Annotated in this window: 48 protein-coding genes (2 of these 48 cut by a window edge); 21 read left to right on the top strand and 27 right to left on the bottom strand. The window is 63.9% G+C overall.

The features are described from left to right. Together CAG22_RS10460 and CAG22_RS10465 are read right to left on the bottom strand one after the other, a co-directional pair. Positions 1-1544 carry the 5' portion of a sulfite reductase flavoprotein subunit alpha gene (locus tag CAG22_RS10460; protein ID WP_085705437.1) on the bottom strand. The gene continues 1012 nt to the left of window position 1, outside the view, so the window shows 1544 of its 2556 coding nt (coding positions 1-1544); the start codon lies at positions 1542-1544; its stop codon lies beyond the left edge, outside the window. 254 nt (positions 1545-1798) lie between these two features. Continuing rightward, on the bottom strand, positions 1799-4072 hold the full coding sequence (locus tag CAG22_RS10465) for a TonB-dependent siderophore receptor (protein WP_085705438.1): 2274 nt from the start codon (positions 4070-4072) through the stop codon (positions 1799-1801). Positions 4073-4294: 222 nt separating this feature from the next. Here CAG22_RS10465 and CAG22_RS10470 point away from each other — a divergent pair, with 222 nt between their 5' ends. Beyond that, positions 4295-4975 (top strand): Fe2+-dependent dioxygenase, encoded by a 681-nt coding sequence (locus tag CAG22_RS10470; protein WP_085587454.1) that lies wholly within the window; start codon positions 4295-4297, stop codon positions 4973-4975. A gap of 3 nt (positions 4976-4978) precedes the next feature. Continuing rightward, complete coding sequence (locus CAG22_RS10475; RefSeq protein ID WP_085587456.1) at positions 4979-5728, top strand: tetratricopeptide repeat protein; 750 nt, start codon at positions 4979-4981, stop codon at positions 5726-5728. 280 nt (positions 5729-6008) lie between these two features. On the opposite strand, the gene CAG22_RS10480 is transcribed toward CAG22_RS10475, so the two are convergent. Further along, positions 6009-7172 (bottom strand): type III PLP-dependent enzyme, encoded by a 1164-nt coding sequence (locus tag CAG22_RS10480; protein WP_025337787.1) that lies wholly within the window; start codon positions 7170-7172, stop codon positions 6009-6011. Positions 7173-7666: 494 nt separating this feature from the next. Here CAG22_RS10480 and CAG22_RS10485 point away from each other — a divergent pair, with 494 nt between their 5' ends. The 3 genes from CAG22_RS10485 (at position 7667) to CAG22_RS10495 (ending at position 11685) form a co-directional block, all read left to right on the top strand. After that, positions 7667-8164, top strand: a complete 498-nt coding sequence (locus CAG22_RS10485; RefSeq protein ID WP_085705439.1) for a sigma-70 family RNA polymerase sigma factor — start codon at positions 7667-7669, stop codon at positions 8162-8164. A gap of 20 nt (positions 8165-8184) precedes the next feature. Next, the gene (locus CAG22_RS10490) at positions 8185-9147 is read left to right on the top strand and encodes a FecR family protein (protein WP_085705440.1); all 963 of its coding nucleotides are present in this window, start codon (positions 8185-8187) and stop codon (positions 9145-9147) included. A 108-nt stretch (positions 9148-9255) separates the two neighbouring features. Beyond that, entirely contained in the window at positions 9256-11685 is a 2430-nt protein-coding gene (locus CAG22_RS10495; protein WP_085705441.1) for a TonB-dependent siderophore receptor, read from the top strand. A 137-nt stretch (positions 11686-11822) separates the two neighbouring features. Here the strand turns inward: CAG22_RS10495 and CAG22_RS10500 are convergent, their stop codons facing one another. The 4 genes from CAG22_RS10500 to CAG22_RS10515 are packed head-to-tail and all read right to left on the bottom strand — an operon-like array spanning position 11823 to position 15268. Further along, positions 11823-12980: a betaine/proline/choline family ABC transporter ATP-binding protein gene (locus CAG22_RS10500; protein WP_047594687.1), complete on the bottom strand. Its 1158-nt coding sequence runs from the start codon at positions 12978-12980 to the stop codon at positions 11823-11825. Next, on the bottom strand, positions 12977-13630 hold the full coding sequence (locus CAG22_RS10505; RefSeq protein WP_085616832.1) for an ABC transporter permease: 654 nt from the start codon (positions 13628-13630) through the stop codon (positions 12977-12979). Before CAG22_RS10505 ends, CAG22_RS10500 begins: the two co-directional genes overlap by 4 nt. Next, on the bottom strand, positions 13627-14541 hold the full coding sequence (locus tag CAG22_RS10510) for a glycine betaine ABC transporter substrate-binding protein (protein WP_085705442.1): 915 nt from the start codon (positions 14539-14541) through the stop codon (positions 13627-13629). Before CAG22_RS10510 ends, CAG22_RS10505 begins: the two co-directional genes overlap by 4 nt. A 13-nt stretch (positions 14542-14554) precedes the next feature. After that, complete coding sequence (locus CAG22_RS10515) at positions 14555-15268, bottom strand: ABC transporter permease (protein ID WP_085616828.1); 714 nt, start codon at positions 15266-15268, stop codon at positions 14555-14557. A 495-nt stretch (positions 15269-15763) separates the two neighbouring features. Between CAG22_RS10515 and CAG22_RS10520 the strand changes: the two genes are divergently transcribed. Then, entirely contained in the window at positions 15764-17347 is a 1584-nt protein-coding gene (locus tag CAG22_RS10520) for a peptide chain release factor 3 (RefSeq protein ID WP_003257876.1), read from the top strand. 194 nt (positions 17348-17541) lie between these two features. On the opposite strand, the gene CAG22_RS10525 is transcribed toward CAG22_RS10520, so the two are convergent. The 13 genes from CAG22_RS10525 to CAG22_RS10585 all read right to left on the bottom strand — a co-directional run bounded on the left by CAG22_RS10525 (position 17542) and on the right by CAG22_RS10585 (position 33445). Beyond that, complete coding sequence (locus tag CAG22_RS10525) at positions 17542-18621, bottom strand: polyamine ABC transporter substrate-binding protein (protein ID WP_085691766.1); 1080 nt, start codon at positions 18619-18621, stop codon at positions 17542-17544. Between the two features lie 52 nt (positions 18622-18673). Next, positions 18674-19015 carry a cupin domain-containing protein gene (locus tag CAG22_RS10530; protein WP_075043846.1) on the bottom strand — a complete coding sequence of 114 codons (342 nt, stop codon included), beginning with the start codon at positions 19013-19015 and terminating at the stop codon, positions 18674-18676. Positions 19016-19048: 33 nt separating this feature from the next. Continuing rightward, positions 19049-20455 carry an FAD-binding oxidoreductase gene (locus tag CAG22_RS10535; RefSeq protein WP_085691764.1) on the bottom strand — a complete coding sequence of 469 codons (1407 nt, stop codon included), beginning with the start codon at positions 20453-20455 and terminating at the stop codon, positions 19049-19051. Positions 20456-20519: 64 nt separating this feature from the next. Beyond that, positions 20520-21329, bottom strand: coding sequence for a nuclear transport factor 2 family protein (locus CAG22_RS10540; RefSeq protein ID WP_085587470.1), 810 nt, complete (start codon positions 21327-21329; stop codon positions 20520-20522). A 367-nt stretch (positions 21330-21696) separates the two neighbouring features. Further along, positions 21697-22665: a peptide ABC transporter ATP-binding protein gene (locus CAG22_RS10545; protein WP_024086321.1), complete on the bottom strand. Its 969-nt coding sequence runs from the start codon at positions 22663-22665 to the stop codon at positions 21697-21699. After that, positions 22665-23633 carry an ABC transporter ATP-binding protein gene (locus CAG22_RS10550; protein ID WP_003257886.1) on the bottom strand — a complete coding sequence of 323 codons (969 nt, stop codon included), beginning with the start codon at positions 23631-23633 and terminating at the stop codon, positions 22665-22667. Before CAG22_RS10550 ends, CAG22_RS10545 begins: the two co-directional genes overlap by 1 nt. Positions 23634-23643: 10 nt before the next feature. After that, positions 23644-24570 carry an ABC transporter permease subunit gene (locus CAG22_RS10555; protein WP_025337799.1) on the bottom strand — a complete coding sequence of 309 codons (927 nt, stop codon included), beginning with the start codon at positions 24568-24570 and terminating at the stop codon, positions 23644-23646. Positions 24571-24580: 10 nt separating this feature from the next. Continuing rightward, positions 24581-25591, bottom strand: a complete 1011-nt coding sequence (locus CAG22_RS10560) for an ABC transporter permease subunit (protein ID WP_012316108.1) — start codon at positions 25589-25591, stop codon at positions 24581-24583. 90 nt (positions 25592-25681) lie between these two features. Continuing rightward, positions 25682-27292, bottom strand: a complete 1611-nt coding sequence (locus CAG22_RS10565; RefSeq protein ID WP_170929288.1) for an ABC transporter substrate-binding protein — start codon at positions 27290-27292, stop codon at positions 25682-25684. A gap of 75 nt (positions 27293-27367) precedes the next feature. Beyond that, positions 27368-28747, bottom strand: coding sequence for an OprD family porin (locus CAG22_RS10570; RefSeq protein WP_025337802.1), 1380 nt, complete (start codon positions 28745-28747; stop codon positions 27368-27370). A 224-nt stretch (positions 28748-28971) separates the two neighbouring features. Then, entirely contained in the window at positions 28972-30564 is a 1593-nt protein-coding gene (locus CAG22_RS10575) for an ABC transporter substrate-binding protein (protein WP_085705443.1), read from the bottom strand. A gap of 146 nt (positions 30565-30710) precedes the next feature. Then, positions 30711-32336, bottom strand: a complete 1626-nt coding sequence (locus CAG22_RS10580; RefSeq protein WP_025337804.1) for an ABC transporter substrate-binding protein — start codon at positions 32334-32336, stop codon at positions 30711-30713. A 392-nt stretch (positions 32337-32728) separates the two neighbouring features. After that, positions 32729-33445: an SIMPL domain-containing protein gene (locus tag CAG22_RS10585; protein ID WP_015269044.1), complete on the bottom strand. Its 717-nt coding sequence runs from the start codon at positions 33443-33445 to the stop codon at positions 32729-32731. Positions 33446-33647: 202 nt separating this feature from the next. Here CAG22_RS10585 and CAG22_RS10590 point away from each other — a divergent pair, with 202 nt between their 5' ends. From CAG22_RS10590 to CAG22_RS10605, 4 genes are all read left to right on the top strand, one after another. Continuing rightward, positions 33648-34904: an ATP-binding protein gene (locus tag CAG22_RS10590; RefSeq protein WP_025337805.1), complete on the top strand. Its 1257-nt coding sequence runs from the start codon at positions 33648-33650 to the stop codon at positions 34902-34904. Further along, on the top strand, positions 34904-35464 hold the full coding sequence (locus CAG22_RS10595; RefSeq protein ID WP_025337806.1) for a response regulator transcription factor: 561 nt from the start codon (positions 34904-34906) through the stop codon (positions 35462-35464). Before CAG22_RS10590 ends, CAG22_RS10595 begins: the two co-directional genes overlap by 1 nt. A 218-nt stretch (positions 35465-35682) precedes the next feature. Further along, a complete protein-coding gene (locus tag CAG22_RS10600) occupies positions 35683-36624 on the top strand; it encodes an AEC family transporter (RefSeq protein WP_085705444.1) in 942 nt (313 codons plus the stop codon). 56 nt (positions 36625-36680) lie between these two features. Beyond that, positions 36681-38039: an amino acid permease gene (locus CAG22_RS10605; protein ID WP_085705445.1), complete on the top strand. Its 1359-nt coding sequence runs from the start codon at positions 36681-36683 to the stop codon at positions 38037-38039. Positions 38040-38154: 115 nt separating this feature from the next. Here the strand turns inward: CAG22_RS10605 and CAG22_RS10610 are convergent, their stop codons facing one another. The 6 genes from CAG22_RS10610 to gatC form a co-directional block, all read right to left on the bottom strand. Continuing rightward, positions 38155-38529 (bottom strand): carboxymuconolactone decarboxylase family protein, encoded by a 375-nt coding sequence (locus CAG22_RS10610; protein WP_013971059.1) that lies wholly within the window; start codon positions 38527-38529, stop codon positions 38155-38157. 10 nt (positions 38530-38539) lie between these two features. After that, positions 38540-39583 (bottom strand): calcium/sodium antiporter, encoded by a 1044-nt coding sequence (locus CAG22_RS10615; protein ID WP_085691848.1) that lies wholly within the window; start codon positions 39581-39583, stop codon positions 38540-38542. A gap of 60 nt (positions 39584-39643) precedes the next feature. After that, positions 39644-40024 carry a septal ring lytic transglycosylase RlpA family protein gene (locus CAG22_RS10620; RefSeq protein WP_025337810.1) on the bottom strand — a complete coding sequence of 127 codons (381 nt, stop codon included), beginning with the start codon at positions 40022-40024 and terminating at the stop codon, positions 39644-39646. Positions 40025-40160: 136 nt separating this feature from the next. Next, complete coding sequence (gatB, locus tag CAG22_RS10625) at positions 40161-41606, bottom strand: Asp-tRNA(Asn)/Glu-tRNA(Gln) amidotransferase subunit GatB (protein ID WP_013971062.1); 1446 nt, start codon at positions 41604-41606, stop codon at positions 40161-40163. A gap of 11 nt (positions 41607-41617) precedes the next feature. Further along, positions 41618-43069 carry an Asp-tRNA(Asn)/Glu-tRNA(Gln) amidotransferase subunit GatA gene (gatA, locus tag CAG22_RS10630; protein WP_085705446.1) on the bottom strand — a complete coding sequence of 484 codons (1452 nt, stop codon included), beginning with the start codon at positions 43067-43069 and terminating at the stop codon, positions 41618-41620. Positions 43070-43084: 15 nt separating this feature from the next. Continuing rightward, positions 43085-43372 carry an Asp-tRNA(Asn)/Glu-tRNA(Gln) amidotransferase subunit GatC gene (gene gatC, locus CAG22_RS10635; protein ID WP_003255165.1) on the bottom strand — a complete coding sequence of 96 codons (288 nt, stop codon included), beginning with the start codon at positions 43370-43372 and terminating at the stop codon, positions 43085-43087. A gap of 205 nt (positions 43373-43577) precedes the next feature. Here gatC and mreB point away from each other — a divergent pair, with 205 nt between their 5' ends. The 8 genes from mreB (at position 43578) to tldD (ending at position 54840) form a co-directional block, all read left to right on the top strand. Continuing rightward, complete coding sequence (mreB, locus tag CAG22_RS10640) at positions 43578-44615, top strand: rod shape-determining protein MreB (RefSeq protein WP_003255163.1); 1038 nt, start codon at positions 43578-43580, stop codon at positions 44613-44615. Between the two features lie 225 nt (positions 44616-44840). Then, positions 44841-45857, top strand: a complete 1017-nt coding sequence (gene mreC, locus CAG22_RS10645) for a rod shape-determining protein MreC (RefSeq protein ID WP_371857994.1) — start codon at positions 44841-44843, stop codon at positions 45855-45857. Further along, positions 45857-46345, top strand: coding sequence for a rod shape-determining protein MreD (mreD, locus tag CAG22_RS10650; protein ID WP_015269051.1), 489 nt, complete (start codon positions 45857-45859; stop codon positions 46343-46345). The genes mreC and mreD overlap by 1 nt, the downstream gene beginning before the upstream one ends. Positions 46346-46378: 33 nt before the next feature. Further along, a complete protein-coding gene (locus CAG22_RS10655; protein ID WP_085705447.1) occupies positions 46379-47110 on the top strand; it encodes a nucleoside triphosphate pyrophosphatase in 732 nt (243 codons plus the stop codon). 54 nt (positions 47111-47164) lie between these two features. Then, on the top strand, positions 47165-48622 hold the full coding sequence (gene rng, locus CAG22_RS10660) for a ribonuclease G (protein WP_013971067.1): 1458 nt from the start codon (positions 47165-47167) through the stop codon (positions 48620-48622). Between the two features lie 82 nt (positions 48623-48704). Further along, the gene (locus CAG22_RS10665) at positions 48705-52538 is read left to right on the top strand and encodes a YhdP family protein (RefSeq protein WP_085705448.1); all 3834 of its coding nucleotides are present in this window, start codon (positions 48705-48707) and stop codon (positions 52536-52538) included. A gap of 8 nt (positions 52539-52546) precedes the next feature. After that, positions 52547-53398, top strand: coding sequence for a carbon-nitrogen hydrolase family protein (locus CAG22_RS10670; protein ID WP_075043863.1), 852 nt, complete (start codon positions 52547-52549; stop codon positions 53396-53398). Positions 53399-53400: 2 nt separating this feature from the next. Continuing rightward, positions 53401-54840 (top strand): metalloprotease TldD, encoded by a 1440-nt coding sequence (gene tldD / locus CAG22_RS10675; protein WP_025337816.1) that lies wholly within the window; start codon positions 53401-53403, stop codon positions 54838-54840. Between the two features lie 123 nt (positions 54841-54963). On the opposite strand, the gene yjgA is transcribed toward tldD, so the two are convergent. Next, complete coding sequence (gene yjgA / locus CAG22_RS10680; protein WP_025337817.1) at positions 54964-55485, bottom strand: ribosome biogenesis factor YjgA; 522 nt, start codon at positions 55483-55485, stop codon at positions 54964-54966. A gap of 108 nt (positions 55486-55593) precedes the next feature. Here yjgA and pmbA point away from each other — a divergent pair, with 108 nt between their 5' ends. The 3 genes from pmbA to CAG22_RS10695 form a co-directional block, all read left to right on the top strand. Beyond that, entirely contained in the window at positions 55594-56940 is a 1347-nt protein-coding gene (gene pmbA / locus CAG22_RS10685) for a metalloprotease PmbA (protein ID WP_085705449.1), read from the top strand. A gap of 240 nt (positions 56941-57180) precedes the next feature. Continuing rightward, complete coding sequence (locus CAG22_RS10690) at positions 57181-57582, top strand: hypothetical protein (protein WP_025337819.1); 402 nt, start codon at positions 57181-57183, stop codon at positions 57580-57582. Further along, positions 57575-57671, top strand: partial view of a lyase family protein gene (locus tag CAG22_RS10695; protein WP_085705450.1) — the beginning only. The gene runs 1280 nt beyond the window's last position; only the first 97 of its 1377 coding nucleotides appear in the window; it begins with the start codon at positions 57575-57577; its stop codon lies beyond the right edge, outside the window. Before CAG22_RS10690 ends, CAG22_RS10695 begins: the two co-directional genes overlap by 8 nt.

The following is a 57671-nucleotide window of genomic DNA, read 5'->3' on the forward strand; positions in this document are numbered from 1 at the left end:
ACTTCCACCGGGCTGAACGCACTGCTGGCACCGCGTTCACCCAGCCATGCCTGCAGGCGGCGGGCGAAGCCGCAGAAGTGCGGATACTGGCGGTCACCGAGGGCGAGCAGGGCATAGCTGAGGTTGTCCAGCGCCCAAGGCTGGCCGAGCACCTTGCGCTCGAAGGCGCGGGCGCTGTCGGGGGCTTCGCCGTCACCGAAGGTGCTGACCACGAACAGTGCACGGCGGGCCTGGCGCAGGTCGCTTTCACCCAGTTCTGCCAGGGCGCGTACCTGCACTGGAAGGCCGGCGGCCTGAAGCTGCCCGGCGCTCTGCCAGGCCAGTTGTTCGGCAAGCCCGCTCTGGCTGGCAAAGCCGATCAGCCAGCTGTCGCCGCTGGAAGTGTTGCTGGTGACGTTGCCACGGGCGGCACGTACCTGGCGCTTCTTGCGACGGCGGTCGAGGTACAGCAGCCAGCCGGTGACGAAGAACAGCGGCATGGTCAGGCTGGCGATGGTGACGATGATGCGCCCCGGCAGGCCGAAGTATTCGCCCACGTGCAGGGCGTAGACGCTCTGCAGCAGCTGGGCCTTGAAGGACTTGTCGGTGTAGCGGTCATGTCGTTTCACCTGGCCGCTGGCCGGGTCCAGTACCAGGGTGTTGAAGGCACGTGGGTGGTCGGCGTTGTCCAGCAGGTAGAACAGGTTGGCCGGCTGGCCGCCTACCGGTGGCAGGCGCAGGTTGTACATGGCCAGGCCCGGGCCGGCAGCGTCCTTGAGGTTGGCCCAGATCGCGTCGTAGTCGACCACCAGCGGCGGGGCGTTCTTGTCGATCTTCTGCGGCCCGTGGCGGCCCCGGCCTTCGCCGCGCTTTTGCTGCTGGCCGGCGGCCGGCGCGTCGGCCAGCAGCTTGTTCAGGCCCTCGCGGTACCACTCGTAGGACCAGAACAGCCCGGTCAGGGCGAACAGCAGGTAGAACAGCAGGCACCAGGTGCCGGCCACCGCATGCAGGTCCCAGTTGAAGGCGCGGCCTTTCTTGGCCCAGTCGAAGGTCAGCCAGGTGCGCCAGTCCAGCGCCTTGCGCGGCCAGCGCAGGTACAGGCCGGAGAGGCAGAAGAACACCAGCATCAGGGTGCAGGCACCGGTGATCTGCCGGCCGCTGTCGCCCATGGCCAGGAAGCGGTGCAGGTTGAGCATGAGGTTGAAGAAGCCTTGCCCGGCCACTTCTCCCTTGAGTTCGCCGGTATACGGGTCGGCATAGCGCAGCTGGCCACGGCGCTCGCCTGGCGGTGGGGTGAAGAAGACGCGTGCGGCGTTGCCTTCGCGTACATCGACCCACAGCATCGCCACCTTGTCGTGCTGCTGGGCCTCGACCCGCTGGACCAGTTCGGCCGGGGGCAGCACGCCCTCCGGGCGCACCTGGACCTTCAGGACATCGGCATTCAGCGCGCGCAGCAGTTCTTCCTGAAACGAGTACAAGGCCCCGGTGATACCCATCAAGGCCAGCACCAGGCCAGCGGTGATGCCAAAGAACCAGTGCAATTGGAACAGCGTCTTCTTCACCACATGATCACCTTGTGTTTCTGCCGCACACTGCGCGGCGTGCATTATGCCTTGATACGCAAAAGCCCCGCTCACGGGAATGAACGGGGCGGGGGCTTCTTCTGGTGGTCTCCTGTACTGGCCTCTTCGCGGGCTTGCCCGCTCCCACAGGAACTGCACAGCACTTGAACCCTGTGGAGTACCTGTGGGAGCGGGCAAGCCCGCGAAGAGGCCGTTACAGGAGCAGCCTTTCCGAGCAGATCAACCCCATCCCGGCATCAGAAGTGGAAGCTGGTGGTCAACAGCGCAGTCCGCCCGGCGGCCTGGTTGGCATAGTGCGCACTGTAGGCCTTGTCGTAGTAGACCTCGTTGGTGAGGTTCTGCACGTTCAACTGCAGGTCGACGTGCTTGGTCAGCTTGTAGCTGGCCATGGCGTCGTAGCGCCAGTACGAGTCGACCATCACGCTGTTGGTGGTGTTGCCGAACACTTCATCGACGTAGAAGGCACCACCACCAATGGTCAGCTTCGGCGTGATGTTGTAGGTGGTCCACAGGGTCAGGCTGTTGTTCGGTGTGTTAGGCAGTTGGTTGCCATCGTTGTAACCATCGATGAACACCGTGCCGACCCGCTGCGCGCCGCCGTCGACTAGCTTGGCATCCAGGTAGGTGTAGCCGGCGAATACTTGCCAGGCGTCGGTCAGCTTGCCGCTGGCGCTGAGCTCCAGGCCATCGACACGGGTCTTGCCGATGTTCTGGTAGGTGTTGTTATCCACCAGTACACGAGCGTCTTCCTTCTCGGTGCGGAAAATGGCTGCGGTCAACGCCAGGCGCTCGTCGAGCAGATCCCACTTGGTACCGATTTCGTAGTTGGTGGTTTGTTCCGGTTTCAGCTCGCTGGAGGTGGTGGCCGTGAGCACCGCGTTGGGGTCGGAACCTTCGCCGAGCGAGGCGCCAGGCGGGGTGGCGGAGGTGGCATAGGACACATAGATGCTGCCGTTCTCGGCAGGCTTCCAGGTCAGGCCCAGTTGGCCAGTGACGAACTCACTGGTGTCTTCGGTCTTGAAGCTGGTAGAACCGTTGGCCGCTTTGGTCTTGACCTTGGTGTCGAAGTGGTCGTAACGCAGGCCCATGGTCAGCAACCAGGCCGGGTCGAGCTCCAGCGTGTCGGTGAAGTAGATGGCGCGCGTGTTGCCAGAAGTATCGGCACCGGCTTCGGTGCGGCTGATGGTACCGTCCCACTCTTCATGCGGATTGGGGTTCGGGAACGAGGTGCAGACACCGGAGATCTGGCCTGTTGCACTCGAGCAGCTGCCAGCGCCGAAACCGGTGACGTCATAACCCGATTTCACCGATGTTTCCCGGCTGAGTTCGATACCGGTGGAGAAGCTGTTCTTCATGCCAGCAACGTAGAAATCGCCATACAGGTCGGTCTGGTTGGTGGTGGTGCGGGTGTTGGCGACACGGTTGTTCGGGCGACGCCAGACTTCACCGTTGAGGATGTTGCCCTTGCTGTCGTCTGGCTGGCTGTAGATGTAGTCCTGCAGCGTGTTGCCATGGCGCAAGGTGTTCTTGATGGTCAGCGAGTCGCTCAGGTCGTGCTCGATGCTGATGGTCGAGATATCTGCACGGCTCTTGGAGAAATCGCGACCGACCAGGCCGTAGTAGTTGCTGCTGCTGCCACCGCCGTGGGTCGGCTTGTCCGGGTTGGCCGAGGTGCGAGCGGCCGAGCTGCCGGAGCGCAGGCTGTAGGGAATACCCGAATCCGGCAGGTCGTCGCTTTCCACGTGGTAGTAGTCAAGGCTCACGCGGGTATCGGTGCCCAGACCGAACACCAGCGAAGGTGCCACGCCCCAGCGGTCGTAGTTGACCTCATCGCGGCCGGCGACGTTGCTTTTGTGGGTCATCAGGTTCAGGCGGCCAGCGACGCTGTCGCTGAACTGATAGTTGCCATCCAGGGTGTAGCGCTGGGTCTGATCGCTGCCCCAGGTCCAGGCGCCGTCGAGCGAATTGCCCAGGTGCGCACGCTTGCTGACCATGTTGATGGTGCCACCGGCAGCGCCGCGGCCAGCGATCGAGGAGTTCGGGCCCTTGGCCACTTCCACCGACTCGATGGCGAAGATTTCGCGGGTTTGCGAACCGGTATCGCGCACGCCGTCCAGGTACATCGAGCTCTGGCTGTCGAAGCCGCGAATGAATGGGCGATCGCCGGAGGGGTTGCCACCTTCGCCGGCACCCATGGTGATGCCCGGCACGGTGCGCAGTGCATCCTGCAGGGTCAGGGCGCTGGTGTCCTTGATCACTTGCTGCGGGATCACGGTGATCGAGCGCGGGGTATCTACCAGCGGTGCGGTGTACTTCTGCGAAGAGGCCTTGTCGACCTTGTAATCGGTGCTGGCCTGTTCAGCCTTGCCGTTGACGCTGGTGGCGTCGAGGGTGATAGCGCTGCTGGCGGCCGGGTCGGCGGCATAGGCCGACGAAGCGCTGAGGGCGACACCGATGGCAGACACGATCAGGCGTGGTGAACTCACTGCAGATGGTACGTACTGGCGCATTGCTAAGGACCTTCCCCAAGGTGTTAAGGCCGCGGATCTTAATGTAAGCAATTGTGACTCACAATTGAGAGTCGTTACCATTCGTGAAGAATTTACAATCTTTACAATTTGCCTTTACGGTTTCATCAAGCTGAAACGTCTTAAGCGGCGAATGGGGCTTGTGAAGCGCAAAAGGGAATCAATATCATTGGCGCCTTTACATTTTCCAACGGTGCTGCCGCCATGCTGCTTCACATCCCCGGCCTGTTTCACGCCGATGAACTGGCCCGTATCCGCGAGGCGCTGGAGCAGGCCGACTGGGCCGACGGCAAGATCACGGCCGGCTACCAGTCGGCCAAGGCCAAGCACAACCTGCAGTTGCCGGAAGGTCACCCGCTGGCCAAGGAGATCGGCAGTGCGCTGATCGACCGCCTGTGGCAGACCCCGCGCTTCATGTCAGCAGCCTTGCCGCACAAGGTGTTCCCGCCGCTGATCAACTGCTACCGCGAAGGCGGCAATTTCGGCTTCCACATCGACAACGCCCTGCGCCAGCCCAAGGGCAGCCCGGAGCGGGTGCGCACCGACCTGTCTTCCACGCTGTTCCTCAGCGATCCGGACAGCTACGACGGCGGCGAGCTGGTGATCCAGGACACCTATGGCGTGCAGCAGGTCAAGCTGGCCGCCGGTGACCTGGTGCTGTACCCCGGCACCAGCTTGCACAAAGTCAACCCGGTTACCCGTGGCCAGCGTTACGCCGCGTTCTTCTGGACCCAGAGCCTGGTGCGCGAGGACAGCCAGCGGGCATTGCTGTTCGAGATGGACAATGCCATCCAGCAACTGACTGCCGATGTGCCGGAGCATCCATCACTGCTACAGCTGACCGGCACCTACCACAACCTGCTGCGCCGCTGGGCCGAGGTCTGAGCCGTGTCCTATCAGTTGCGGCGTGAGGAAGTAGTGGATGTGGCCGGTTTGCAGGCCATGCTGGAAGAAAGCCCTGGCAAGGCCGCCCAGGCGATCCTGGCGGCGGCCGGGCAGGGCGCGGTGGAGGCACAGTTGCTGCTGGGGCAGATCCTGCTCGACGGGCGCGGCATTCAGGCGGATGCCGCCGTGGCCAGGCGCTGGTTCGGCATCGCCGCCCAGGGCGGCAGTGCCATGGCGCACAACATGCTGGGGCGTTGCCTGGAGCATGGCTGGGGCGGTGAGCCAAGCCAGGCACAGGCGGCCATCCACTATGCGCGTGCGGCCGATGCAGGGCTGGACTGGGGGCTGTACAACCTGGGCAACCTGCTGGCCACCGGGCGCGGCATACCGGCCAACCAGGCGCAGGCGCTGATGTGCTACGAGAAGGCCGCGCACATGGGCCATGCCAAGTCGATGAACCTGTACGGGCGTTACCTGGAGCAAGGCATCGCCACGGCGCCCAACCCTGCACGGGCGGTGCGCTGGTATCGGCGTTCGGCCGAGGCGGGGGACTTTCGAGGCATGTTCAGCCTGGGGCTGGTGCTGGTCGAGCGTGGGCAGGTGGCGGAAGCCGGGCCTTGGCTGGAACGGGCGCGGGTCGAGGGGAACATGAATTTCCTGCGCAGTGCGCTGGTGACCTTGCAGGGGGCGGGGCCGGTGTTGATGGCCTTTGCGGCGCGGTATGCCGAGGAGATCGAACGGCGAGGGAACTGAGGTTGCCTGTGCTGGCCCTATCGCCGGCAAGCCAGCTCCCACAGAGATATCACTGTCCTCCAGACCTGTGCTGTACCTGTAGAAGCCGGCTTGCCGGCTCTCACAGGGATATCACTGTCCTCCAGACCTGTGCTGTACCTGTAGGCGCTGGCTTGCCGCCTCTCACAGGGATATCACTGTCCTCCAGGCCTGTGCTGTACCTGTGGGAGCCGGCTTGCCGGCGATAGGGCCGGTACAGGAAAGCACAAATGAAAACGGGGCCTTGCGGCCCCGTCTTGCGTTACAGGTAGTAAGCCTTCAGCGGCGGGAAGCCGTTGAATTCCACTGCGCTGTAGCTGGTGGTGTAGGCACCGGTCGACAGCCAGTACAGGCGGTCGCCGATGGCCAGGTTCAGCGGCAGGCCGTACTTGTAGTTTTCGTACATGATGTCGGCGCTGTCGCAGGTTGGGCCGGCGATGACCACTTCTTCGGCCTCGCCTTTCTTCTCGGTCCAGATCGGGAACTTGATGGCTTCGTCCATGGTTTCGATCAGGCCGGAGAACTTGCCCACGTCGGTGTAGATCCAGCGCTCGACGGCGGTGCGCGACTTGCGTGCAACCAGGACCACTTCGCTGACCAGGATACCGGCGTTGGCAATCAGCGAACGGCCCGGCTCGAGGATGATTTCCGGCAGGTCGTCACCGAAGTCTTCCTTCAGGAAGCGGATGATCTCTTCGGCGTAGGTTTCCAGGCTGTTGGTCCGGGTGATGTAGTTGGCCGGGAAGCCGCCACCCATGTTGATCAGCTTCAGCTCGATGCCGTCTTCTTCCTTCAGGCGCTCGAAGATCACCTTGACCTTGGCGATGGCAGCATCCCATACGCTGATGTCGCGCTGCTGCGAGCCAACATGGAAGGAAATGCCGTAAGGCACCAGGCCCAGGTCGCGGGCGAGGATCAGCAGGTCCATGGCCATGTCGGTCTGGCAACCGAATTTACGCGACAGCGGCCAGTCGGCAGTGGTCGAGCCTTCGGTGAGAATACGTACGTACACTTTCGAACCCGGTGCGGCCTTGGCGATGTTGCGCAGGTCGGCTTCCGAGTCGGTGGCATACAGGCGCACGCCCTTCTCGTAGAAGTAGCGGATGTCCTTGGACTTCTTGATGGTGTTGCCGTAGCTGATACGGTCGGCGCTGACGCCGCGGCCCAGCACCTTGTCCAGCTCGTAGATCGAGGCGATGTCGAAGCTCGAACCTTTCTCTTTGAGCAGGTCGATGATTTCCACGGCCGGGTTGGCCTTGACCGCGTAGTACACCTTGGCGAATTCGAAACCAGCACGCAGGTCGTCGTAGGCCTGGCTGATCATCTGGGTGTCGATGAGTACGAACGGGGTTTCCTGCTTGTCGGCGAACGCCTTCATTTTCTGGAAGGTGTCACGCGCGAAATAGTCTTCGACCTGGATCGACATGCTCAGGGACTCCATGGGCAAACTGAAAATTTAAGTGGCTGCAAACTGAACGTCCTCCGTATCCCCACTTTGGTTCGCCTACTCAGTACTTGAGCCGGATGGATCGTTTCCAGCATGGACGTTCGGCGCGCACTTTAGGGCGTGAAGAATGCAGAATCAACAGGCAATCCGGGCGTGATCGACGCGGATCGACGACCTGCCATTTGAATAACCGACCCATGTGACCGGCTGATGTTCCCCGGAGTGTTTCAAGCGTAAAAAATAGTGGAATGGAACGCGTTGGCTCCTTCGCGGGGACGCCCGCTCCCACAGGCATCTCGCGGTTCCTGTGGGAGCGGGCGTGCCCGCGAAAGGGCCTCAGGTGTTCATATTTATGGCCACATTTTCCTGGCACCGCCGTGCATGAAAAAGGCGATAAATTTTTTGTTACCGACTGGCGGAATTGCCGTGTTTGATGAGAAACATTACTATTCGCACCCTTGTCTGCCTCCCTGATGACCCCGACCGTGTCCGGACCCAAAGGCTTCCTCGACCACTACCATGAGCTGATCGGCACCTGGACGCGCAAGTTGCGCAGTCGACAGCAGGCCGAGGACCTCACCCACGATGCCTTTGTCCGGGTACTGGAAAACCCGCGCGAGCAGGTCGAGCAGCCACGCGCCTACCTGCACCAGACTGCACGCAATATTGCGGTGGATGGTTTCCGGCGCGAGGACCGCCGCCAGGCCCTGGAGCTGGAAGCCTACGACGAAGGCGTGGCCGCCAGTGGCGACCCCGAGGCCTACGTGCATGCGCTGGAGCTGGCCGACAGTGTCGAGCGTGCGCTGGCCGAACTGCCGCTCAATTGCCGGCAGGTGTTCATCTGGCAGAAGCTCGAAGGCCTGACCCAGGCCGAGATTGCCGAGCGCATGGGGTTGAGCAAGAACATGGTCGAAAAGTATATGATCCGCACGCTACGGCATCTGCGTGAGCACCTGGATGTGTCGGCATGATGAGTCAGGAGACCTTTTCGATGAAACAGCACGGTACCGATACCGTCCGCGAGCAGGCGGCCGCGTGGTTCGCCCGGGTGCAGGATGCGCCTCGCGATGCCGGGCTGCAGGCGCAGCTGCACGCCTGGCTGGAAGGTGATGCACGGCACCGTGATGAGTACCAGCAGCTCGCCCGCCTGTGGCAGGCCACCGACTTCATCCCGCGCCAGCGCCTGGAAGCGCTGTGCCAGCCGGCCCCGGTACGCCAGTTGCCACGTCGGGGCTTCGTGCGCCAGGCCTTGGCCGCCAGCGTGGCCGCACTGGCGTTGGGCCTGGGCTGGGGCGGCTGGCACTACCAGCAACTGAATCACCAGGGCAGCTTGCAGACTGCCTTCAACGAACGCCGCCAGGTCGAACTGCCGGATGGTTCGCACCTTGAACTCAACGGCAGCACGCAAGTGCAGGTCGCTTTCAGCGCCGGCCAGCGGCATGTCCGGCTGATGGCGGGTGAGGTGATGTTCACCGTCGCCCACGACAGTGGCAGGCCGTTCGTGGTCAACACCGCCCAGGGCAGCGTGACTGTCACCGGTACCCGTTTCGACGTCCGCCTGGACCCGGCCAGCACCCGCGTGGCGGTGGAGCAGGGCTCGGTGCGTGTGCAGGGCAAGGGCGCCTCGCTGGCGCAGCTCACGGCGGGCCAGGGCTCGCATATAGATGCACAAGGTCAGGTGGCCGCGCCCTATGCGGTGAATACCAGCGCCCTGACTGCCTGGCGCCAAGGCAGGCTGGTGTTCGACAACGCCACCCTGGCCGAGGTGGTGGTCGAAGCCTCGCGTTACCGCAGCCAGCCGCTGCGGGTCGCCCCCGGTAAAGTCGCCCAGCTGCGGCTGTCCAGCACCTTCAGCACCGACGACACCGACGCGCTGCTGCGTGCCTTGCCGAGCATCCTGCCGGTGGCCATCAAGGCCCATGAAGATGGCTCGCGCGAAATAATCGCGAAATAGATTCAGGTTTTTTTCCGCTCGTTCGTCTTCCCCGCCAGCTGCAACTGCCAAGCATTTCCATTTGCATGCGGTTGGCGTTTATTCCGTATTCCAGGAAGTTTCGACGACGTGAACAACAACAAGCCCTTCCCACGCTTCCGCGCCCTGGCGCTGGCCCTGGCGGTCAGCGCCGTGGCCGTCAACAGCCAGGCCGCAGAGGCCGGCAGCACCATCCAGATCCAGGCCCAACCCTTGGCTTCGGCGCTGAACCAGCTGGGCCAGCAGACCAACCTGCAGCTGTTCTTCAGCCCCGAGCTGGTGGCCGGCAAGCAGGCCCCGGCGGTGTCCGGCCAGCTGGCGCCCGAGCAGGCGCTGCAGCAGCTGCTGCAAGGCAGCGGCCTGACCTACGAGATGTCCCAGGGCACCGTGGTGGTCAAGCCGGCCCAGGCCGATGGCACCCTCACCACCGGCAGCCTGGAGCTGGCGCCCACCGACATCAAGGTGGTGGGTGACTGGCTGGGCGATGCCCAGCAGAGCGTGGTGCAGAACCACCCCGGCGCGCGCACCGTGGTACGCCGCGAGGCGATGGTGGAGAAGGGCGCAATGAACGTGCGCGACGTGCTGCGCGGCATCCCGGGCGTGCAGGTGCAGGACTCCAACGGCACCGGCGGCAGCGACCTGTCGCTGAACGTGGGTGTTCGCGGCCTGACTTCGCGCCTGTCGCCACGCTCCACGGTGCTGATCGACGGCATCCCGGCCGCCTTCGCGCCCTATGGCCAGCCGCAGCTGTCGATGGCGCCGATTTCCTCGGGCAACCTCGACAGCATCGACGTGGTGCGTGGCGCCGGTTCCGTGCGCTATGGCCCGCAGAACGTCGGCGGGGTGATCAACTTCGTTACCCGGGCGATCCCGGAGAAGGCCTCGGCCGAGCTGTCCACCACCTTGGAAACCTCCCAGCATGGTGGCTGGAAACACACCGAGTCGGCCTTCGTCGGCGGCACGGCGGACAACGGCATGGGCGTGGCGCTGCTGTACACCGGGGTGAATGGCAACGGCTACCGTGAAAGCAACAACGGCAACGACATTGACGACGTCATCCTCAAGACCCACTGGGCGCCGACCGACGTTGACGAGTTCTGGCTCAACTTCCACTACTACGACGGCCGAGCCGACATGCCTGGCGGCCTGACCCAGGCGCAATACGACAGCAACCCGTACCAGTCGCTGCGCGACTACGACTACTTTGCCGGCCGGCGCAAGGACGTGTCGTTCAAGTGGCAGCGCCAGTTCGACGACGCCACCCAGTTCGAAGTACTGACCTACTACACCGACAGCTTCCGCGGCAGCTCCATTGCCTCGCGCGACATGAAGACCCTGTCGTCGTACCCGCGCAACTACCATACCTTTGCCATCGAACCGCGGCTGTCGCGGATCTTCTTCGCCGGCCCGACCACCCAGGAAGTCAGCGTGGGTTACCGCTACCTGAAGGAAGCGATGCGTGAGCAGTCGACCCGCCTGGCGCTGATCGACAACGTGCCGACGCCGACCCCGACCTCCGACGGCCATGTGTTCCAGGACCGCAGCGGTGGTACCGAGGCCAGCGCCTACTACATCGACGACAAGATCGACGTGGGTAACTGGACCATCACCCCAGGTATCCGCTTCGAGCATATCAACACCGACTGGCGCGACCGCCCGGTGCTCGGTGCCAACGGCCAGCCGGTGCCGGAGAAGAAACGCAGCATCACCAGCAACGAGCCACTGCCGGCGCTGAGCGTGATGTACCACATCTCCGATGCGTGGAAGGTGTTCGCCAACTACGAGACCTCGTTCGGTAGCCTGCAGTACTTCCAGCTGGGCCAGGGTGGTACTGGCAACAGCACGGCCAATGGCCTGGAGCCGGAAAAGGCCAAGACCTACGAGATCGGTACCCGCTATGACAATGGCGGCTTTGCCGGTGAGCTGACGGCGTTCTACATCGACTTCGATGACGAACTGCAGTACATCAGCAACGACGTGGGCTGGACCAACCTCGGCGCGACCAAGCACCAGGGTATCGAGGCCTCGGTGCGCTATGACCTGGACGGGCTGGACCCGCGCCTGGAAGGGCTGTCGGTGAGCGGTGGCTACACCTATACCCGCGCTACTTATGAAGGGGACATTCCTGGCTTCGAGGGCCGTGACCTGCCGTTCTATTCACGCCAGGTGGCCACTGCCGGGGTGCGTTACGCGGTCAACCACTGGACCTGGAACCTGGATGCCTACGCCCAATCCAAGCAGCGCGCGCCGGGTACCGGGATCAATGCCGATGGCAGCTTCAACGGCGACTACATCACCGAGCCGAGTGCGGATGGGCAGTACGGTGATATTCCGGGTTACGTGACCTGGCATGCCCGTGGCGGGTATGAGTTCGGGCCCCAGATGTCCAACCTGAAGCTGGCGGCGGGGGTGAAGAACCTGTTCGACAAGCAGTACTTCACCCGCTCCAGCGACAACAATGCCGGCATCTATGTGGGTGAGCCGCGGACCTTCTATGTGCAGGCCAGTGTAGGGTTCTGAGCCGAAATCGTCGGGGCCGCTATGCGGCCCATCGCCGGCAAGCGCGGCTCCCACAGGTACAGCGCCACCCCGTAGGCTTGTAGAGGACCTGTGGGAGCCGCGCTTGCCGGCGATGGGGCGCAAAGCGCCCCCAGGGATCAAGAAACCACCGCCTCAGCCGGCGACACGATGCTGGTCTTCGCCCCTCGCGAACGCCCCGAACTCAAATAAGCCGCAATCGACTCCTGCGTCACCTCGCCCAAGAACACCTGCTCGGCATCCAACACCGGCAGCCACGCCCGGTTGAACTCGTACATCCGCGACAACAGGATGCGCAAATGCTCATCATGCGACGCCGTGGCATTGAACGGCCGCAGGAAGTCGCCACAAGTCCCTTGCTGGCGATGCATGTCACGCCGGCGCACGTAGCCCAGCGCCTTGTTCTGCGCATCGGTCACCACCACGTAGCGGCGGTCGTGCTCGTCCAGCAGCTCCAGCGCATCGCTCACCGGCGTCTGCGGGCTCACCGATGGCGCGTTGTCTGCCGCATCCTCCGCACGTACCAGCAGCAGGCGCTTGAGGGTGCTGTCCTGGCCGACGAAGTTGCTGACGAAATCATCCGCCGGGTGCGCCAGCAAGGTGTCCGGGTGGTCCAGCTGCAACAGCTTGCCGGCGCGGAAGATGGCGATCTTGTCGCCCAGCTTGATCGCTTCGTCGATGTCATGGCTGACCATGATCACGGTCTTGTTCAAGGCCCGCTGCATCTCGAAGAACTCGTTCTGGATCATCTCGCGGTTGATCGGGTCGACCGCGCCGAATGGCTCGTCCATCAGCAGCACCGGCGCTTCCGCCGCCAAGGCGCGGATCACGCCGATACGCTGCTGCTGGCCGCCGGACAGCTCGCGCGGGTAGCGCTGCAGGTACTGCTTGGGCTCCAGCTTGATCATGTGCATCAGTTCGCGGGCGCGTTCATGGCACTTCTGTTTGTCCCAGCCGAGCAGGCGCGGCACCACGGTGATGTTCTCCTCGATGGTCATGTTGGGGAACAGGCCGATCTGCTGGATCACATAGCCGATGTGCCGGCGCAGGGTGACCTCGTCCAGCCCGGTGGTGTCTTCGCCATTGATGAACACCTGGCCGGAAGTGGGCGTGATCAGGCGGTTGATCATTTTCAGGGTAGTGCTCTTGCCGCAGCCCGAGGGGCCGAGGAACACGCAGATTTCCCCTTCGTTGACGGTGAGGCTTACCGAGTCGACGGCTTTGACGTCCTTGCCGTTGACGTTGAAGGTTTTGCTGAGGTTCTTCAGTTCGATCATGAGCGCAGTCCTTCTGGAGTCAGGGCACGTTGCAGGGTTTGCAGGAGCAGGTCGGCGATGATCGCCAGCAGGCTGACCAGCACGGCGCCGACCAGCAGCATCGACATGTCGCTGCGGCTGATGGAGGTGAGGATGAGTACGCCAAGGCCGCCGGCGCCGATGGTGGCGGCGATGGTCATCACGCCGATGTTCATCACCACGGCGGTGCGCACGCCGGCGAGGATCACCGGCACGGCGATGGGCAGTTCGACCATGCGCAGGCGCTGGCCGAAGGTCATGCCGATGCCGCGCGCGGCTTCACGGATGCCGGGCTCGACGTTGGTCAGGGCCAGGTAGGTGTTGCGCATGATCGGTAGCAGTGAGTAGAGAAACACCGCAGTGATCGCCGGCAGCGGCCCGAGGCCCTGGCCGAACTTGGAGTAGAACGGCAGCAGCAGGCCGAACAGGGCGATCGAGGGGATGGTCAGCAACACCGTGGCGCTGGCCTGCAATGGGCCGGCGACGGCCGGGAAGCGGGTCATGAGGATGCCCAGCGGTACGCCGACGACGATCGCCAGGCCCACGGCGACGCCGACCAGCATGATGTGCTGCCAGGTCAGTTGCAGCACCTGGGCCCAGTCCAGGTGGTTGAAGGTATCGATCAGGTTCATGGCTGGCCCTCGCTGTTCAGTGGGTGCTCACGCAGGAAGGTGGCGGCCACGGCAGTCGGGTTCTGGTGCTCGACATCGACCTTGGCGTTGAGCTGGCGCATGGTTGCGTCATCCAGCTGTTCGGCCAGTGGCTTGAGCAGGCCGGCCAGCTGCGGGTTGGCGTCGAGCACGGCTTTGCGCACCACCGGTGCGGCGGTGTAGTCGGGGAAGTAGTGTTTGTCGTCCTCCAGCAACTTGAGGTTGAAGGCGTTCAGGCGGCCGTCGGTGGTGTACACCAGCCCGGCGAACACCTGGTTGTTGCGCATCGCGGTGTACACCAGGCCGCCGTCCATCTGGCGGATATTGCGGCGGTCCAGTGGCAGGCCGTACATCTCGCGCAGGCCGACCAGGCCATCGGGGCGGTTGGCGAACTCGGTGTCCAGCGCCACCAGGTGGTTGCGGTGGCTTTCGTCACGCAGTACCTGGTTGAGGTCGCTGATGGTGTTGACCTGCGGATAGGCCTCGGCCACCTGCTTGGGCAGGCCCAGCGCGTAGGTGTTGCTGAACTTCGATGGGGTCAGCCAGATCAGGCCCTTCTTCGCATCCAGCGCCTTCACCCTGGCTAGGGTTGCCTCGGCACTGGGCATGCGCTCGTCGATATGGTTGTACGACACCAGCGACACGCCGGTGTATTCCCACATCAGGTCGAGCTGGCCGGTTTCCTGGGCCTGGCGCGCGATATTGCTGCCAAGGCCGGTGGTGACGCGCACGTCATAGCCGTTGGCGCGCAGGTATTGCGCGGTGATTTCGGCGAGTACGGTCTGTTCGGTGAACACCCGCGCGCCGATGCGGATCAGTGGTTTGTCCGCCGCCTGGGCAAATCCTGCGAACAGCAGGGCCGCGCCCAGCAGCAAGGCGATTCTCTTGTTCATACGTTCCCTATCTTTATTGGGCCAGGCCACGTTCCAGCCAGCGCTTGCTGGAGAAACTCACCGCCGCGTCCAGCGCCAGCGCCAGCAGTGCGGTGCAGGCAGCCCCCAGCAGCAGCTGTGGCTGGTTGTTCAGGGCGATGCCGGGGAAGATCAGGCTGCCCAGGCTGTTGGCGCCAATCAGGAACGCCAGCGGTGCGGTGCCGACGTTCAGCGCCAGGGCCACGCGCACACCGCCAACGATGATCGGCACGGCGTTGGGCAGCTCCACTTGCCACAGTTGCTGGCGCGGGGTCATGCCGATGCCGGTGGCGGCTTCCTTGAGCGAGGCGGGGACGTTTTTCAGGCCCTCATAGGTGTTGCGCACGATGGGCAGGAGGGAGGCGAGGAACAGCGCGAAGATCGCGGGCCCGGCGCCGATGCCCAGGATACTCAGGGCGATGGCCAGAACGGCCAGGGGAGGGATGGTGTTACCAACGTTGAACAACTGCATGAAGCGCTCGGCTTTGTCGACCCGGTGCGGTCGACTTAACGCAATGCCGGCGGGGATGCCCACGGCCAGCGCCGCCGCCATCGAAGCCAGCACCAGTACCAGGTGCGCTTGCAGGTAGAACCCAAGATCGTCGCGATACCGCGCGATCGTGTCGATGCCGATCCAGTGGACCAGCAGGGCCAGGATGACGAGCACGGCGGCCCATCCCAACAGCCCTTTTCCGTAGCGTTCAGCCACAGGCGGACTCCTTGTGTAGTCGGCGAGCACACTTCTTGGTTGCCGGCCAGTCCTGGCGGCGGGTGGTGTGTTCGCGAGTAGCAGCGTGACGCACGCCGAAGGCTGCGATCAGGCCATGAGCCGAACCCCGTCGGGCCCGAAAATGCTGATGAAACCAGCTCCCCAACCGAAGCGGGTTGCAGGGGAGTGGACGTCTCCGTGGGCGTAAAGGTTCCCATCTGGGGCGGCATTTGGCCAGCGTTAATCACTGGTTGGTTGGAAAATTGACGAGAAAAAGCAGCGGGTTAGTGCTCTGTAGGCGTTGAAATAACTGCTCTTGGGCCATTTGTCGTGATAAGCGGCTGGTTGTTGAGTTTGTAGTGGCAGGGCCGGCCTCTTCGCGGGCGTGCCCGCGAAAGGGCCGGAACAGGCACCGCCGGTTCAGCAAGTTTTGGTCCCGGCCCAACTTCAGGTATGATATCGCCCCTTTTAAATCCCCCAGTCAGGCGATTTCCCATGACCAACCAGGCCGCCGAAGTCGCGAAGCGCCGCACTTTCGCAATCATTTCCCACCCCGACGCCGGTAAGACCACCATCACCGAGAAGCTGCTGCTGATGGGCAAGGCCATTGCCGTCGCCGGTACCGTGAAGTCGCGCAAGTCCGACCGCCACGCCACCTCCGACTGGATGGAAATGGAGAAGCAGCGCGGCATCTCCATCACCACCTCGGTGATGCAGTTCCCGTACCGCGAGCACATGATCAACCTGCTCGACACCCCCGGCCACGAAGACTTCTCGGAAGACACCTACCGCACCCTGACCGCGGTGGACTCGGCGCTGATGGTGCTCGACGGCGGTAAAGGTGTAGAGCCACGTACCATCGCCCTGATGGACGTGTGCCGCCTGCGCGACACGCCGATCGTCAGCTTCATCAACAAACTCGACCGCGACATCCGCGACCCGATCGAGCTGCTGGACGAAATCGAAGCCGTGCTGAAGATCAAGGCCGCGCCGATCACCTGGCCGATCGGTTGCTACCGCGACTTCAAGGGCGTGTACCACCTGACCGGTGACTACATCGTGGTGTACACCCCGGGCCACGGCCACGAGCGCACCGAAGCCAAGATCATCCAGAAGCTGGACTCGGACGAAGCCCGTGCCCACCTGGGCGACCAGTACGATTCGTTCGTCGAACAGCTGGAGCTGGTGCAGGGCGCCTGCCACGAGTTCAACCAGGAAGAGTTCATCAACGGCCAGCTGACCCCGGTGTTCTTCGGTACCGCGCTGGGCAACTTCGGTGTCGACCATGTGCTTGACGCCGTCGTCGACTGGGCGCCGCGCCCGCTGGGCCGTGTTGCCCACGAGCGCACCGTGGAGCCTGTGGAAGAGAAGTTCACCGGTTTCGTGTTCAAGATCCAGGCGAACATGGACCCGAAACACCGCGACCGCATCGCCTTCATGCGTATCTGCTCGGGCAAGTACGAGAAGGGCATGAAGATGCGCCACGTGCGGATCAACAAGGACCTGCGTATCGGCGATGCGCTGACCTTCTTCTCCTCCGAGCGTGAGCAGCTGGAAGAGGCCTATGCCGGCGACATCATCGGCCTGCACAACCACGGTACCATCCAGATCGGCGACACCTTCACCGAAGGCGAGGCGCTGGGCTTCACCGGTATCCCGCACTTCGCCCCGGAGCTGTTCCGCCGCGTGCGCCTGAAGGACCCGCTGAAATCCAAGCAGCTGCGCCAGGGCCTGCAACAGCTGGCCGAAGAAGGTGCTACCCAGGTGTTCTTCCCAGAGCGCAGCAACGACATCATCCTCGGTGCAGTCGGTGTGCTGCAGTTCGACGTGGTCGCCAGCCGCCTGAAGGAAGAGTACAAGGTCGAGTGCGCCTACGAGCCGATCACCGTATGGTCGGCCCGCTGGATCGGCTGTGACGACAAGAAGAAGCTCGAGGAATTCCAGAACAAGGCCATGGAGAACCTGGCCATCGACGGTGGCGGGCATCTGACCTACCTGGCGCCGACCCGGGTCAACCTGTCGCTGATGGAAGAGCGCTGGCCGGACATCAAGTTCCGCGCTACCCGCGAGCACCACTGATCCTCGAGGCCAGATCAGAACTTTGTGTTGTCTGATCTGGCCCTATCGCCGGCAAGCCAGCTCCCACAGGAATCTCCACAGCCCTGAAGCTTTGTGCTGTTCCATTCCAAATGGATGTCCACAGCTATCAAGGCTTGTGCAGTCCCTGTGGGAGCTGGCTTGCCGGCGATGAGGCCAGTGAAACGACACAGGTCTCAATTCCCTGCCTTGATACTGGTCCAGATCCTCGTCCGAATGCGGTCGATCTTGGCCGGCATCGCCTCCAGCGCATACAGCTTGCCCATTACTTCCTCGCTCGGGTAAATCATCGTATTACCCTTCATCGCCGGATCCACCAGCCCGTCCGCCTCGAGGTTGCCGTTGGCGTACTGCACATGGTTGCTGATGTTGGCCATCACCTCCGGCTGAAGCAGGTAGTTCATGTAGGCATACCCGGCCTTCTCATCCGGTGCATCGGCCGGCATGGCAACCATGTCGAACCACATCGGTGCGCCTTCCCTGGGTATCGAATACCCCACGTTCACCCCGTTCTTCGCCTCCTCGGCACGATTCTTCGCCTGCAGCACATCCCCCGAGAAACCCACCACCACGCAGATATCGCCGTTAGCCAGATCGCCGGTGTACTTCGATGAGTGGAAGTAGCTGATGTATGACCGCACCTGCATCAGCAGCGCCTTGGCCTTGTCGTAGTCCGCCGGGTTCTGGCTGTGGTGCGGCAGGCCCAAGTAGTGCAGGGCGATTGGTAACAGCTCAGGGCCGTTGTCCAGCACGGCGACGCCGCAGCTTTTCAGCTTGCTCATGTACTCAGGCTTGAAGATCAGGTCCCACGAGTTTATTGGCGCGCTGTCGCCGAGCACCGCCTTGACCTTGTCGACGTTGTAGCCGATGCCGGTGCTGCCCCACAGATACGGGAAGCCGTATTGGTTACCCGGGTCATTGACCTCCAGTGCCTTGAGCAACACCGGGTTGAGATTGTGCCAGTTGGGCAACTGCGACTTGTCCAGCTGCTTCAGGGCTTTGCCCTGGATTTGCCGGGCCATGAAGTGGTTGGACGGGAACACCACGTCGTAGCCGGAGTTGCCGGTCATCAGCTTGCCGTCGAGGGTTTCGTTGCTGTCGTAAACGTCGTAGGTGGGCACGATACCACTGGCTTGCTGGAAGTTCTTCAGTGTGTCGGGGGCAACGTAGCTGGACCAGTTGTAGATCTTCACCGTTTCGGCGGCACCGGCCACGCTGGCGGCCAGCATCAGGGGGGCGAGAAGGAGCGTGCGCATGTCGGGGTTACCTTGCTTTGTGTGTTGTTATCGAAGGCAGGCGATCAGCGGATCAGAAAATAAGGACGTAGGTCTTGCGCACGGTCTCCTGGATGTCCCAGGTGCCTGTGCTGTTGGCCGGTAGCATCAGTGCGTCTCCGGCTTCTATGAACAGGGGCTCGCCACCGTCAGGGGTGAAGGTGCAGCGGCCCTTGGTGAAATGGCAGAACTCCTGCTGCACGATCTGCCGCCGCCAGCGACCGGGGGTGCATTCCCAGATGCCGGTTTCGACGCCGTCGCTGCGTTCCACGCAGGTGACCGAAGTCACTGCAACTGGGTCGCCAAGCGGCACCGCGACCGGGTTGGAGCTGTCGAGCACGGCGCTGTCGGTGTTCTTGAAATGGGTGATGCTCATGACCGTTTAATCCTGTGTCGGGGAGTGGAAAAGTCAGCGCATGAAGCCTTCCATGAAGTCCGCCAGATTGCTGGCAAGGCGCCGCCTCCACGGCGCGCTGGCGGGGTTGGCGAGGGTCCGGTCCTCGTGGACGAAGCTCTGGATGATCGCGTTGTAGCCCAGCCAGCGGCAGGGCTCGGGTGGCCAACTGGCCAGGCTTGAAAGCGGGCGGTTGTCGAGTACCCAGGGTTGCGCGGTCAGTTCGTTGTGCTGATTGAGGATCAGCGCCGCCAGGGTGCGCCCGCCCAGGTTGGTGGCGCCGACGCCTTCGCCGCCGTAGCCGCCCGCCAGGGCGATGCCGCGTTGACGGTCGCAGAGCATGTGCGGGCGGAAGCGCCGCGCCATGCCCAGGTTGCCGCCCCAGGAATGGGTGATACGCACGTGCTTCAGCTGCGGGAACAACTCGCTGAACAGGTAGCGGCGCAGCTCGATTTCCTGTTCGTCGAGGTTGAAGTTTTCGCGCAGGCGGCCACCGAAGCGGTAGCCGCCACGGGCGCCGAATACCAGGCGGTTGTCGGCGGTGCGCTGGCCGTAGGTGACCTGGCGGCTGCTTTCGCTGAACGCCTGGCCCTGGTTCAGGCCGATCTGTTGCCAGGTGGCCTCCGGCAGTGGTTCGGTGGCCACCAACAGGCTCTGTACCGGCAGCTGATGTTTGCCCAGTGGCGGCAGGCTGGCGGCGTAGCCCTCCACGGCGGGTACCATCCATTGGCAACGGATGCGCGCCAACGGGGTACGCACCTCACCCGGCTGCCAGTCGATGGCTGGGGTGTTTTCGTAGATGGGTACGCCCAGCGCTTCTACCGCCCGGGCCAGGCCACGCGCCAGCTTGGCGGGTTGGATGGTTGCGGTGTGCGGGCTGTAGATGGCGCCATAGGCGTTGCTGACCCGCAACTGAGCGTCAAGCTGTTCGGGGCGCAGCCAGCGGTAGTCATCCTCGGTCATGCCTTGGCGATAAAGGTCGTCGAGGTAGGCGCGCAGGCTGCGCTCCTGTTCCGGGTAGCGCGCGGCGCAGTACAGCACGCCGCCTTTGCGGTAGTCGCAGTCGATGCTCTCGCGATGCAGCACGCGGTGTACTTCATCGGGAATGCCATGCAGCAGGTCGATGCTGGCGCGGCGCTGTTGCGGCGACAGGGTGGCCAGCAGGCGGTCTTCGCCGAGCAGGTTGCCCATCAGCCAGCCGCCGTTGCGCCCCGAGGCGCCGAAGCCGGCGATGTTGGCGTCGATTACCGCGATGTTCAACTGTGGCGCCTGGCGCTTGAGGTAGTAGGCGCTCCACAGGCCGGTGTAGCCAGCGCCGATGATGCACACATCCGCGTCCAGGTCCTCGCGCAGGGCCGGGCGGGCGCACAACGGCTCGTCGAGCTGGTCCATCCACAGGCTGAGCGTGCGCAGGGGTTGCATCGGGTTCGGCTCCACATCCGTCAAGGTCTGTGGGCGATCCTAGTGGTGTCGACGGGCGGCTGTCCTACGTGCGTGCACGCAGGGAAATTTGCTTCAGGTACGCCTTGGGCGTAAGCCCGGTGTGTTCGCGAAAACACTTGTAGAACGCCGACAACGAGTTGAAACCGGCATTGAACGCCAGCTCGTCGATCGTGGCTTCGATGCTGTCGTCGTCGAGGCTGGCCATCAGGTGCTGCAGGCGGGCCTGGTTGACGTAGCGGTAGAAGCTTTGCCCGAGCACCTGGTTGAGCAGGTAGGAGATCTGGTTGCGGCTGTAGCCGCTGGCGTCGGCCACCTGCTGCAGGTCCAGCTCCGGGTCCAGGTAGGGGCGCTGGCGCTGGAAGTAGTGTTCCAGGTCCTGGGCCATGGTCGACAGCTGTCGGGGTGACAGGCCCAGGCGGCTGGTGGCCGGGCGCGGGCCGCTGCTGGCATGGCCACTGCTGCTCCGGCGGACCAGCGTGGCGTATTCGTTGACCTGCCAGATCAGGCCGCCCTTCACGGTAATCGCCTCGCTGGACTGGAACGCCACCAGACCGTCGCCGCCTTGGACCGTGACCTGGTACTGGATGAACGCGGTACAGCCGTCGACGCGGATGCGGTCGCTGTGCACGATATCTTCGCCGGCTTCATGGGGCAGGCAGGCGCGTACGTAGTCACGCAGTTCCTGGTAGCCGAGCACGCGGTTCTGGAAGAAGTCGTGGTACTGGATGTCGGGGTGGTAGAGCGCCATGACGCCGTCGAGGTCGCGGTGCTTCCAGCACAGGTGGTAGCGCAGCACGGTGTCGGCGGTGAGCGGGGTCTGCTCGGGGCCGTCGGGGAGGGTGGTGGCGGTCATGAGCCTGATAGTGCATTGCAGAACACCCAGCTGCAAGGGTGCGGATCCGGCATATTGCACGGTTTTTTCAAGCGGCTTGGGGAGTAAGCCGTTGATTCGGTTGAGAGTGATTTTTTGACAGGGATGGCATGGCGAGTGCACCGGTCTGTTCAACATCGAACAAGGAGAAAGGCCATGCGCTCGATACTGCTCTGGATGATTGGGGTGCCGATTCCGGTGATTATCCTGATCTGGTTCTTCATGCATTGAGATTTTTGGGGCCGCTTTGCGGCCCATCGCGACACAAGGCCGCTCAGGAGATCGCGGTCCCTTGTAGGAGCGGCCTTGTGTCGCGATGGGCTGCAACGCAGCCCCGGCTATCTAAAGGCTAAAGAAACTGCTCGGCATAGTGACAAGCCACTTGCCGCGTACTCACCTGCCGCAACGCCGGCACCTCCTTGGCACACCGCTCGGTCGCATACGGGCAGCGCTTGTGAAACGCACACCCATCCGGCGGGTTCAGCGGGTTGGGCAACTCCCCGGCAATACGGATCTTCGGCTTCAAAGGGTCCGGGTGAATCGCCGGCGTCGCCGACAGCAGCGCCTGGGTATACGGGTGCAACGGCCTTTCGTAGATATCTTCTTTCGGCCCCATCTCCGCAGGCCGGCCGAGGTACATCACCAGCACCTGATCGGCCACATGCCGCACCACCGCCAGGTTGTGCGAGATGAACACGTAGGCGGTGTTGAACTCCTTCTGCAAATCCATGAACAGGTTCAGCACCTGGGCCTGGATCGACACGTCCAGTGCCGAGGTCGGCTCGTCCGCCACCAGCACCTTGGGCTGCAGCATCATTGCCCGGGCCAGGGCGATACGCTGGCGCTGGCCACCGGAGAACATGTGCGGGTAGCGCTGGTAATGCTCGGGGCGCAGGCCGACCTGTTCCATCATCTTCTGCACCTTTTCTCGCCGCTCGGCCTTGCTCAGCGAGGTGTTGATCAGCAGCGGCTCGGCCAGCTGGTCACCAATCTTCTGCCGTGGGTTGAGCGAGGCGTAGGGGCTCTGGAACACCATCTGTACGTCGCGGCGCAGTTGCTTGCGCTCGCTCTTGCTGGCGCCTTTCACTTCGGTGCCGGCAATTTGCAGCGAGCCGGACGACGGCTCTTCGATCAGGGTCAGTGCGCGGGCCAGGGTCGACTTGCCGCAGCCGGACTCGCCGACCACGGCCAGGGTCTTGCCGGCCTCCAGTTCGAACGACACGCCATTCAGCGCGCGGACCAGGGCGTGGCCCTTGAACAGCCCGCGGGAGACTTCGTAATGCCGGGTCAGCTCCCGGGCGGATAGAACGACGGCCATCACGCCACCTCCTGGTTCAGCGGGTAGAAGCAACGCACCAAGCCATGGGCCTGGGGATCGAGGGGCGGGCGCTGGCGCCGGCAGTTGTCCTGCACGTACGGGCAGCGCGGTGACAGCAGGCAACCCACGGGGCGGTCGTAGCGGCCGGGGACGATGCCGGGCAGGGTGGCCAGGCGTTCGGCACCGATGCTGTGCTCGGGGATCGCCGCCAGCAACGCTTCGCTGTAGGGGTGGGCGGGCACGTCGAACAGCTCCGGCACCTGGCCCACTTCCACGGCCTGGCCGGCGTACATCACGCACACCCGCCTGGCCGTTTCGGCGACCACGGCGAGGTCGTGGGTGATCAGGATGAGCGCCATGTTGCGCTCCTTCTGCAGGTTGACCAGCAGCTCCATGATCTGCGCCTGGATGGTCACGTCCAGCGCAGTGGTGGGTTCGTCGGCAATCAGCAGCTTGGGCTCGCCGGCAATCGCCATGGCAATCGCCACGCGCTGGCTCATGCCGCCGGACAGCTGGTGCGGGTAGGCGTCCAGGCGGCTTTCCGCAGCCGGGATCTCGACCTTTTTCAGCAGCTCCAGGGCACGCTGGCGCGCGGCCTTGCCCTTCAGGCCCAGGTGCTGGCGCAGCACTTCCTCGATCTGGTAGCCCACGGTGTAGCTGGGGTTGAGCGCGGTCATCGGGTCCTGGAAGACCATGGCGATGTCCTTGCCCACCACCTTGCGTCGCTGGCGACCGCTGAGCTTGAGCATGTCGGTGCCGTCGAAGGTGAGCGAGTCGGCGGTGATGCGCCCGGGGGCGTCGATCAGGCCCATCAGGGCCATCATGGTCACGGACTTGCCCGAGCCGGATTCGCCGACGATGGCCAGGATCTCGCCGGCCTCCACCGTAAGGTCCAGGCCATCGACCACCGGTACCGCATTGGCGTCGCCGAAGCGCACGTTCAGGTTGTTGATCTGCAACAGTGACATGGCGTTCTCCTCAGGCGGCGTTCTTGAGTTTCGGGTCCAGCGCATCGCGCAGGCCGTCGCCCATCAGGTTGATTGCCAGCACACTGAGCAGAATGGTCAGGCCGGGCAGGCTCACCACCCACCAGGCGCGCTCGATGTAGTCACGGGCCGAAGCCAGCATGGTGCCCCACTCCGGGGTCGGCGGCTGTACGCCAAGGCCAAGGAAGCCCAGGGCGGCGGCGTCGAGGATGGCCGAGGAGAAGCTGAGGGTGGCCTGCACGATCAGCGGTGCCATGCAGTTGGGCAGCACGGTGACGAACATCAGCCGTGGCAGCCCGGCACCGGCCAGGCGTGCGGCGGTGACGTAGTCGCGGTTCAGCTCGCCCATCACGGCGGCGCGGGTCAGGCGCACGTAGGATGGCAACGACACAATGGCGATGGCGATCACGGTGTTGATCAGGCCTGGGCCGAGGATGGCGACGATGGCCACTGCCAGCAGCAGCGAGGGCAGGGCCAGCATCACGTCCATCAGGCGCATGATCGACGGGCCGAGCAGTTGTGGGAAGAAACCGGCCAGCAGGCCCAGCAGGATGCCAGGGATCAGCGACATCACCACCGACGACAGGCCGATCAGCAGCGACAGCCGCGCGCCCTGGATCAGCCGCGAAAGCAGGTCGCGGCCCAGTTCGTCGGTGCCGAGGATGAACTGCCAGCTGCCACCTTCGAGCCACACCGGTGGGGTCAGCAGGAATTCACGGTACTGCTCGCTCGGGTCATGCGGGGCGACCCATGGCGCGAACAGCGCGCAGAACACTACCAGGCACATGAAGGCCAGGCCCATCACCGCGCCTTTGTTGCGGGCGAAGGCTTGCCAGAATTCTTTGTATGGCGAGGGGTAGAGCAGGCTCTGGTCCACCGGGCTGACCGGTGTGACGGATTTCGGAATCGGGCTAGTCATGGCGAAGGCCTCAGCGCTGATGACGGATGCGTGGGTTGGCCAGGCCGTAGAGGATATCCACGACGAAGTTGACCAGGATCACCAGGCAGGCGATCAACAGGATGCCGTTCTGGACCACGGGGTAGTCACGGGCACCGATGGCTTCGATCAGCCACTTGCCGATGCCCGGCCAGGAAAAGATGGTTTCGGTCAGCACCGCACCGGCCAGCAACGTGCCGACCTGCAGGCCGAATACGGTCAGTACCGGGATCAGCGCGTTGCGCAGGCCGTGCACGAACACCACGCGGGCCGGCGACAGGCCTTTGGCGCGGGCGGTGCGGATGTAGTCCTCGCGCAGCACTTCGAGCATCGACGAGCGGGTCATGCGGGCAATCACCGCCAGCGGGATGGTGCCCAGCACGATGGCCGGCAGGATCAGGTGCATCACCGCGTCCTTGAACGCGCCTTCCTCGTCGCTGAGCAGGGTGTCGATGAGCATGAAGCCGGTCTTCGGCTCGATGTCGTAGAGCAGGTCGATGCGCCCGGACACCGGGGTCCAGCCCAGGCTTACCGAGAAGAACATGATCAGGATCAGGCCCCACCAGAAGATCGGCATCGAGTAACCGGCCAGGGAAATGCCCATCACCCCGTGGTCGAACAGCGATCCGCGCTTGAGCGCGGCGATCACCCCGGCCAGCAGGCCGACGATGCCGGCGAACAACAGGGCGGCAAAGGCAAGTTCCAGGGTGGCCGGGAACAGGGTGAGGAACTCGCTCCACACGCTCTCGCGGGTGCGCAGCGATTCACCGAGGTCACCCTGGGCCAGCTTGCCGACGTAGTCCAGGTACTGGACCGGCAGCGGCTTGTTCAGGCCCAGGCGCTCCATGGCCTGGGCATGCATTTCGGGGTCGACCCTGCGCTCGCCCATCATCACTTCCACCGGGTCGCCGGGGATCAGGCGTATGAGCGCGAAGGTCAGCAAGGTGATACCGAAAAAGGTCGGTATCAGCAGGCCAAGGCGCCGGGCAATAAAGCTCAACATTGTCTGGGTTACCTCATCAGGCCGTGCGGCTAGCAGCACGCTACGGGGTGCCGCCGGTCCCCGTGTGGGTTGCCGGCGGTCGTTGTTGTTCTACTTCACCTTGGTGGTGGCGAAGTTGTTGTTGGTCAGAGGGCTGACTATGTAGCCCTCCACGTTGTCACGCATGGCCGTGAACACCTTCGGGTGAGCCATGCTGATCCAGGGTTGGTCATCATCGTACACCTTCAATGCCTCGCTATAGAGCCTTGCGCGCTCGTCGTTGTCGATCACCTCGCGGGCCCGGCTGATCAGGTCCTGGAATTGCGGGTTGCACCAGCGGGCGTAGTTCTCGCCGCTCTTGACGGCATCGCAACTGAGCAGGGGGCTGAGGAAGTTGTCCGGGTCGCCGTTGTCACCCGCCCAGCCCGTGGACACCAGGTCGGCTTCGCCCTTCTTGGCCCGGCGCAGCATTTCGGCCCATTCCATCACGCGGATATCCAGCTTCAGGCCTATCTGCTTGAGGTCGGCTTGCAGCATCTCGGCGGACAACCGCGGATTGGGGTTGGTCGGGCCGCCACCGTTGCGGGTGAACAGGGTGATCACTGTGCCTTCCGGCACCCCGGCTTCCTTGAGCAGTTCACGGGCCTTGGCCAAGTCGCGGGGCGGGTTCCTGTTCTCTCTGTTGTAACCGATCATGCTCGGGGGGTACGGGTTCACCCCCACCTGAGCGTTACCTTTGCCGAACAGCTGGTCGACATGGGTCTGGCGGTCGAAGGCCATGTTGATGGCTTTGCGCACACGCACATCGCTCAGGTACTTGTGCTGGGTATTCATCGAGATGTAGCCGGTGACCAGAGCTTCGGTCTCGGCCACCTTTAGCGTGGGGTCTGCCTTGATCGACGGCACATCCTCCGGCTTTGGGTACAACGCGACCTGGCATTCATTGGCACGAAGCTTCTGCAAGCGCACATTGCTGTCGGTGGCAATAGCGAATATCAGGGCGTCGGCTGGTGGCTTGCCGCGGAAGTAGTCCGGGTTGGGCTTGAAGCGGACCTGGGCGTCTTTGTTATAGCGCTGGAAGATGAACGGGCCGGTGCCGATCGGTTTGCTGTTCAGCTCGGCGGTCTTGCCGGCCTTGAGCAACTGGTCGCCGTATTCGGCGGAGTAGATCGAGGTGAAGCCCATGGCCATGTCCCGCAGGAACGGTGCCTCGGGGCGGGTTAGGGTGATCACTACGGTGTGATCGTCGGTCTTGTCCACCGACTTGAGCAGGCTCTTGAATGCCATGCTTTCGAAGTACGGGTAGCCGACACTGGTCTTGTCGTGCCATGGGTGCGCCGGGTCGAGCTGGCGGCGCAGGCTCCACAGCACGTCATCGGCGTTGAATTCGCGAGTGGGCTTGAAGTAGTCGGTGCTGTGGAATTTCACTCCTCGGCGCAGGTGGAAGGTGTAGGTCAGTCCGTCCGGCGAGATGTCCCAGCCTTCGGCCAGGGCCGGCTGGACGTCGGTGGTACCAGGCTTGAAGTCGACCAGGCGGTTGAACAGCGTTTCGGAAGCGGCATCGAAAGTGACTGCTGTCGTGTACTGGACAACGTCGAACCCTTCCGGGCTGGCCTCGGTGCACACTACCAGCGGCTTGGCTGCCAGCTGCGTGGCGCTGCCCAGTACCAGCGCTGCCAGGGCGAGGCGTAGCGGTAGCGATTTCATGAAAGCTCTCTGCATGGGTGGACTCCCTGCTTGCATTGATTCCAGCGTAGCCGCCACGACCCGCAGCGAAGCAGGCCGTGGCGCCGGCGGTCAGAGAATGTTGAATGGAATGGTGGTAACCACCCGGAACTCATCCAGGCTGCCATCGCCCTGGGCCTTGCTGGCGCGGTGCGCGGTGTAGGTGGCACGGATGCTGGTGTCTTTCAGCGGCCCGCTCTGTACCGCGTAGCTGGTGCCGAAGCCCCACTCGTAGTGGGTTTCGCCATCCAGGCCGTTCACGTCGTAGGCGGTGCCGCGGTAATGGGTACCATCGATGCCCCAGCCGCGGGCGTTGTACAGGTTGAACTTCAGGCCTGGCACCCCGTACGGCGCCATGTTCAGCACGTAGGAAATCTGCAGCGATTTTTCGTTGGGGCCGTTGAAGTCCGACAGCAGCGAGTTGGCCAGGTAGATGCCGTTGGTTTCGTGCAGGTAGTCGAAGTACTCGTTGCCGTTGACCTGCTGCCAGGAGGCGCTGAGGGTGTGGGCCTGGTGGGTCAGGCCGAACGACAGGCTGTAGGTGTCGTTGTCGATCTCGCCCATCTTCTTGCTGCCGGCGTCGACGGTCTTGTAGTAGTTCAGGCCGGTGCTCAGGCTGAGCACTGCGCTGTCGCCGAGCACGTGGTTGGCGCCGAAGTAGTACTGGTTCCAGAAGTCGTCGACCTTGGTGGCGTACAGGCTGGTGCTCAGGCTCTTGAACGGCTGGTAGTTGATGCCGGCGGTGCTGGCGCGGTCGGTTTCCACGCCAGTGGCACTGTACTCGGTGCGGAACTTGCTGAGGCTCTGTTCGGTACGTGGCGAGACGCGGTCGAAGGTGCCCAGGTCGAAGCTCAGGTTGTCGAATTCGGCACTGTGCAAAAACGCGCCCTGGAAGCTCGAGGGCAGGGCGCGGTTGCCGATGTAGGCAATCATCGGCGTGTCCACCGATTGGCGGCCGACGGTGAGGGTGGTGTTGGACACCCGCGCCTTGACGTTGGCCAGGCCCATCTTGCTCCACTGGCCGACCGGGTCGCCGTCGCTGTGGGTCAGGGTGCGGTTGTTGGGGCCGGCGACGTCCTCGCGGTTCTGCAGCAGGGCGATGGCATTGTAGCCGGCGGCTTCGACGGCGAAGCCGACGGTGCCCTGGGTGAAGCCGGAGCTGTAGTTGAGGATGGTGCCCTGCACCCAGTTCTCGCGGCTGTGGGTGTCGTGGCGGGTGCCGTCGCTCTTGTAGTACTTCCACAGCGGGGCGCGTGCGGCGCGCTCGCGGGCGTACCAGTTGCGGGTGCTGCCGGACAGGCTCTGGCCGTCGACGAAGCCGCTGGCCTGCTCCTGCTCGCTGCTGCCTTTGAGGGTGATGGGCACGTATTCCTGGCTTTGCGGGTCGGCCTGGGTCACGGTGGATAAGGCACTGATGGATAACGCCAGTGCGGTCAAGGTGAATAGTCTCAAGGTTAAAGCTCCCTTTCTGTTCTTCTAGTTATTGCCTGGCCTTGTGGGCCGGGCTTCTTGCTGCGGTGTTGCCAGGGTTGCCCGGGGTCACCGGGCAGAATCGGGGCGTTGTGTTGGCTGTGCCGGCCTCTTCGCGGGCGCGCCCGCTCCCACAGGTTTCGTGAACCTGAGGAGAACCCTGTGGGAGCGGGTTTACCCGCGAAGAGGCCGGTACCGGCTAATGCTCAATTAACACTCACACCGGAAAAGTCGTTGCGCCCGAACGGGCTGACCTTGAACTCGGAAACCTTGACGCTGAGCGGTTGGTTGACCGTGGAGTGCGCCACCGGGGTAATCGGCACCTGTTGCTTGAGCCGCTGCTGGGCCTGCTGGTACAGGGCGGTGCGCTGTGTGCGGTCGGTGACCTGCTTGGCCTGCTTGACCAGGCTGTCGTACTGCGGATCGCACCACAGCGAGTAGTTGTTGCTGCCGATGGCATCGCAGTTGTAGAGGGTGCCCAGCCAGTTGTCCGGGTCACCGTTGTCCCCGGTCCAGCCGATCAGGGCGATATCGTGCTCGCCGCTTTTCATGCGCTTGAGGTACTCGCCCCATTCGTAGCTGACAATGCGCACCTTGAAGCCGAGCTTGCTCCAGTCGGCCTGGAGCATTTCCGCCATCAGCTTGGCGTTGGGGTTGTACGGGCGCTGCACCGGCATGGCCCACAGGGTGATCTCGGTGCCCGGCTTGACCCCGGCCTGCTGCAGTAGCTGCTTGGCCTTTTCCGGGTCGAAGGGCGCGTCCTTGATGCTGTCGTCATAGGACCACTGGGTCGGCGGCATGGCGTTGACTGCCAGCTGGCCGGAATCCTGGTACACGGCCTGGATGATCGCCTGCTTGTTCACTGCCATGTCCATCGCCTGGCGCACTTCCAGGCGGTCGAACGGTGGGTGTTGGGTGTTGTAGGCGATATAGCCAAGGTTGAAGCCAGGTTGCTGCAGCACCTGCAGTTTGCTGTCGGCCTTGAGCGCCGGCAGGTCGGCGGGGCGCGGGTGCAGGGTGACCTGGCATTCGTTGCGGCGCAGCTTCTGGATACGCACCGAAGGGTCGATGTTGATCGAGAACACCAGGTTGTCGATCTTCACGTCCTGCGGTGACCAATAGGCCTTGTTGCCCTTGTAGCGGATCTGCGAATCCTTCTGATAACGCTGGAACACGAACGGGCCGGTGCCGATCGGTTGCTGGTTGATGTCGCTGGGGCGCCCGCTGGCCATCAACTGTTCGGCGTATTCGGCAGACAGGATGGAAGCGAAGCTCATGGCCAGGTTCTGGATGAACGCGGCATCGACGCTGTTCAGGGTGAACACCACGGTCAGTGGATCGGTCTTTTCGACACGGGCGATGTTCTTGTCCAGGCCCATGCTGATGAAATAGGGGAACTCGGTCGGGTAGGCCTGGCGGAACGGGTGGTTCTTGTCGAGCATGCGGTTGAAGGTGAACAGCACGTCGTCGGCGTTGAAGTCGCGGCTCGGCGAAAAGGCCTTGTTGCTGTGGAATTTCACCCCTTCGCGCAGGTGGAAGGTGTAGCGCAGGCCGTCCTCGGAGACCTCCCAGCGGGTCGCCAGGGCAGGGTGCACGGCAGTGCCGCCGCGTTCGAACTCGATCAGGCGGTTGTAGAGCGGTTCGGCGGCATCGTTGTCGGTGGCGCTGGTGTACTGGGCGGTGTCGAAGCCGGCCGGGCTGCCTTCGGAGCAGAACACCAGGTTGTTGGCCAGCAGGGCCGGCGACTGGCTGATCAGGCCCAGGGCCAGCAGGGCGGAAAGGCGGGTGGTATGGCGCATGGAAAGTCCTTTTACGTCTGTTTGCGCCGCCTCGGGGTACGAATGGCGGCAACAGGTCGCCGACCCCGCTGCGGATGGCGGCGGGACGACATGAAAGGGTACGAGGATGGCGGGGCACCCGCCGCTCGGCGGGTGCCTTGGCTAGCCTATTTGTCCACGCTGACGCCGTAGAAGGAGTTCAGCGCGAACGGGCTGATCTTGAAGTCCTTCACCTTGGCGCTCATGGGCTGGTACACGGTGGAGTGGGCGATCGGGGTGATCGGCACCTGCTCCTTGAGGATGTGCTGTGCCTGCTGGTACAGCTCGGTGCGCTTGGCCTGGTCGGAGGTGGCCTTGGCCTGCTTGATCAGGTCGTCGTAGGGCTTGTAGCACCACTTGGAGAAGTTGTTGCCGCTCATGGCGTCGCAGCCGTACAGGGTGCCCAGCCAGTTGTCCGGGTCGCCGTTGTCACCGCTCCAGCCGATCAGCATGGCGCCTTGTTCGCCGCCTTTGGAGCGCTTGATGTACTCGCCCCATTCATAGCTGACGATCTTCGCCTTGATGCCGACCTTGGCCCAGTCGGATTGCAGCATCTCGGCCATCAGCTTGGCATTGGGGTTGTACGGGCGTTGCACGGGCATCGCCCACAGGGTGATTTCGGTGCCTTCCTTGATGCCGGCTTCCTTGAGCAGCTGCTTGGCTTTCTCAGGGTCGAACGAGGCGTCCTTGATGCTGTCGTCATAGGACCACTGGGTCGGCGGCATGGCGTTGACCGCCAGTTGGCCGGCGCCCTGGTAGACCGACTCGATGATCTTTTTCTTGTCCACGGCCATGTCCAGCGCCTCGCGGACTTTAAGCTGGGCCAGCGGGTTGGCCTCGTTGCTGCCCTTGACCTTGTCCATCACGTTGTAGGCGATGTAGCCGAGGTTGAAGCCGGCTTGCTGCGGCATCTGCAGCTTGGGGTCCTGCTTCAGCGGCTGGATGTCGGCCGGGCGCGGGAAGAGGGTGACCTGGCACTCGTTCTTCTTCAGTTTCTGCATGCGCACCGAGGCGTCGGTGGTGATGGCGAAGATCAGGTTGTCGATCTTCACGTCATCGGGTTGCCAGTAGTCCTTGTTGCCCTTGAAGCGGATCTGCGCGTCCTTCTGGTACTTGCTGAACACGAACGGGCCGGTGCCGATCGGCTTCTGGTTGATATCCGCGGCCTTGCCGTCCTTGAGCAGCTGGTCGGCGTATTCGGCGGACTGGATCGAGGCGAAGCTCATGGCCAGGTTCTGGATGAATGCGGCGTCGACTTCGTTGAGGGTGAACTTGACCGTGTGCTCGTCGAGCTTCTCCAGCTTGGCGATGTTCTTGTCCATGCCCATGTCGGTGAAGTACGGGAACTCGGTGGGGTAGGCCTTGCGGAACGGGTGGTTCTTGTCGAGCATGCGGTTGAAGGTGAACAGCACGTCGTCGGCGTTGAAGTTGCGGGTGGGTTTGAAGTAGTCGGTGGTGTGGAACTTGACCCCTTCGCGCAGGTGGAAGGTGTAGGTCTTTCCGTCGTCGGAGACTTCCCACTTGGTCGCCAGACCCGGGATGACTGCAGTGCCGCCACGTTCGAACTGGGTCAGGCGGTTGAACACGGTCTCGGCCGAGGCGTCGAAGTCAGTCCCTGTGGTGTATTGGCCTGGGTCGAAGCCGGCCGGGCTGCCTTCGGAGCAGAACACCAGGTTGGACGCGGCGAGGGCCGACGGTGCGCCGGAGAGCAAGCCTGCGCCTAGCAGGAACGGAATGACTGCGTGTTTGAGCATGGTGGCCTCATTGTTGTCATTTTTCGATTGAGGTGGCCTCGTGAGCCGACCTGCGGATACTTATGCAGGGGCTGTTCCCAATGCAATATGCGGAGGGATAGTTGACGTCAGAAAAGTGGTACGGTCGTACATGGATGTCGCATTGATATAACTTTCGAAGAAGTTAAACGTTTGCGTAGGCAAAATGATGGCTTTTTGCAGGATATTTCGAGGCGGGGTTGGTGTAGGAAGCACCTATTTGGTGCGTAGGAAAGGTCTGAATCTGCGTTTTTTCGACTGACCTCATCGCCGGCAAGCCAGCTCCCACAGGTACAAAACAAGGGCTGAAACCTGTGGTGTATCTGTGGGAGCTGGCTTGCCGGCGATAGGGGCGCAATGCGCCCCCGGCGAACTCAAGGCATCTGCACTTCGATCAGGCCATCGGCATTCATGCTCACTTCACTGGTCCCGGCCTCGATATCCGGCGCCGGTGCCGACTCATCAGCACCCATGGCCTTCATCGCCATCGGTGCACTGCGCAGGTACGGGCGTGGGTAACCGCTGCTGTTGAGGTTCAGGCTGACCACTTTGTAGCCCTTGCCACCCAGCGCCTCGGTCGCCAGCTGGGCGCGCGCCTTGAAGGCATCCACGGCATCCTTGAGCAGTGCATCCTCGCTGGCCTTGCGCGTGGCCGGGGCGATGGAGAAGTCCATGCCACCCATCTTCAGCTCTTGCAGCAGGTCGGCGGTCAGCTGCGACAGGGCCGGGAAGTTGGCGCTTTCCAGGCGCAGCTCGGCGCGCTCGCGCCAGCCGGTGATCTTCTGGCCCTTGCTGTCATACACCGGGTAGCTGTTGCGGCTGCCCTGGCTGATCTTCACGTCCTTGACCTGGCGCGACTGCTGTACGGCCTTGTTCATGGTTTCGGTGATCTGCTTGGCGAGCTTGCCCGGGTCGGTGTTCTGCGCTTCGCTGTACAGGGTAACGACCATCAGGTCACGCGCCACTTCCTTGCTGACTTCGGCACGCAGCGAGACCTGATTGTAGCGCGGCTCATCGGCAGCCAGCGCCGGCAGGCTGGCGAGCAGGCCGCAGGACAGGATCAGGGCGGTGCCGCGACGTGGGATTTGCATGTGGTACTCCTTGGCAATATAAGGCGTGGGTTGTGGTCATCCATTCCACGCATGGCCCATCAGACCGGCAACAGTGTAGTGGGTTCAAAAGTGCCATCATCAACCTGTGACAAAGTGTGGCGCTTTGCCGCATCGCTGCAGCGAGGCGCCTGGCTTCGGTATACTCCAGCCGATTTTTCTGGAGCACTCATCAGGAGAGCTCATGCTCGCCGCCGTACAACCGCTGTCCGCTACTCGCCAGAACCTCTGGCGCCTGACCGTCATTCGGGTCCTGGTCCTGGCTGCCCAGGCCGGCTCCGTGGGCGTCGCCTACTGGACCGAACTGCTGCCCTTGCCCTGGCTGTCGCTGGCCGGCACCTTGGCCTTGTCTTCGCTGCTGTGCGCCTTCACGGCGCTGCGCCTGCGCCTGTCGTTGCCGGTCACCGAGCTGGAGTATGCCCTGCAACTGGCCTGCGACCTGCTGATTCACAGTGCCTTGCTGTATTACTCCGGCGGCTCGACCAACCCGTTCGTGTCGTATTACCTGGTGCCGCTGGCGATCGCCGCGGTGACCTTGCCGTGGTTGTATTCGCTGATCCTTTCCGGCATAGCCCTGACCGCATACAGCCTGCTGCTGGTGCAGTTCTACCCGCTCGAAGGCCTGCCAATGGCGCGGGACAAGATGCAGGTGTACGGCATGTGGTTGAGCATTGCCCTGGCCGCCGCAGTGATCACCTTCTTTGCCGCGCGCATGGCCGAAGAGCTGCGCCGCCAGGAGCAGCTGCGGTCCGAGCGGCGTGAAGAAAGCCTGCGCGACGAGCAGCTGCTGGCCGTGGCTACCCAGGCCGCCGGTGCCGCCCATGAGCTGGGCACGCCGTTGGCGACCATGAGCGTGCTGCTGAATGAAATGCGCCAGGACCACGCCGACCCGCTGCTGCAGGAAGACCTGCAGATCCTTCAGGACCAGGTGAAGCTGTGCAAGGAAACCCTGCAACAGCTGGTACGTGCCGCCGAAGCCAACCGCCGCCTGGCCGTGGTGGAGCAGGATGTGACGGCCTGGCTGGACGAGGCGCTCAACCGTTGGCACCTGATGCGCCCGGAAGCCAGCTACCGCTTCCAGCGCCTGCGCGACGGCCAGGTGCCGCGTCTGACACCGCCGCCGGACCTGACCCAGGCGCTGTTGAACCTGTTGAACAATGCCGCCGATGCCTGCCCCGATGATCTTGAAGTGCGCCTGGACTGGGACGCCCATGACATCGTCATCAGCATCCGTGACCATGGCCCCGGCGTGCCGCCGGCCATCGCCGAAGCCATCGGCAAACCCTTCATTACCACCAAAGGCAAAGGCTTCGGCCTGGGCCTGTTCTTGAGCAAGGCCAGCGTGACCCGTGCGGGCGGTTCGGTGAAGCTCTATAGTCATGAACAGGGTGGCACCCTGACCGAACTGCGCCTGCCCTATGGCAAGCGAGGAGATGAATGATGAGCGAAGAAAACCAGGTCGAAGGCGAAGAGCTGCCGCACCTGCTGCTGGTGGATGACGATGCCACCTTCACCCGGGTCATGGCCCGTGCCATGAGCCGCCGCGGTTTCCGCGTGAGCACCGCCAGCTCTGCCGAAGAAGGGTTGATCCTGGCCCAGCAGGACCTGCCGGACTACGCCACGCTGGACCTGAAGATGGACGGCGACTCCGGGCTGGTGCTGTTGCCCAAGCTGCTGGAGCTGGACCCGGAAATGCGCGTGGTGATCCTGACCGGTTACTCGAGCATTGCCACCGCGGTGGAAGCGGTCAAGCGCGGTGCCTGCAACTACCTGTGCAAGCCGGCCGATGCCGATGATGTGCTGGCGGCGCTGCTGTCGGAGCACACCGACCTGGACACCCTGGTGCCGGAAAACCCGATGTCGGTCGACCGCCTGCAGTGGGAACACATCCAGCGGGTGCTGAACGAGCACGAAGGCAATATCTCGGCCACCGCCCGGGCGCTGGGCATGCACCGGCGGACCTTGCAGCGCAAACTGCAGAAGCGCCCGGTTCGGCGTTGATTCCTGCTGGGCTTGTACCGGCCCTTTCGCGGGCTTGCCCGCTCCCACAGGTACTGCACAGGTCTTGCGGCTTGTGTAATACCTGTGGGAGCGGGCAAGCCCGCGAAGAGGCCGGTACTGACAGAAATTTCTCTGTAATACCCCGCGATCCCCGCAACTCCCGGCCGTTGGCGTATCATTAGCCCCCTAACGGCAACCCCCTCCAGGATCGCTTGCGCATGCTTGCCCTTCTTATCCAGACACTGAACATCACGGCCCCGGTCTTCGCCATGCTGTTCATGGGCGTGCTGCTCAAACGTATCCGCCTGATCGACGACAATTTCAACCGCGTCGCTTCGCAGCTGGTGTTCAACGTGTGCATGCCGGCGCTGCTGTTCCTCGGTATCTATCACGCCGACCTGGCCACGGCGGTCAAACCCGGCGTCCTTCTCTATTTCGTCGTCGCCACCCTGGCCGGCTTCGCCATTGCCTGGGGCCTGGCCATCTGGCGCAGCCCGCTGGCCGACCGGGGCATCTATACCCAAGGCGCATTCCGCGGCAACAACGGTGTGATCGGCCTGGCCCTGGCCGCCAGTCTCTATGGCGACTACGGCATCTCCCTGGGGGCGGTGCTCGCCGGCCTGGTCATCCTCATGTACAACTCGCTGTCGGCAGTGGTGCTGGCGGTTTACAGCCCGGACCTGAAATCCGACCCGTGGAGCATCTGCAAGAGCATCTTCAGCAACCCGCTGATCATCAGTGTGCTGGTGGCCACGCCCATGGCGTACGGCCAGGTGCCGCTGCCCAACTGGCTGCTGACCTCGGGCGATTACCTGGCGCAGATGACCCTGCCGCTGGCGCTGATCTGCATCGGAGGCACGCTGTCGCTGGCGGCACTGCGCGACAGTGGCAGGCTGGCCATCGACGCCAGCCTGGTGAAGATGGTCTGGCTACCGCTGCTCGGCACCCTCGGTGCCTGGCTATGCGGCTTCCGCGGGGCCGAGCTGGGCATCCTGTTCCTGTACATCGGCAGCCCGACCGCAGCGGCCAGCTACGTCATGGCGCGGGCGGCCAACGGCAACCATGAGCTGGCGGCGTCGATCATCGTGATTACCACGCTAATGGCGGCGATCACCACCAACATTGGTATTTTCATCTTGCAGTGGGGCGGATGGATCTAGATCCTTGACTGCAAACAACACAAAAAACACAGCCTCACTGAGCTAAAGGACACTTCATGCAAGACCAGAGCACGCCCGAGCGGTTACAGCGCGGGCTGAAGAATCGCCATATCCAGCTGATCGCGCTGGGCGGGGCCATCGGTACCGGGTTGTTCCTGGGCATCGCCCAGACCATCCAGCTGGCCGGCCCTTCCGTCCTGCTGGGCTACGCCATTGCCGGCCTGATGGCCTTCCTGATCATGCGCCAGCTCGGCGAAATGGTGGTGGAAGAGCCGGTGGCCGGCAGCTTCAGCCACTTCGCCCACCAGTACTGGAGCGAGTTTGCCGGGTTTGTTTCGGGTTGGAACTACTGGGTGGTGTACGTACTGGTCGGCATGGCCGAGCTGACAGCCGTGGGCATCTACGTGCAGTACTGGTGGCCCGGCTTCCCCACCTGGGCCACGGCGGCGATCTTCTTCGTGGTGATCAACCTGATCAACCTGACCCAGGTGAAGGTCTATGGCGAGATGGAGTTCTGGTTCGCCCTGGTCAAGGTGGTGGCCATCGTAAGCATGATCGGCTTCGGCGCCTGGCTGCTGACCAGCGGCCATGGCGGCCCGGACGCCAGCGTGGCCAACCTCTGGCAGTACGGCGGCTTCTTCCCCAACGGCGTCACCGGCCTGGTGATGGCACTGGCAGTGATCATGTTCTCGTTCGGTGGCCTGGAGCTGGTGGGCATTACCGCCGCCGAGGCCGACAACCCGCGTCAGAGCATCCCCAAGGCCACCAACCAGGTGGTGTACCGCATCCTCATCTTCTACATCGGTGCCCTGGCGGTGCTGCTGTCGCTGTACCCGTGGCAGAAGGTGGTGCAGGGTGGCAGCCCGTTCGTGATGATCTTCCACGAACTGGACAGTGACCTGGTGGCGACCGTCCTCAATATCGTGGTGCTGACGGCCGCGCTGTCGGTGTACAACAGCTGCGTGTACGCCAACAGCCGTATGCTGTTCGGCCTGGCCAGCCAGGGCGACGCACCGCGTCAGTTGCTGAAGGTAAGCCGGAGCGGCGTGCCGCTGACCGCATTGGGTGTGTCGGCCTTCGCCACCGGGCTGTGCGTACTGATCAACTACCTGATGCCGGGTGAAGCCTTTGGTTTGCTGATGGCCCTGGCGGTGTCGGCGCTGGTGATCAACTGGGCGAGCATCAGCATCACCCATCTGAAGTTCCGCAAGGCCAAGCTGGCGGCCGGGATTACCCCGTTCTACAAGAGCTGGGGGCACCCGGTCACCAACTACCTGTGCCTGGCGTTCATCGTGCTGATCCTGGTGGTGATGTACCTGACCCCGCCGATTCGCATCTCGGTGATGCTGATTCCGGGGTGGATCCTGGTGCTGTGGGTGGCCTTCAAGATGAAGAAGGCTCGCCAGGCCAGGTAGGTAACACAGTACCGGCCTCTTCGCGGGCACGCCCGCTCCCACAGGTACTGCACAAGTATCAGAGCCTGTAGGGTCCCTGTGGGAGCGGGCGTGCCCGCGAAGAGACCGGTACAGGCTACCCTTGATAACTGTCGATCACTTCCTGTGCCGCACGGAACGCGTCAATCGCCGCTGGCACCCCCGCATACACCGCGCAATGCAGCAGCGCTTCGCGAATTTCCTCCACCGTACAGCCATTGTTCAGCGCCCCGCGCACATGCCCCTTGAGCTCCTGCGGGCACTTGAGTGCGGTCAGCGTGGCCAGGGTAATCAGGCTGCGGGTTTTCAACGGCAGCCCGTCGCGGGCCCACACGCTGCCCCAGGCATGTTCGTTGACGAAGTCCTGCAGCGGTTGGGTAAAGTCGGTGGCATTGCCCAGGGCGCGGTCGACGAACGCATCGCCCATCACCTGGCGCCGAATCTGTTCGCCGGTTTTCTTGCTATCAGCCATGTTGTTTTCCTTAGTGTTGGCGACGCCAGGCTCGTGCGGTGGTGTACAGCAACACCATGGCGAGCACCGGCAGTACGTAGAACAGCATCAACCGCTCCAGGCGGCCGGCCAGTGGCATGCCCATGGTGAACGCCGCCACGTGCAGCCCATAGGCCAGGTACAGGCAGAGGAACACCAGGCCTTCGGCGCGGGTGATACGGTAACCGGAATAGAACACCGGCAGGCTCAGCGCAGCAACACCCAGCATTACTGGCAGGTCGAAGGCCAAGGCGTTGGGCGAGATCGACAGCGGCTCGGGAGTGACCAGTGCTGTCAGGCCCAGCACCGCCAGCAGGTTGAACAGGTTGCTGCCTATCACCGTGCCCACGGCGATTTCTCGTTCACCGCGCAGGGCGGCGATCAGCGCAGCGGCCAGTTCCGGCAGGGAAGTGCAGATGGCAACGACGGTCAGGCCGATGATGCGCTCGGACAGCCCCAGGTCGGTGGCCACCTCCACGGCGGCTTCCAGCAACAAGTGACCCGCCAGGCTCAGCAGGCCCAGGCCGGCCAGCACCTGCAGCAGCGTGCCCGACCAGAAGCGCCCGGTGCTGCTGGTGACGGTGGCCGGAGCGGGGTAGGTGCGGGCGTAGTGGCGCGACTGGTGCCAAAGCATTGCCAGGTAGCCGACCAGGCCGGTCAGCAGCAACACCCCTTCGACCCGGCCCAGGTGGCCGTTGGCGGATAACCCGTAGACCAGGCCGCTGGCGACGATCATCAGTGGAATGTCCAGGCGCACCAGTTGCCGCGACACGCGCAGCGGGATGATCAGTGCGGCCAGGCCGAGAATGACCAGTACGTTGAAGATGTTGCTGCCGATCACGCTGCCCACCGCCACATCCGGTGCGCCCTGGTAGGCGGCCTGCAGGCTCACGGTCATTTGCGGGGCAGTGCTGCCGAAGGCCACCAGGCTCAGGCCGATGATCAGCGGGCGTACGTGCAGGCGCTGGGCCAGGCGCAGAGCAGCGCGTACCAGCAGTTCGGCACCGCCGACCAGCAACAGCAAGGCGATGCCCAGTTGCAAGAGGCTGAAGGTGGGAAGGGTAGCCAGGTCGAAAATGGTCGGACTCCTGTCGCGTCAGTCGCTAAGCCCTTGTACTCGCACGCGCGCGGTTCCGCTACGGATCATGCCGATTTTTTCTGCGGCGGCACGTGAAAGATCGATCAGGCGGCCGCGGGTATGTGGGCCGCGGTCGTTGATGCGCACCACGACGCTGCGCTGGTTGGCCAGGTTGGTAACCCGTACCCGGGTGCCGAAGGGCAGGCTGCGGTGGGCGGCGGTGAGGCCATGCTGGTTGAACGGTTCGCCGCTGGCGGTGCGTTTGCCGTGGTGGCGCGCGCCGTAATAGGAAGCGGTGCCGGTCTTGTCGTAACCGTCGGGGTCGACGTCGATGTCCTGGCTGGCGCAGCCGGCCAGCAGGGAGAAGAGGGCGAGAGTGCTCAGGGATCGCTTTAGCAAGTCAGGAGGTCTCCAGTGCAGCCATTCGCGGGCTTGCCCGCTCCCACAGGTATATCACCGCCTGTGAAAGCGGCGCAGTACCTGTGGGAGCGGGCAAGCCCGCGAACGAGGGCAAAGCCCTCGCAGCATATTCAAATCACCCTTCGAGCTTGGCCTTGAGCAATTGGTTCACTTGCCCCGGGTTGGCCTTGCCTTTGGAAGCTTTCATCGCCTGGCCGACGAAGAAGCCGAACATCTTGCCGCGCTTGGCCTCGTCGGCTGCGCGGTACTGTTCGACCTGCTCGGCGTTGGCCGCCAGCACTTCGTCGAGCATCTTGTCGATCGCACCGGTATCGGTGACCTGCTTCAGGCCTTTGCTTTCGATGATGCTGTCGGCATCGCCTTCACCAGCGGCCATGGCCTCGAACACAGTCTTGGCGATCTTGCCGCTGATGGTGTTGTCGCGAATACGCAGCAGCATGCCGCCCAGCTGTGCGGCGCTGACCGGCGCCTGGTCGATCTCGATGCCCAGCTTGTTCAGCAGGCTGCCCAGCTCGACCATGACCCAGTTGGCTGCCAGCTTGGCATCGCCACCGATCTTCACCACTTCCTCGAAGTAGTCCGCCTGTTCGCGGCTGGAAGCCAGCACGTTGGCGTCGTAGGCCGACAGGCCGTACTGGTTCTGGAAGCGCTCGACCTTCTGCGTCGGCAGTTCCGGCAAGCCGGCGCGGACAGTTTCGAGGAAGCTGTCCTCGATCACCACCGGCAGCAGGTCCGGGTCGGGGAAGTAACGGTAGTCGTTGGCTTCCTCCTTGCTGCGCATGGAGCGGGTCTCGTCCTTGTTCGGGTCGTACAGGCGGGTTTCCTGTACCACCTTGCCGCCGTCCTCGATCAGATCGATCTGGCGCTGGATCTCGCTGTTGATCGCGCGCTCGATGAAGCGGAACGAGTTGACGTTCTTGATCTCGCAGCGGGTGCCGAACTCGGCCTGGCCTTTCGGGCGGATCGACACGTTGCAGTCGCAACGCAGCGAGCCTTCGGCCATGTTGCCGTCGCAGATGCCCAGGTAACGCACCAGCGCGTGGATCGCCTTGACGTAGGCCACGGCTTCCTTGGCGCTGCGCATGTCAGGCTCGGAGACGATTTCCAGCAGCGGGGTGCCGGCACGGTTAAGGTCGATGCCGGTGGAGCCGCTGAAGTCTTCGTGCAGGCTCTTGCCCGCGTCTTCTTCCAGGTGCGCACGGGTTACCCCGATGCGCTTGATGGTGCCGTCTTCCAGGGCGATGTCCAGGTGGCCCTTGCCGACGATCGGCAGGTCCATCTGGCTGATCTGGTAGCCCTTGGGCAGGTCCGGGTAGAAGTAGTTCTTGCGCGCGAACACGTTGCGCTTGCCGATCTCGGCATCGATGGCCAGGCCGAACATGCACGCCATGCGCACGGCTTCCTGGTTCAGCACCGGCAGTACGCCAGGCATGCCCAGGTCAACCAGGCTGGCCTGGGTGTTCGGCTCGGAACCGAAGGTGGTGGCGCTGCCGGAGAAGATCTTCGACTGGGTGGCGAGCTGAGTGTGGATTTCCAGCCCGATCACAACTTCCCATTGCATGTGTGAATTCCTCAGAAGCCGTTGGGGGCGCGGGTGTGCCAGTCGGTCACTTGCTGGTAGCGGTGCGCGACGTTGAGCAGGCGGCCTTCCTGGAAGTATGGCGCCAGCAGCTGCACGCCGACCGGCAGGCCATCGACGAAGCCGGCCGGCATCGACAGGCCCGGCAGGCCCGCCAGGTTGGCGGTGATGGTGTAGACGTCTTCCAGATAGGCGGCGACCGGGTCGCTGCTCTTGGCGCCGAGCTTCCAGGCCGGGTTTGGCGTGGTCGGGCCGAGGATCAGGTCGACGTCGTTGAAGGCGGCCATGAAGTCGTTCTTGATCAGGCGGCGGATCTGCTGCGCCTTCACGTAGTAGGCGTCGTAGTAGCCGGCCGACAGGGCGTAGGTGCCGACCATTATGCGGCGCTGCACTTCGACACCGAAGCCTTCGCCACGCGAACGCTTGTACAGGTCGGTGAGGTCTTTCGGGTTTTCGCAGCGGTAGCCGAAGCGCACGCCGTCGAAACGCGACAGGTTGGACGAGGCCTCAGCGGGGGCGATCACGTAGTAGGCCGGGATGGCGTGCTGCATGTTCGGCAGGCTGATTTCCTTGACCACCGCGCCGAGCTTTTCCAGCTCCTTGACGCTGGCCTGGACCAGGTCGGCGATGCGTGGGTCGAGGCCGGCACCGAAGTACTCCTTCGGCAGGCCGATGCGCAGGCCCTGCAGCGAAGCATTCAGGTTGGCGCTGTAGTCCGGCACCGGCTCTTCGATGCTGGTGGAGTCCTTGGCGTCGAAACCGGCCATGCCTTGCAGCAGCAGGGCGCAGTCTTCGGCAGTGCGGGCCAGCGGGCCACCCTGGTCGAGGCTGGAGGCGTAGGCGATCATGCCCCAGCGCGACACGCGGCCGTAGGTCGGCTTGAGGCCGGTGAGGTTGGTCAGTGCCGCCGGTTGGCGGATCGAGCCGCCGGTGTCGGTGCCGGTGGTGGCTGGCAGCAGGCGCGCAGCCACTGCCGCGGCCGAACCGCCCGACGAGCCGCCCGGGACGTGCTCGAGGTTCCATGGGTTCTTCACCGCGCCGTAGTGGCTGGATTCGTTGGCCGAACCCATGGCGAATTCGTCCATGTTGGTCTTGCCCAGGGTGACCATGCCGGCTTCGGCCAGCTTGGCAACCACGGTGGCGTCATACGGCGCCTTGAAGTTGTCGAGCATCTTCGAGCCGCAGCTGGTGCGTACGCCGTTGGTGCAGAACAGGTCCTTGTGGGCGATCGGGGCACCCAGCAGCGCGCCGGTTTCGCCGGCGGCGCGACGGGCGTCGGCGGCACGCGCCTGGCCCAGGGCCAGGTCTTCGGTGACGCTGATGAAGCTGTTGATCTGCGGGTCGAGCTGCTTGATACGCGCCAGCAGGGCGCCGGTCAGCTCTTCGGAGGAAAACGACTTGTCGGCGAGTCCGCGGGTGATCTCGGCCAGGGTCAATTGATGCATGGCAGGCTCTATCCCTTACTCGATGACTTTGGGAACCAGGTACAGACCGCTTTCGGTCGACGGCGCGATGGCCTGGTAGGCGTCGCGCTGGTTGCTTTCGGTGACCTGGTCGGGACGCAGGCGCTGGCTGGCCTCCAGGGGGTGGGCCAGTGGCTCGATGCCGGTAGTGTCGACCGCTTGCATCTGGTCGACCAGCCCGAGAATGCTGTTCAGTGCGTCAGTAATGCGTGGCAGTTCGCCATCATTCAGGCCCAGACGGGCCAGATGGGCGATCTTTTCCACGTCGCAGCGTTCAAGCGCCATGGGGATCTCCAGGGGAAACAAAGACCGGAATTTGGGTCCGCAGTGAGGAACATGTCAGCTTTCTGGCGGTCTAACGGCCGCGAAATTCTGCTGGCGTGCTCGGAAAAACAGCCAATTTAACATATTGGCTCCTTGCCCAAAATCCCTGCCATTGTTAGAGTTTGCCGCACTTTTTTACCCACGCTTTCCCCAGGGTCACTTTCCCATGTTCAAGAAACTGCGTGGCATGTTTTCCAGCGATCTGTCCATCGACCTGGGTACTGCCAACACCCTTATTTACGTGCGTGAGCGCGGTATCGTCCTGAATGAGCCCTCGGTTGTTGCCATCCGTACCCATGGCAACCAGAAAAGCGTCGTCGCCGTCGGTACCGAAGCCAAGCGCATGCTGGGCCGTACGCCTGGCAACATTGCTGCCATTCGTCCGATGAAGGACGGCGTCATCGCCGACTTCAGCGTCTGCGAAAAAATGTTGCAATATTTTATCAACAAGGTTCACGAGAACAGCTTCCTGCAGCCGAGCCCGCGCGTGCTGATCTGCGTGCCGTGCAAGTCGACCCAGGTAGAGCGCCGCGCCATTCGCGAATCGGCGCTGGGTGCCGGTGCCCGTGAAGTGTTCCTGATCGAAGAGCCGATGGCCGCCGCCATCGGTGCCGGCCTGCCGGTCGAAGAAGCCCGCGGTTCGATGGTCGTCGATATCGGTGGTGGTACCACTGAAATCGCGCTCATCTCCCTGAACGGCGTGGTCTATGCCGAATCCGTCCGCGTTGGCGGCGACCGCTTCGATGAAGCCATCGTCACCTACGTGCGCCGCAACTACGGCAGCCTGATCGGCGAGTCCACCGCCGAGCGCATCAAGCAGGAAATCGGTACCGCCTACCCAGGCGGCGAAGTACGCGAAGTCGATGTGCGCGGCCGCAACCTGGCCGAGGGCGTACCGCGTGCCTTCACCCTGAACTCCAACGAAGTGCTCGAAGCGCTGCAGGAATCCCTGGCGACCATCGTCCAGGCGGTCAAGAGTGCCCTGGAGCAATCGCCGCCCGAGCTGGCCTCGGACATCGCCGAGCGTGGCCTGGTGCTGACCGGTGGTGGCGCACTGCTGCGTGACCTGGACAAGCTGCTGGCCCAGGAAACCGGCCTGCCGGTGATCGTCGCCGAAGACCCGCTGACCTGTGTCGCCCGTGGCGGTGGTCGCGCCCTGGAGATGATGGACAAGCACGCGATGGACCTGCTCTCCAGCGAGTGATTCCGCTCGCTGTTCACGAGCCCCGGTTTACAGGTAGTACGCACAGTGCTACCTGTATGTGCTGGGCTGGCGCCCGTTCGGGGCGCCGTATCCGTCAACCCGCAACCAGGCTGGTGCGTTGTCCCATGTCCAATGACCTCCTGAGTCGTCCACGAGGAACGGCCCATTAAACCGCTTTTCTCCAAGGGCCCTTCGCTGGGCGTTCGCCTGCTCGTCCTGGTGGTGATGTCGGTCGCGTTGATGGTTGTCGACGCGCGCTTCGACGTGCTCAAACCAGTGCGCAGCCAGATGGGCCTGGTACTCATGGAGTCGTACTGGATCACCGACCTGCCGCAGCGTGCGTGGCAAGGTGTGGCCGGCCAGTTCGGCAGCCGCACCGAACTGATCGCCGAAAACGAGAAGCTCAAGACCGAAGCCCTGCTGCTGCAGGGGCGCCTGCAGAAGCTGGCGGCCCTGACCGAGCAGAACGTGCGCCTGCGCGAGTTGCTCAACTCCTCGGCGCTGGTCAACGAAAAGGTCGAAGTGGCCGAGCTGATCGGTGTCGACCCCAACCCGTTCACCCACCGCATCCTGATCAACAAGGGCGAGCGTGATGGCGTGTTCCTTGGCCAGCCGGTGCTCGATGCCCGTGGCCTGATGGGCCAGGTGGTGGAGCTGATGCCCTACACCTCGCGGGTACTGTTGCTGACCGATACCACCCATAGCATCCCGGTGCAGGTCAACCGCAACGGCCTGCGCGCCATCGCCAGCGGCACCGGCAACCCGGAGCGCCTGGAGCTGCGCCATGTGGCCGATACCGCCGACATCAAGGAAGGCGACCTGCTGGTCAGTTCCGGCATGGGGCAACGGTTCCCGGCCGGCTACCCGGTGGCCACGGTCAACGAAGTGATCCACGATTCCGGCCAGCCGTTCGCCATCGTTCGTGCCATCCCCACCGCCGCGCTCAACCGTAGCCGCTACATGCTGCTGGTGTTCAGCGACCGACGCAGCCCGGAACAGCGCGCCACCGATGCCGCCATTGCCCAGGAAGAGGCTGACCGCAAGGGCACCTCGACCGCAGGCCAGCCGGCCACGACGGGCGAGCAGGGCGCACCAGCTGGCAGCGCCCCTGCCACGCCGGCCACACCAGCGGCCACACCAGCGACCCCGGCAGCCCCGGCTGCGCAGCCGGCAGCTCCGGCGGCCGCACCTGCCACACCGGTTGCCGCGCCTGCCGCACCCGCTCACACCCGGAGGCAATGATGGCTGCATCACGCCGCAACAACGGCTGGGTCATCTGGCTGACTTTCGCCATCGGCCTGCTGCTCAGCGTCTCGCCCATGCCGCAGTTCATGGAAGTGTTCCGGCCCATGTGGCTGGCCTTGCTGGTGTCGTTCTGGACCCTCGCCGTACCGAACAAGGTCGGCATGACCACCGCGTTCGTGCTGGGCCTGGCCGAGGACGTGCTGTACGGCACCCTGCTGGGGCAGAACGCGCTGATCCTTACCCTCATCACCTTCCTGGTGCTGTCGTTGCAGCAGCGCCTGCGCATGTTCCCCATGTGGCAGCAGAGCCTGGTGATCCTGGTGATCTTCGGCATTGCCCAGCTGATCCAGCTGTGGCTCAGCGCGCTGACCGGCAACCGCCTGCCCACCCTGGCGTTGGTCTGGTCGGCGGTGATCAGTGCCTTGCTCTGGCCGTGGATCAGCTTCGCCCTGCGCGACCTGCGCCGACGCTTGCATATCAACTGACGGCGCCGCCGCGACTGACAGGGAGATGTCTGCATGAACCCGCTATACCTGGCCTCCGGCTCGCCCCGTCGTCGTGAACTGCTGGCCCAGATCGGCGTGCCGTTCAGCGTCGTCAGTGCCCCCATCGATGAAACCCCACTGCCCGATGAAAGCGCCCCGGCCTATGTCGAGCGCTTGGCCCGGGCCAAGGCTGCCGCCGGCCTGGCCAGCCTGGAACATCCAGTGCAGGCCATTCGCGGGCATGCCCGCTCCCACAGGTCCGATGATGGCCTGGAGGGCAGCGCCGTCCCTGTGGGAGCGGGCGCGCCCGCGAATAGCCACACCGCGGCCCTGGAAGGTCGGGCTGTGGTGCTGGGCGCAGACACTGCCGTGGTGCTCGATGGTCGTATTCTCGGCAAACCGGAAAACCGCGAAGATGCCCTGGCCATGCTGGCCGACCTTTCGGGCCGCGAGCACCAGGTTTTGACCGCGGTCGCCCTGAGCGATGGCCAGCGCGTGCACAGCCTGTGCGTCACCAGCAAGGTGCGCTTCCGTGCGATCAGCGCCGAGGAAGCGCAACGCTACTGGGCCAGCGGCGAGCCCGCGGACAAGGCCGGCGGCTATGCCATCCAGGGTTTGGGCGCGGTGTTCGTCACCGGCCTTTCCGGCAGCTACTCGGCGGTGGTCGGTTTGCCCCTCAGTGAAACGGCCGAACTGCTTGGCCAATTCGGCATTGCCTGCTGGCAATCGCCCGCGCATACGCCAGAGGTAACAAACCAGCGGTAGCCAGCACTGCATACGCCATCCATCATTATCCAAGACCTTTGACGAGAGCCTGCCATGAGTGAAGAGATCCTGATCAACATCACCCCGATGGAGTCGCGCGTGGCGGTGGTGGAAAACGGGGTGCTGCAGGAAGTGCATGTCGAGCGCACCCAGCGCCGGGGCATCGTCGGCAATATCTACAAAGGCAAGGTGGTGCGTGTGCTGCCGGGCATGCAGGCGGCCTTCGTCGACATCGGCCTGGAGCGCGCGGCATTCATCCATGCCTCGGAAATATCCCAGCGCGAAGGCTCGGCGGTAGAGAACATCACCGCCCTGGTGCACGAGGGCCAGGCCCTGGTGGTGCAGGTGACCAAGGACCCGATCGGCACCAAGGGCGCGCGCCTGACCACCCAGCTGTCGATCCCGTCGCGCTACCTGGTGTACATGCCGCGCAGCAGCCATGTCGGCATTTCCCTGAAGATCGAAGACGAAGCCGAGCGCGAGCGCCTCAAGCAGGTGGTCAGCGACTGCATGGAAAGCGAGAACATCAAGGACGCCGGTGGCTTCATCCTGCGTACCGCCGCCGAAGGCGCACGCGCTGAAGAGATCCTGCAGGACATTCGCTACCTGCGCCGCCTGTGGGAGCAGATCGGCACCCAGATCAAGACCTGCGGTGCGCCCACGGTCATCTACGAGGACCTGGGCCTGGCCCTGCGTACCTTGCGTGACCTGGTCAACCCGAAGATCGAGAAGATCCGCATCGACTCGCGGGAAACCTTCCAGAAGACCACGCAGTTCGTTGGCGAGCTGATGCCGGAAATCGCCGACCGCCTCGAGCACTACCCGGGCGAACGGCCGATCTTCGACCTGTACGGCGTCGAGGACGAGATCCAGCGCGCACTGGAGCGCAAGGTACCGCTGAAGTCCGGCGGCTATCTGGTGGTCGACCCCGCCGAAGCGATGACCACCATCGATGTGAACACCGGCGCCTTCGTCGGCCATCGCAACCTTGAAGAGACCATCTTCAAGACCAACCTCGAGGCCGCCACAGCCATCGCCCGGCAACTGCGCCTGCGCAATATCGGCGGCATCATCATCATTGACTTCATCGACATGGAAGACGAGGAGCACCAGCGCCAGGTGCTGCGCACCCTGGAAAAGCAGCTGGAGCGCGATCACGCCAAGACCAATATCATCGGCATCACCGAGCTGGGCCTGGTGCAGATGACCCGCAAGCGCACACGGGAAAGCCTGGAACAGGTGCTGTGCGAGCCCTGCCTGGCCTGTCAGGGCCGTGGCAAGCTGAAAACTCCCGAGACCATCTGTTACGAAATCTTCCGCGAGATCCTGCGCGAGGCCCGTGCCTACCAGGCCGAAGGCTACCGCGTGCTGGCCAACCAGAAGGTGGTCGACCGGTTGCTGGATGAAGAGTCCGGTAACGTCGCGGAACTGGAGGCCTTCATCGGCCGAACCATTCGTTTCCAGGTGGAGTCGATGTATTCGCAGGAACAATACGATGTGGTGCTGCTCTGAGGCCTTCTGAAACGCGCCGCGGGTGGCCCGGGCTGGCAAAACCGGGACGACGGGCCATCATGGATAAACGACCTGGAGGGCCATGGCCATGGGACGTCTGACCCGCGTTCTTGTCGCCTTGACCCGCTGGGGGCTGGGCGTTTGCGCCCTGCTGGCGGTACTGGTGGCGCTGTATGTCAGCCTCGGCCGCGAACTGGTGCCGTTGGTGGCCGAGTACCGCGCCGATGTGGAAAGCAAGGCCGAACAGGCTTTGGGCCTGCCCGTGCACGTCGGTGCCCTGGAAGGCCGCTGGAGCGGCCTGGCACCGGTGCTGCGGGTGCGCGACCTGCAACTGGGCGAGGGGGCCACGGCCCTGCGCCTGGACGACGTCAAGGTGGTGCCCGATGTCTGGGCCAGCCTCACCGCCCGCGAGGTACGCCTGGCACGCATTCAGTTGGGCGGCCTGCAACTGATCCTGCGCGAGAACGAGCAGGGCGCCTGGAGCCTCGAAGGCCTGCCGAAGAAGGACGATACGCCGCTCGACCCCGCCGACTTGTTGCAGCGCCTGCGCCAGTTGGGCCGCATCGATGTGTTCGACAGCCAGGTCACCCTGCACCCCTGGCAGCGCGACCCGTTGACCCTGACTTATGTGAGTGTCGGCCTGCAGGCCGGGGCTTCGCGCCATGCCTTGGACCTGCGCGCGACCCTGCCCGATGGCCAGCCCCTGTCGCTGAATCTGCGCAGTCGTGCCTCGGCCAACGCCTGGCGCGACGGCCAGGTCGAAGCCTACCTGAGCCTGCCACAGAGTGACTGGGCGCGTTGGCTGCCGCCACGCCTGCTGGGCCAGTGGCATGCCGACGCCTTGCGGGCGGGCGGCGAGTTCTGGGTCGACTGGCGCAAGGGGCAGTTGCAGCAGGCCGTCGTACGCCTCAATGCACCGGAGCTGCAGGGCGCCTATGCCGGTCGCAAGGCGGCCAAGCTGAACAACCTGGCCCTGGGCGCCTGGTTCCAGCGCCGGGAGCAAGGCTTCGATGTAGTGGTCGACTCCCTGGCCATGGATGTCGGCAAGACCCGTTGGGAGTCGCACCTGCAATTGCAGCAGCGTCCAGGCGAGGACGCTGCCGCGGAAAGCTGGCAAGTGCAGGCCGACCGCCTCGACCTCACGCCGTTGACCCCGCTGATCGATGCCCTGGCGCCGCTGCCGGACAAGGTCATGGCCGTGGTCGATGGCCTGAAGGTAACCGGCGCTCTGCGCAATGTGCGCCTGGAGGCCCGGCCCAAGGCCGAGGGTGACCAGCGCCTGCAGTTCGAAGCCAACCTGGAGAAGGTCGGTTTCGATGCCTATCACAATGCCCCGGCAGCCGGTAACGTCAGCGGCAGCATCAGCGGTGACCTTGGCCATGGCGAACTGCGCCTTGATACCGATGCGTTCATGCTGCACCTGTACCCGATCTTCGCCAAACCCTGGCACTACCAGAAGGCCAATGCGCGCCTGACCTGGGCCTTGGACAAGGAAGGTTTCACCTTGGTCGCGCCTTACCTCAAGGTGCTCGGCGAGGAGGGCAAGATCGCCGGTGACTTCCTCATTCGCCTGTTGTTCGAAGAGGGTCGCGAGGACTACATGGACCTGCGCGTCGGCCTGACCGAAGGCGATGGCCGCTACACCGCCAAGTACCTGCCCGAGGTGCTCAGCCCAGCCCTCGACGAATGGCTGCGCAGTGCGATCGTCAAAGGCACGGTGGACGAAGGCTACTTCCAGTACCAGGGCTCGCTGAACCATGGTGTCGCGCCGGAAGCCCGCAGCATCAGTCTGTTCTTCAAGGTGCGTGATGCGGCCCTGGACTTCCAGCCGGGCTGGCCGCAGGTGCAGCACGTGGATGGCGATGTGTTCATCGAGGACAGCGGTGTGCGCATCAAGGCCCAGCGTGGCGTGCTGCTCGACACCAAGGTAAGTGATGTGAGCGTCGATATCCCGCATGTCGACCAGGGCCAGCAAAGCCACCTGTACCTCGATGGCGACTTCGACGGCAGCCTGGGCGATGGCCTGAAGATCCTCAAGGAAGCGCCAATCGGCACTGGCGAGATTTTCGCCGGCTGGGAGGGCGAGGGGCCGCTCAAGGGCAAGGTCAAGCTCGACATTCCGCTGGCCCACGGGCAGCGGCCGAAAGTGCAGGTGGACTTTGCCACCGACGATGCACGGTTGAAGGTGGCGCCGCCGAGCCTGGAGTTGAGCCGCCTGAAGGGTGACTTCAGTTTTGATTTGGACAAGGGCCTGAGCGGCAAGGGCATCAGCCTGCAGGCCTTCGGCAAGCCGGTGACGGCGCAAATCACCGCCGAAGGCCAGCCGGGGCAGATGCAGACACGCGTCAACGCCAGCGGTCAGGTGTCGCTCAAGGCACTGACCGACTGGCTGCAGTTCAACCAGGCCTTGCCGGCTTCCGGCGACCTGCCGTACCAGTTGCAGGTCAGCCTGGGTAGCCGGGACAACCGCCTGAGCGTCAATTCCAGCCTCAAGGGTCTGACCATCGACCTGCCAGCCCCGTTCGGCAAGGCAGCGTCCGATACCCGTGACACCCGTTTCAGCATGACCCTGCAGGGGCCGGAGCGACGCTTCGATGTCGCCTACACCGACCTTGCCCGCTTTGCCTACGCCGCGCCGGCCGAGAAGCTGGGGCAGGGCCGTGGCGAGTTGCTGCTGGGCGCCGGTGACGCCCAGGTACCTGCCGGCCAGGGCCTGCGAGTGCGCGGGCACCTGGAGGCGCTGGACCTGGGGCCTTGGCAGGAACAGGCGGCGCGCCTGGCCGGTAACGACCCGGGTGGTAGCGCGCGGCAGAACCTGCAAGGCGTCGACCTGAGCATCGGCCAGCTGAAAGCCTTTGGCCTGGACCTGAACCAGGCCGTGGTGCGCCTGGCCCGTGGTGGCCCCGCCTGGGATTTGCGCCTCGACAGCAAGGAAATCATTGGCAACGCCCGGGTGCCGGATGCCAAGGGCGCGCCCATGGTCGTGCGCATGCAGACCTTGCGCCTGCCCGCCGCCAGCGCTGCTGAAAAGCAGGCCGAGGCACAGGCCGAAGAGGGCCCCGACCCGCTGGCCTCGTTCGACCCGCGCAAGGTGCCAGCGCTGGACCTGAGCATCGACAAGCTCTATCGCGGTGACGACCTGTACGGCAGTGCGTCGCTCAAGCTGCGGCCGACCGCGCGTGGCGTGACCGCCAGCGACATCGACCTCGACTTCAAAGGCCTGCGTATCGATGGTGGCGGCGGCTGGGAAGGCGAACCGGGCGGCACGGGCAGCTGGTACAAAGGGCGCCTGGACGGCAAGAACCTGGCGGATGTGCTCAAGGCCTGGGGCTTTGCCCCGACCGTGACCAGCCGCGACTTCCGCCTGGATGTGGATGGCCGCTGGCCGGGTTCGCCGGCCTCGGTGAGCCTCAAGCGCTTCTCCGGCAGCATGGACGCAGCACTGCGAACCGGCCAGTTCGTCGAGGTCGAAGGCAGTGCCCAGGCGCTGCGGGTGTTCGGCCTGTTGAACTTCAACTCCATCGGGCGGCGCTTGCGCCTGGACTTCTCCGACCTGTTCGACAAGGGCCTGGCCTACGACCGGGTAAAAGGCTTGCTGGTGGCCAGTAACGGTGTCTATGTGACCCGCGAGCCAATCGCCGTGACTGGCCCGTCGAGCAACTTCGAGCTGGACGGTACCCTGGACCTGGTACGCGACCGGGTCGATGCCAACCTGCAGGTGAGCCTGCCAGTGACCAACAACCTGCCGCTGGCGGCCTTGATTGTCGGCGCGCCGGCCGTGGGTGGGGCGCTGTTCCTGGTCGACCGGCTGATCGGCGACCGCGTGTCGCGCTTCGCCAGCGTGCACTACCGTGTCGAGGGTCCGGTGAAAGAGCCTAGAATCACATTTGTGAAACCTTTCGAGAAATCCCGCTAGGAGTGCCCATGAAGGCAGCTGTAATCCAGATGGTCAGCCAGGACGATGTGCTGGCCAACCTGCAGCGCGCCGGTGCCCTGCTGGAGCAGGCCGCCTTTGGCGGTGCACGGCTGGCCGTGCTGCCGGAAAACTTCGCCGCCATGGGCCGCAAGGACGCCGCTGCCATCGGCCGCGCCGAAGCGTTGGGCGAAGGGCCGATCCTGCCATGGTTGAAACGTACCGCCCGCGACCTCAAGTTATGGATTGTCGCCGGTACCTTGCCATTGCCACCGGTCGGCCAGCCTGAAGCCAAGGCGCATGCCTGCTCGCTGTTGATCGACGAACACGGTGAGGTAGCGGCACGCTATGACAAGCTGCACCTGTTCGATGTGGACGTTGCCGACAACCGTGGCCGTTACCGCGAGTCTGATGACTATGCCCACGGCGCCCAGGTAGTGGTGGCTGATACGCCGGTGGGGCGGCTGGGGCTGAGCGTGTGCTACGACCTGCGCTTCCCCGAACTGTACAGCGCACTGCGCGCCGCTGGTGCGGAACTGATCACTGCGCCGGCCGCCTTCACTGCGGTAACGGGCGCGGCGCACTGGGAAGTGCTGGTGCGCGCCCGGGCCATCGAGACCCAGTGCTATCTGCTGGCTGCGGCACAGGGCGGCACTCACCCGGGGCCACGGGAAACCCATGGCCATGCGGCGATCGTCGACCCCTGGGGGCGCATCGTCGCGGAACAGGCGCAAGGTGAAGCGGTACTGCTCGCCGAGCGCGACATTGACGAACAAGCGTCCATCCGGGCGCGCATGCCGGTGGTATCGCACCGGCGCTTTTTCTCGCAGGGCGCGTTGCGGCCTGCGCACACCTCGGAGTGACTATGAGCCAGATGTTATCCACCGTCAGCGAGCAGCTCCTGGCCCCAGGCGGCTTGACCCTGGACAGCCTGCAGAGCGTGCTGGGTGAGTTGGCCGGCCCCGGCATCGATGCCGCCGACCTGTATTTCCAGGGCCAGATCTCGGAAACCTGGGCGCTGGAAGACGGCATCGTCAAAGAGGGCAGTTTCAACCTCGACCAGGGCGTGGGCGTGCGTGCCCAGTCCGGTGAAAAGACCGGCTTTGCCTACAGCAACGCAATCAACCTCGAAGCGCTGACCTCGGCCGCCCGTGCCGCCCGTTCGATCTCCCGTGCCGGGCAGAACGGCAAGGTGCAGGCCTTCCGCAGCCAGGACGTGACTGCCCTTTATCCGGCGGACAACCCGCTGGATGTGCTCAGCCGTGCCGAAAAGGTCGATCTGCTCAAGCGTGTCGACGCCGCCACCCGTGCCCTGGACCCGCGTATCCAGCAGGTCAGTGTGAGCATGGCCGGGGTCTGGGAACGCATCCTGATCGCTGCGGCCGATGGCAGCCTGGCCGCCGACGTGCGCCCGCTGGTGCGCTTCAACGTCAGCGTCATCGTCGAGCAGAATGGCCGCCGCGAGCGTGGCGGGCAGGGCGGTGGCGGGCGTACCGACTACCGCTTCTTCACCGAAGAGCGGGTCATGGGCTATGCCCGCGAAGCACTGCGCCAGGCCCTGGTGAACCTGGAGGCGATCCCGGCACCGGCTGGTACCCTGCCGGTGGTGCTGGGGTCGGGCTGGTCGGGCGTGCTGCTGCACGAGGCTGTCGGCCATGGCCTGGAAGGTGACTTCAACCGCAAGGGCAGTTCGGCGTTCAGCGGCCGCATTGGCGAGAAAGTGGCATCGAGCCTGTGCACCATCGTCGACGACGGCACCCTCGAAGGCCGCCGTGGCTCGCTGAGCGTGGATGACGAAGGCACCCCGACCGAGTGCACCACGCTGATCGAGAACGGTGTGCTCAAGGGCTACATGCAGGACAAGCTGAACGCGCGCCTGATGGGCATGGCGGTGACCGGCAACGGCCGCCGCGAATCCTACGCGCACCTGCCGATGCCGCGCATGACCAACACCTACATGCGTGCCGGCGAAAGCGACCCGCAGGAAATCATCGCTTCGGTGAAGAAGGGTATCTACTGCGCCAACCTCGGCGGTGGCCAGGTGGACATCACCAGCGGCAAGTTCGTGTTCTCGACCAGTGAGGCCTACCTGATCGAAGACGGCAAGATTACCGCGCCGGTGAAGGGGGCGACCCTGATCGGCAATGGCCCGGAGGCGATGAGCCGGGTGTCGATGGTCGGTAACGACCTGGCGCTGGACAGCGGGGTAGGGACTTGCGGCAAGGACGGGCAGTCGGTGCCGGTGGGGGTCGGGCAGCCGACCTTGAAGCTGGATGCGATTACCGTGGGCGGTACCGGCGCGTGATGGCTTCGGGTGTGGGAGCGGGCGAGCCCGCGAAGCAGGCGACGCGGTGCATGGCACCGGCTTCGCCGGTGTTCGCGGCGGTTCGACGCCTCGACTTGCCCGCTCCCACAGGGGCCCAGCCTGTCAGCGCAAGCCGCGCTGCAGCTCGTCGAGGTCGCGGATGTACTTGAACACCTTGCGCGCGGCGGCAGGCGGTTTGTTCCGCGCCTTCTCGTGCTGGGCATGGCGTACCAGCGAGCGCAGTTGCTGGCGGTCGGTGTCGGGGTATTCGCTGACGAAGCGCTCGAGGTCTTCGTCGTTACCGTCGATCAACCGGTCGCGCCAGCGCTCCAGGCCGTGGAAGCGCTCGTTGTACTGGCGGGTCGAGCTGTCCATCTGTTCGAGCAAGGCGTGGATGGCATCCAGGTCCTGCACGCGCATCAGCTTGCCGACAAACGACATGTGGCGTTTGCGGGCACCGTGAGCGGTGTGCTTGCTGGCTTCGGCCAGGGCCTTGCGCAGCTCGTCGGTCAACGGCAGGCGAGCCAGGGTATCGGCCTTGAGCGTGGTAAGGCGCTCGCCGAGTTCGACCAGCGCATGCAGCTCGCGCTTGATCTGGGTTTTGCTTTTTTCGCCGTCGAAGGCGTCGTCGTTTGAATCAACCATGGTGGCAGTCCGCTAGAAATCGCCGCCATGATAACCAGTCGGGGGCCGCTTGTCCGGCCCGGTCGTAGAATGACCCTCGCCGAACGCAGAATTTGAGTGGAGAGAACCATGAGTGCAGTCCAGAGCGTAGGTCCGAAGGACCTGCCAGCATTGCAGGAGCAGGTCGAGGCGATCATCGCCGAAGCGCGCCGCCAGGGGGCCAGTGCCTGCGAAGTGGCGGTGTCGCTGGAGCAGGGCCTGTCCACCACGGTACGCCAGCGAGAGGTCGAAACGGTCGAGTTCAACCGCGACCAGGGCTTTGGCATCACCCTCTATGTGGGCCAGCGCAAAGGCTCGGCCAGCACCTCGGCCAGTGGCCCGGAAGCGATCCGCGAAACCGTCGCCGCCGCCTTGGCGATTGCCAAGCATACCTCCGAGGACGAATGTTCCGGCCTGGCCGACGCAGCGTTGATGGCCCGCGAGATCCCGGACCTGGACCTGTACCACGACTGGAACCTCGAGCCGGAGAGTGCCATCGAGATGGCCCTGGCCTGCGAGGCGGCGGCGTTCGACGCCGACCCGCGTATCCTCAATGCCGACGGCACCACCCTCAATACCCACCAGGGCTGCCGCGTGTATGGCAACAGCCATGGTTTCATCGGTGGCTACGCCTCGACCCGGCACAGCCTGAGCTGCGTGATGATCGCCGAAGGCGACGGCCAGATGCAGCGTGATTACTGGTACGACGTGAACCGCCAGGGCAACCTGCTGGCAGACCCGCGTAGCATCGGCGTGCGCGCTGCCCAGCGTGCCGCCAGCCGCCTGGGTGCGCGGCCGGTGCCGACCTGCGAGGTGCCGGTGCTGTTCTCGGCCGAGCTGGCCGGTGGCCTGTTCGGCAGCTTCCTGTCGGCCATCTCCGGCGGCAACCTGTATCGCAAGTCGTCGTTTTTGGAGGGTACCATCGGCCAGCGCCTGTTCCCTACCTGGCTGACCCTCGACGAGCGCCCGCACATTCCGCGGGCACTGGGCAGTGCCGCATTCGACGGCGATGGCCTGGCTACCTATGCCAAGCCGTTCGTCGACAAGGGTGAGCTGGTGTCGTACCTGCTGGGTACCTATTCCGGGCGCAAGCTGGGTTTGCCAAGCACGGCCAATGCCGGCGGCGTGCACAACCTGTTCGTCAGCCATGGTGTCGAAGACCAGGCGGCGCTGATCCGGCGCATGGGCCGCGGGCTGCTGGTGACCGAGTTGATGGGGCATGGCCTGAACATGGTGACGGGGGATTATTCCCGTGGCGCGGCAGGGTTCTGGGTCGAGAATGGCGAGATTCAGCACGCGGTGCAGGAAGTGACCATTGCCGGGAACATGAAAGACATGTTCCAGCAGATTGTCGCGATTGGCAGCGATCTTGAGACCCGCAGCAACATTCACACCGGGTCGGTGCTGATCGAGCGGATGACTGTGGCGGGTAGCTGATCCATAGCCTGTACCGGCCTCTTCGCGGGCTTGCCCGCTCCCACAGATACTGCACAAGCTTGAAACCTGTGCGATCCTGTGGGAGCGGGCAAGCCCGCGAAGAGGCCGGTGCAGGCTATAGAGAATTCTCAATGAAACCGAAGACCCGGCCCCACGCCGGGTTTTTTGTTTCATCACCTTTCTCTTGAAGTGATTCTGTTTATCACTTAATAATGAATATCATTATCCAGTAACCCGGCGATGATGTTCATGAAACCCGTCCTCCGCGAACTGCCCTACCTGGAAAACTGGCGCTGGCTCAGCCGACGCATCCGCTGTGCGCTCGAGCCCGACGAGCCGCGCTTGATCGAGCATTACCTGGCTGAAGGCCGTTACCTGGTGTGCTGCACCGAGACCTCGCCATGGACGGTGGCGCTGACCTCCTTCCGCCTGCTGCTGGATACCGCCTGCGACCGCATGCTGCCCTGGCATTGGCGCTGCCTGTGCCTGGACCAGGCCTGGCGCCCGCTGCTGGACCTGCGCAACCTCGACCGCGAGGCCCAGAACCAGCGCTGGCAGCCCTATGCCCTGCAGTTGGCCAATTGCCGCCTGCTGCCGTCGATTTCTCCCGATGAACTGATGCAAGGATTTGATGATGAGTGATACCCGTATCGAGCGTGACAGCATGGGCGAACTGCAGGTGCCGGCCCAGGCCCTGTACGGTGCCCAGACCCAGCGCGCGGTCGACAACT

The organism is Pseudomonas sp. B8(2017) (genome assembly GCF_002113575.1).
Classification (GTDB): domain Bacteria; phylum Pseudomonadota; class Gammaproteobacteria; order Pseudomonadales; family Pseudomonadaceae; genus Aquipseudomonas; species Aquipseudomonas putida_Z.

What these genes read in the sequence shown, in the direction of transcription:
- CAG22_RS10670 (WP_075043863.1), top strand. Translation starts at nt 52,547, where the DNA reads ATGAAGGCAGCTGTAATCCAGATGGTCAGCCAGGACGATGTGCTGGCC.
- CAG22_RS10605 (WP_085705445.1), top strand. Translation starts at nt 36,681, where the DNA reads ATGCAAGACCAGAGCACGCCCGAGCGGTTACAGCGCGGGCTGAAGAAT.
- CAG22_RS10525 (WP_085691766.1), bottom strand. Translation starts at nt 18,621, where the DNA reads ATGCGCACGCTCCTTCTCGCCCCCCTGATGCTGGCCGCCAGCGTGGCC.
- CAG22_RS10655 (WP_085705447.1), top strand. Translation starts at nt 46,379, where the DNA reads ATGAACCCGCTATACCTGGCCTCCGGCTCGCCCCGTCGTCGTGAACTG.
- yjgA (WP_025337817.1), bottom strand. Translation starts at nt 55,485, where the DNA reads ATGGTTGATTCAAACGACGACGCCTTCGACGGCGAAAAAAGCAAAACC.
- mreB (WP_003255163.1), top strand. Translation starts at nt 43,578, where the DNA reads ATGTTCAAGAAACTGCGTGGCATGTTTTCCAGCGATCTGTCCATCGAC.
- CAG22_RS10560 (WP_012316108.1), bottom strand. Translation starts at nt 25,591, where the DNA reads ATGTTGAGCTTTATTGCCCGGCGCCTTGGCCTGCTGATACCGACCTTT.
- CAG22_RS10595 (WP_025337806.1), top strand. Translation starts at nt 34,904, where the DNA reads ATGAGCGAAGAAAACCAGGTCGAAGGCGAAGAGCTGCCGCACCTGCTG.
- CAG22_RS10510 (WP_085705442.1), bottom strand. Translation starts at nt 14,541, where the DNA reads ATGAACAAGAGAATCGCCTTGCTGCTGGGCGCGGCCCTGCTGTTCGCA.
- CAG22_RS10580 (WP_025337804.1), bottom strand. Translation starts at nt 32,336, where the DNA reads ATGCTCAAACACGCAGTCATTCCGTTCCTGCTAGGCGCAGGCTTGCTC.
- gatA (WP_085705446.1), bottom strand. Translation starts at nt 43,069, where the DNA reads ATGCATCAATTGACCCTGGCCGAGATCACCCGCGGACTCGCCGACAAG.
- mreD (WP_015269051.1), top strand. Translation starts at nt 45,857, where the DNA reads ATGGCTGCATCACGCCGCAACAACGGCTGGGTCATCTGGCTGACTTTC.
- CAG22_RS10690 (WP_025337819.1), top strand. Translation starts at nt 57,181, where the DNA reads ATGATGTTCATGAAACCCGTCCTCCGCGAACTGCCCTACCTGGAAAAC.
- mreC (WP_371857994.1), top strand. Translation starts at nt 44,841, where the DNA reads ATGTCGGTCGCGTTGATGGTTGTCGACGCGCGCTTCGACGTGCTCAAA.
- gatC (WP_003255165.1), bottom strand. Translation starts at nt 43,372, where the DNA reads ATGGCGCTTGAACGCTGCGACGTGGAAAAGATCGCCCATCTGGCCCGT.
- CAG22_RS10665 (WP_085705448.1), top strand. Translation starts at nt 48,705, where the DNA reads ATGGCCATGGGACGTCTGACCCGCGTTCTTGTCGCCTTGACCCGCTGG.
- CAG22_RS10585 (WP_015269044.1), bottom strand. Translation starts at nt 33,445, where the DNA reads ATGCAAATCCCACGTCGCGGCACCGCCCTGATCCTGTCCTGCGGCCTG.
- CAG22_RS10575 (WP_085705443.1), bottom strand. Translation starts at nt 30,564, where the DNA reads ATGCGCCATACCACCCGCCTTTCCGCCCTGCTGGCCCTGGGCCTGATC.
- CAG22_RS10550 (WP_003257886.1), bottom strand. Translation starts at nt 23,633, where the DNA reads ATGTCACTGTTGCAGATCAACAACCTGAACGTGCGCTTCGGCGACGCC.
- CAG22_RS10535 (WP_085691764.1), bottom strand. Translation starts at nt 20,455, where the DNA reads ATGCAACCCCTGCGCACGCTCAGCCTGTGGATGGACCAGCTCGACGAG.
- CAG22_RS10530 (WP_075043846.1), bottom strand. Translation starts at nt 19,015, where the DNA reads ATGAGCATCACCCATTTCAAGAACACCGACAGCGCCGTGCTCGACAGC.
- CAG22_RS10540 (WP_085587470.1), bottom strand. Translation starts at nt 21,329, where the DNA reads ATGACCGCCACCACCCTCCCCGACGGCCCCGAGCAGACCCCGCTCACC.
- CAG22_RS10485 (WP_085705439.1), top strand. Translation starts at nt 7,667, where the DNA reads ATGACCCCGACCGTGTCCGGACCCAAAGGCTTCCTCGACCACTACCAT.
- CAG22_RS10610 (WP_013971059.1), bottom strand. Translation starts at nt 38,529, where the DNA reads ATGGCTGATAGCAAGAAAACCGGCGAACAGATTCGGCGCCAGGTGATG.
- CAG22_RS10500 (WP_047594687.1), bottom strand. Translation starts at nt 12,980, where the DNA reads ATGATCGAACTGAAGAACCTCAGCAAAACCTTCAACGTCAACGGCAAG.
- CAG22_RS10565 (WP_170929288.1), bottom strand. Translation starts at nt 27,292, where the DNA reads ATGCAGAGAGCTTTCATGAAATCGCTACCGCTACGCCTCGCCCTGGCA.
- CAG22_RS10600 (WP_085705444.1), top strand. Translation starts at nt 35,683, where the DNA reads ATGCTTGCCCTTCTTATCCAGACACTGAACATCACGGCCCCGGTCTTC.
- CAG22_RS10555 (WP_025337799.1), bottom strand. Translation starts at nt 24,570, where the DNA reads ATGACTAGCCCGATTCCGAAATCCGTCACACCGGTCAGCCCGGTGGAC.
- gatB (WP_013971062.1), bottom strand. Translation starts at nt 41,606, where the DNA reads ATGCAATGGGAAGTTGTGATCGGGCTGGAAATCCACACTCAGCTCGCC.
- CAG22_RS10520 (WP_003257876.1), top strand. Translation starts at nt 15,764, where the DNA reads ATGACCAACCAGGCCGCCGAAGTCGCGAAGCGCCGCACTTTCGCAATC.
- CAG22_RS10590 (WP_025337805.1), top strand. Translation starts at nt 33,648, where the DNA reads ATGCTCGCCGCCGTACAACCGCTGTCCGCTACTCGCCAGAACCTCTGG.
- CAG22_RS10490 (WP_085705440.1), top strand. Translation starts at nt 8,185, where the DNA reads ATGAAACAGCACGGTACCGATACCGTCCGCGAGCAGGCGGCCGCGTGG.
- tldD (WP_025337816.1), top strand. Translation starts at nt 53,401, where the DNA reads ATGAGCCAGATGTTATCCACCGTCAGCGAGCAGCTCCTGGCCCCAGGC.
- pmbA (WP_085705449.1), top strand. Translation starts at nt 55,594, where the DNA reads ATGAGTGCAGTCCAGAGCGTAGGTCCGAAGGACCTGCCAGCATTGCAG.
- CAG22_RS10465 (WP_085705438.1), bottom strand. Translation starts at nt 4,072, where the DNA reads ATGCGCCAGTACGTACCATCTGCAGTGAGTTCACCACGCCTGATCGTG.
- CAG22_RS10480 (WP_025337787.1), bottom strand. Translation starts at nt 7,172, where the DNA reads ATGTCGATCCAGGTCGAAGACTATTTCGCGCGTGACACCTTCCAGAAA.
- rng (WP_013971067.1), top strand. Translation starts at nt 47,165, where the DNA reads ATGAGTGAAGAGATCCTGATCAACATCACCCCGATGGAGTCGCGCGTG.
- CAG22_RS10470 (WP_085587454.1), top strand. Translation starts at nt 4,295, where the DNA reads ATGCTGCTTCACATCCCCGGCCTGTTTCACGCCGATGAACTGGCCCGT.
- CAG22_RS10505 (WP_085616832.1), bottom strand. Translation starts at nt 13,630, where the DNA reads ATGAACCTGATCGATACCTTCAACCACCTGGACTGGGCCCAGGTGCTG.
- CAG22_RS10545 (WP_024086321.1), bottom strand. Translation starts at nt 22,665, where the DNA reads ATGGCCGTCGTTCTATCCGCCCGGGAGCTGACCCGGCATTACGAAGTC.